Annotated in this window: 42 protein-coding genes (1 of these 42 running past the window's edge); 22 read left to right on the top strand and 20 right to left on the bottom strand. The window is 41.1% G+C overall.

What is annotated here, in order from left to right:
- The 11 genes from MMU07_RS07105 to MMU07_RS07055 all read left to right on the top strand — a co-directional run.
- Positions 1-215, top strand: the 3' portion of a protein-coding gene (locus tag MMU07_RS07105; protein ID WP_241125157.1) for a murein hydrolase activator EnvC family protein. Its footprint begins 1,030 nt before the window's first position; the window shows 215 of its 1,245 coding nt (coding positions 1,031-1,245); its start codon lies off the left edge, out of view; the stop codon is at positions 213-215.
- 111 nt (positions 216-326) lie between these two features.
- The gene (gene tatA / locus MMU07_RS07100) at positions 327-530 is read left to right on the top strand and encodes a twin-arginine translocase TatA/TatE family subunit (protein WP_241125156.1); all 204 of its coding nucleotides are present in this window, start codon (positions 327-329) and stop codon (positions 528-530) included.
- 23 nt (positions 531-553) lie between these two features.
- Complete coding sequence (gene gatA, locus MMU07_RS07095) at positions 554-1,984, top strand: Asp-tRNA(Asn)/Glu-tRNA(Gln) amidotransferase subunit GatA (protein ID WP_241125155.1); 1,431 nt, start codon at positions 554-556, stop codon at positions 1,982-1,984.
- Between the two features lie 17 nt (positions 1,985-2,001).
- A complete protein-coding gene (locus tag MMU07_RS07090; RefSeq protein WP_241125154.1) occupies positions 2,002-3,429 on the top strand; it encodes a lytic transglycosylase domain-containing protein in 1,428 nt (475 codons plus the stop codon).
- A 69-nt stretch (positions 3,430-3,498) separates the two neighbouring features.
- A complete protein-coding gene (locus MMU07_RS07085; protein WP_241125153.1) occupies positions 3,499-4,602 on the top strand; it encodes a DUF4837 family protein in 1,104 nt (367 codons plus the stop codon).
- A gap of 22 nt (positions 4,603-4,624) precedes the next feature.
- Entirely contained in the window at positions 4,625-6,889 is a 2,265-nt protein-coding gene (locus MMU07_RS07080) for an NADP-dependent malic enzyme (RefSeq protein ID WP_241125152.1), read from the top strand.
- Between the two features lie 3 nt (positions 6,890-6,892).
- Positions 6,893-7,492 (top strand): Holliday junction branch migration protein RuvA, encoded by a 600-nt coding sequence (gene ruvA, locus MMU07_RS07075; RefSeq protein ID WP_241125151.1) that lies wholly within the window; start codon positions 6,893-6,895, stop codon positions 7,490-7,492.
- A gap of 235 nt (positions 7,493-7,727) precedes the next feature.
- Positions 7,728-14,666, top strand: coding sequence for a T9SS outer membrane translocon Sov/SprA (gene sov / locus MMU07_RS07070; protein WP_418884506.1), 6,939 nt, complete (start codon positions 7,728-7,730; stop codon positions 14,664-14,666).
- A 55-nt stretch (positions 14,667-14,721) separates the two neighbouring features.
- Complete coding sequence (gcvH, locus tag MMU07_RS07065; RefSeq protein ID WP_241125149.1) at positions 14,722-15,099, top strand: glycine cleavage system protein GcvH; 378 nt, start codon at positions 14,722-14,724, stop codon at positions 15,097-15,099.
- A gap of 292 nt (positions 15,100-15,391) precedes the next feature.
- Positions 15,392-16,066 carry an energy transducer TonB gene (locus MMU07_RS07060; RefSeq protein ID WP_241125148.1) on the top strand — a complete coding sequence of 225 codons (675 nt, stop codon included), beginning with the start codon at positions 15,392-15,394 and terminating at the stop codon, positions 16,064-16,066.
- Between the two features lie 120 nt (positions 16,067-16,186).
- A complete protein-coding gene (locus tag MMU07_RS07055) occupies positions 16,187-16,855 on the top strand; it encodes an energy transducer TonB (protein ID WP_241125147.1) in 669 nt (222 codons plus the stop codon).
- A gap of 376 nt (positions 16,856-17,231) precedes the next feature.
- Here the strand turns inward: MMU07_RS07055 and MMU07_RS07050 are convergent, their stop codons facing one another.
- The 4 genes from MMU07_RS07050 to MMU07_RS07035 form a co-directional block, all read right to left on the bottom strand.
- Positions 17,232-17,981, bottom strand: a complete 750-nt coding sequence (locus MMU07_RS07050) for a prohibitin family protein (RefSeq protein ID WP_241125258.1) — start codon at positions 17,979-17,981, stop codon at positions 17,232-17,234.
- Positions 17,982-18,443: 462 nt separating this feature from the next.
- A complete protein-coding gene (locus tag MMU07_RS07045; protein WP_241125146.1) occupies positions 18,444-19,322 on the bottom strand; it encodes a YicC/YloC family endoribonuclease in 879 nt (292 codons plus the stop codon).
- A gap of 15 nt (positions 19,323-19,337) precedes the next feature.
- Positions 19,338-22,718 carry a biopolymer transporter Tol gene (locus tag MMU07_RS07040; protein ID WP_241125145.1) on the bottom strand — a complete coding sequence of 1,127 codons (3,381 nt, stop codon included), beginning with the start codon at positions 22,716-22,718 and terminating at the stop codon, positions 19,338-19,340.
- A gap of 44 nt (positions 22,719-22,762) precedes the next feature.
- Positions 22,763-23,812: an NAD(P)/FAD-dependent oxidoreductase gene (locus MMU07_RS07035; RefSeq protein ID WP_241125144.1), complete on the bottom strand. Its 1,050-nt coding sequence runs from the start codon at positions 23,810-23,812 to the stop codon at positions 22,763-22,765.
- 55 nt (positions 23,813-23,867) lie between these two features.
- Between MMU07_RS07035 and MMU07_RS07030 the strand changes: the two genes are divergently transcribed.
- From MMU07_RS07030 to MMU07_RS07010, 5 genes are all read left to right on the top strand, one after another.
- Positions 23,868-24,521 carry an MBL fold metallo-hydrolase gene (locus MMU07_RS07030; RefSeq protein WP_241125143.1) on the top strand — a complete coding sequence of 218 codons (654 nt, stop codon included), beginning with the start codon at positions 23,868-23,870 and terminating at the stop codon, positions 24,519-24,521.
- Positions 24,522-25,214, top strand: a complete 693-nt coding sequence (pssA, locus tag MMU07_RS07025) for a CDP-diacylglycerol--serine O-phosphatidyltransferase (RefSeq protein WP_241125142.1) — start codon at positions 24,522-24,524, stop codon at positions 25,212-25,214. It abuts the gene before it with no gap.
- Complete coding sequence (gene porU, locus MMU07_RS07020; RefSeq protein ID WP_241125141.1) at positions 25,207-28,473, top strand: type IX secretion system sortase PorU; 3,267 nt, start codon at positions 25,207-25,209, stop codon at positions 28,471-28,473. Before pssA ends, porU begins: the two co-directional genes overlap by 8 nt.
- Positions 28,470-29,693, top strand: coding sequence for a type IX secretion system outer membrane channel protein PorV (gene porV / locus MMU07_RS07015; protein WP_241125140.1), 1,224 nt, complete (start codon positions 28,470-28,472; stop codon positions 29,691-29,693). The genes porU and porV overlap by 4 nt, the downstream gene beginning before the upstream one ends.
- 92 nt (positions 29,694-29,785) lie before the next feature.
- Entirely contained in the window at positions 29,786-30,955 is a 1,170-nt protein-coding gene (locus MMU07_RS07010) for a M16 family metallopeptidase (RefSeq protein ID WP_255737256.1), read from the top strand.
- Here MMU07_RS07010 and MMU07_RS07005 read toward each other — a convergent pair.
- Positions 30,942-31,907 carry a glycosyltransferase gene (locus MMU07_RS07005; RefSeq protein ID WP_241125139.1) on the bottom strand — a complete coding sequence of 322 codons (966 nt, stop codon included), beginning with the start codon at positions 31,905-31,907 and terminating at the stop codon, positions 30,942-30,944. The two genes, MMU07_RS07010 and MMU07_RS07005, sit on opposite strands and share 14 nt — an antisense overlap.
- Positions 31,908-31,998: 91 nt before the next feature.
- The gene (locus MMU07_RS07000; RefSeq protein ID WP_241125256.1) at positions 31,999-32,517 is read right to left on the bottom strand and encodes a sugar 3,4-ketoisomerase; all 519 of its coding nucleotides are present in this window, start codon (positions 32,515-32,517) and stop codon (positions 31,999-32,001) included.
- A gap of 59 nt (positions 32,518-32,576) precedes the next feature.
- Between MMU07_RS07000 and MMU07_RS06995 the strand changes: the two genes are divergently transcribed.
- Positions 32,577-33,182: a YigZ family protein gene (locus MMU07_RS06995; protein ID WP_241125138.1), complete on the top strand. Its 606-nt coding sequence runs from the start codon at positions 32,577-32,579 to the stop codon at positions 33,180-33,182.
- Here the strand turns inward: MMU07_RS06995 and MMU07_RS06990 are convergent.
- Genes MMU07_RS06990 through MMU07_RS06980 form a run of 3 tightly spaced genes read right to left on the bottom strand, consistent with a single transcriptional unit; the run spans position 33,166 to position 36,430 of the window.
- A complete protein-coding gene (locus MMU07_RS06990) occupies positions 33,166-33,774 on the bottom strand; it encodes a 3'-5' exonuclease (RefSeq protein ID WP_241125137.1) in 609 nt (202 codons plus the stop codon). The two genes, MMU07_RS06995 and MMU07_RS06990, sit on opposite strands and share 17 nt — an antisense overlap.
- Positions 33,771-35,252, bottom strand: coding sequence for a Na+/H+ antiporter NhaC (nhaC, locus tag MMU07_RS06985; protein WP_241125136.1), 1,482 nt, complete (start codon positions 35,250-35,252; stop codon positions 33,771-33,773). The genes MMU07_RS06990 and nhaC overlap by 4 nt, the downstream gene beginning before the upstream one ends.
- Before the next feature lie 50 nt (positions 35,253-35,302).
- The gene (locus MMU07_RS06980; protein WP_241125135.1) at positions 35,303-36,430 is read right to left on the bottom strand and encodes an NAD(P)/FAD-dependent oxidoreductase; all 1,128 of its coding nucleotides are present in this window, start codon (positions 36,428-36,430) and stop codon (positions 35,303-35,305) included.
- Between the two features lie 90 nt (positions 36,431-36,520).
- On the opposite strand from MMU07_RS06980, the gene MMU07_RS06975 reads away from it, so the two are divergent.
- Both MMU07_RS06975 and MMU07_RS06970 read left to right on the top strand, forming a co-directional pair.
- The gene (locus MMU07_RS06975) at positions 36,521-37,000 is read left to right on the top strand and encodes an Mpo1 family 2-hydroxy fatty acid dioxygenase (RefSeq protein ID WP_241125255.1); all 480 of its coding nucleotides are present in this window, start codon (positions 36,521-36,523) and stop codon (positions 36,998-37,000) included.
- 269 nt (positions 37,001-37,269) lie between these two features.
- Positions 37,270-39,285, top strand: a complete 2,016-nt coding sequence (locus MMU07_RS06970; protein ID WP_241125134.1) for a monovalent cation:proton antiporter family protein — start codon at positions 37,270-37,272, stop codon at positions 39,283-39,285.
- Positions 39,286-39,383: 98 nt separating this feature from the next.
- Here the strand turns inward: MMU07_RS06970 and MMU07_RS06965 are convergent, their stop codons facing one another.
- The gene (locus tag MMU07_RS06965; protein WP_241125133.1) at positions 39,384-41,663 is read right to left on the bottom strand and encodes a patatin-like phospholipase family protein; all 2,280 of its coding nucleotides are present in this window, start codon (positions 41,661-41,663) and stop codon (positions 39,384-39,386) included.
- Positions 41,664-41,781: 118 nt separating this feature from the next.
- Between MMU07_RS06965 and MMU07_RS06960 the strand changes: the two genes are divergently transcribed.
- Entirely contained in the window at positions 41,782-42,300 is a 519-nt protein-coding gene (locus MMU07_RS06960; RefSeq protein ID WP_241125132.1) for a DUF4494 domain-containing protein, read from the top strand.
- Positions 42,301-42,309: 9 nt separating this feature from the next.
- Here MMU07_RS06960 and MMU07_RS06955 read toward each other — a convergent pair whose 3' ends face one another.
- Complete coding sequence (locus MMU07_RS06955) at positions 42,310-42,909, bottom strand: hydrolase (RefSeq protein ID WP_241125131.1); 600 nt, start codon at positions 42,907-42,909, stop codon at positions 42,310-42,312.
- A 118-nt stretch (positions 42,910-43,027) separates the two neighbouring features.
- On the opposite strand from MMU07_RS06955, the gene MMU07_RS06950 reads away from it, so the two are divergent.
- On the top strand, positions 43,028-44,065 hold the full coding sequence (locus MMU07_RS06950; RefSeq protein WP_241125130.1) for a PAS domain-containing protein: 1,038 nt from the start codon (positions 43,028-43,030) through the stop codon (positions 44,063-44,065).
- Positions 44,066-44,252: 187 nt separating this feature from the next.
- Here the strand turns inward: MMU07_RS06950 and MMU07_RS06945 are convergent, their stop codons facing one another.
- From MMU07_RS06945 to MMU07_RS06905, 9 genes are all read right to left on the bottom strand, one after another.
- Positions 44,253-45,440: a hypothetical protein gene (locus MMU07_RS06945; protein WP_241125129.1), complete on the bottom strand. Its 1,188-nt coding sequence runs from the start codon at positions 45,438-45,440 to the stop codon at positions 44,253-44,255.
- A 61-nt stretch (positions 45,441-45,501) separates the two neighbouring features.
- On the bottom strand, positions 45,502-46,641 hold the full coding sequence (locus MMU07_RS06940) for a DUF4221 family protein (RefSeq protein WP_241125128.1): 1,140 nt from the start codon (positions 46,639-46,641) through the stop codon (positions 45,502-45,504).
- 641 nt (positions 46,642-47,282) lie between these two features.
- Entirely contained in the window at positions 47,283-47,435 is a 153-nt protein-coding gene (locus MMU07_RS06935; RefSeq protein WP_241125127.1) for a hypothetical protein, read from the bottom strand.
- Positions 47,436-47,441: 6 nt separating this feature from the next.
- A complete protein-coding gene (locus tag MMU07_RS06930) occupies positions 47,442-47,669 on the bottom strand; it encodes a hypothetical protein (protein WP_241125126.1) in 228 nt (75 codons plus the stop codon).
- Positions 47,670-47,860: 191 nt separating this feature from the next.
- Positions 47,861-49,579, bottom strand: a complete 1,719-nt coding sequence (locus tag MMU07_RS06925; RefSeq protein WP_241125125.1) for an efflux RND transporter periplasmic adaptor subunit — start codon at positions 49,577-49,579, stop codon at positions 47,861-47,863.
- A 261-nt stretch (positions 49,580-49,840) separates the two neighbouring features.
- Positions 49,841-51,352, bottom strand: a complete 1,512-nt coding sequence (locus tag MMU07_RS06920) for a TolC family protein (RefSeq protein ID WP_241125124.1) — start codon at positions 51,350-51,352, stop codon at positions 49,841-49,843.
- Positions 51,349-51,741 (bottom strand): four helix bundle protein, encoded by a 393-nt coding sequence (locus MMU07_RS06915; RefSeq protein ID WP_241125123.1) that lies wholly within the window; start codon positions 51,739-51,741, stop codon positions 51,349-51,351. Before MMU07_RS06915 ends, MMU07_RS06920 begins: the two co-directional genes overlap by 4 nt.
- Positions 51,742-52,528: 787 nt before the next feature.
- Positions 52,529-56,398, bottom strand: a complete 3,870-nt coding sequence (locus MMU07_RS06910) for an efflux RND transporter permease subunit (protein WP_241125122.1) — start codon at positions 56,396-56,398, stop codon at positions 52,529-52,531.
- Positions 56,399-56,659: 261 nt separating this feature from the next.
- Positions 56,660-57,040 (bottom strand): HYC_CC_PP family protein, encoded by a 381-nt coding sequence (locus MMU07_RS06905; RefSeq protein WP_241125121.1) that lies wholly within the window; start codon positions 57,038-57,040, stop codon positions 56,660-56,662.
- A 226-nt stretch (positions 57,041-57,266) separates the two neighbouring features.
- On the opposite strand from MMU07_RS06905, the gene MMU07_RS06900 reads away from it, so the two are divergent.
- Complete coding sequence (locus MMU07_RS06900; protein WP_241125120.1) at positions 57,267-57,617, top strand: ATP-binding protein; 351 nt, start codon at positions 57,267-57,269, stop codon at positions 57,615-57,617.
- Positions 57,618-57,671: the final 54 nt, after the last annotated feature.

The raw sequence follows: 57,671 nt of genomic DNA, 5'->3' as shown, positions 1-57,671 counted from the left end.
CAGGATATGGAGGAACAATCGTTGTAAAACATGGGGAATATTATACCATGTATAGCAAACTTAAGGTCGTCTCAGTCAAATCCGGTGACAAAGTGAAGGCCAAGCAGGTATTGGGTCAAGTATATACAAACAAGGAAGGAGTAGCTGAAGTCCACTTTGAAACATGGAAAGGACTCCAGCCAATGGACCCATCCACTTGGCTAGCGGGACGATAAAACAATTAAATCGTATATTTATAAAAAAAGCGATGTGAGGGAGCATCTTTCCTTTGTGTAAGACAGTCACTCTTATATCTTTGTATCATATAAAATCTAAACAATACCATCATGACTACATTGGGTTTCTTGCAAAACATGGGCGGAGGTTCTATTATTTTGATAATAGTTGTTATACTTCTGCTATTTGGTGCCAAAAGAATCCCTGAATTGGCACGAGGACTAGGAAGAGGAATCAGAGAGTTCAAAGATGCCACCAAGGAGATTCAGGACGACCTCGAAGAAGGTCTCAAGGAGAAAAAGAAAAAAGACTAATCAGAATCAAAGAGTAACACACCTTGGAAAAATTCCTTTCATTTGACGACATTAAAAAGTCGCTTGAAAATAGGGAAACCGATTGTAAAGCGATTGTAAATTATTATCTACAAAACATCCAAACGAAGGCGCACCTCAACGCCTTCGTTGAAGTTTATAAGGATTCCGCTTTGGCCCAGGCCGATAAAGTGGATGAAAAAATATCTTCGGGAAAAGCCGGTAGACTTGCCGGGATGGTTGTTGGAATCAAAGACGTTTTGGTTTACAAAGCCCACGAATCCAACGCCTCAAGCAAAATCCTCAAGGGATTCAAATCCCAATTTACTGCTACCGCGGTACAGAGGCTTATCGATGAAGATGCCATTATTATCGGCAGGCTCAATTGTGACGAATTTGGAATGGGAAGTTCCAACGAAAATTCTGCCCATGGGAAGGTTCTCAACGCTGCGGATGAAACGCGGGTTCCTGGGGGTTCCTCAGGAGGCTCTGCTGTGGCTGTCCAAGCCAACCTATGCACCGTTTCTCTGGGAACAGATACGGGTGGCTCTGTAAGGCAGCCTGCTGCATTCACAGGTCTTGTAGGAATCAAACCTACCTATTCTAGGGTTTCGCGTTGGGGATTGATCGCCTATGCCTCTTCATTTGATACGATAGGTGTCCTCAGCCGTAATGTACGCGACAATGCACTCGTCATGGAAATCATGGCAGGTCCGGATAATTTTGACAGCACTGCTTCCAAAAAACCAGTTCCGCATTATTCAGAACTTTTACATTTTGGAAAAAGGGCAAAAATCGCTTACATCACCGAAACCATTGAATCAGAAGCTTTACAGCCTGAAATCAAGGCCAACACTTTGGCTGTTTTGGAGAAACTCAAACAGGAAGGTCATCAGGTAGAAGAAGTTCATTTCCCTTTACTGAAGTATACCTTACCTACTTATTATATCCTGACGACTGCCGAGGCAAGTTCCAACCTTTCGAGATTTGATGGGGTAAAGTACGGCCATAGAAGCCCACACGCCCATAACCTTGAGAGTATGTACAAACTGACCAGATCTGAGGGGTTTGGGGATGAGGTAAAAAGAAGGATCATGCTCGGTACATTTGTGCTTAGTGCAAGTTATTATGATGCTTATTTCACCAAAGCGCAGAAGGTCAGAAGATTAATTAAAGAATTTACCGAAGAAGTATTAAATAAATTTGATTATATTATTATGCCAACTACGCCTTCTACAGCGTTTAAGTTTGGAGAACATAGTAATGACCCTGTTGCCATGTACTTGGAAGATTTATTTACAGTTCAGGCCTCTGTTTCGGGAGTTCCTGCATTGTCCCTTCCAAATGGCAATGACAACAAGGGTTTACCTATCGGGATCCAGATAATGGCAAATTCATTTAAAGAGGCTGAATTATATGCTTTTGGCAATTATTTGATGGAATTAAATAGTAATTAACTCAAAATTACCCAGCAATGAAAAATCTATCTATCTCACTCACATTCAATTTTTTACTTCTCTTTTTCATTCAACCTGCTGCCATAGGCCAGGAATTATTTGGCATCAACAATGCGACAATAGAAGAAGAAACCATTGCTGCTATTTATCATTTTGATCACATCCCTGATTTTACTTACAACGAAGTAGCGAAGAAAATCAAAGAAATGGATACAGATATGCCATTTGAATTGAATGAAAGGATTTTCTCCTTTATCAATTACTTTGTGGTCCGAAACCGGGAATACACCAAAATGGTCATTCAAAGAAAGGATACATATTTCCCCTTGTTTGAACAGGCAATGGTTGACCATGATATGCCAGAGGATATCAAATACCTCTCCATTATAGAATCCGGATTAAATCCAAAAGCAAAATCACGAGTTGGAGCTTTGGGCCTTTGGCAATTTATGCCTGCCACAGGGAAAATGTATGGCCTGGATTACAACAAAGATGTAGACTTGAGAATGGATCCTGAATTGTCCTCTGATGCTGCTGCTAAATACCTCAAATCGCTTTACAGGATGTTTGGAGATTGGGAATTGGCCTTGGCGGCCTACAACTGTGGTCCTGGAAATGTCAGAAAAGCAATCAGAAGATCAGGTGGAAAAAAGACTTTTTGGGGAGTATATGATTACCTTCCAAAAGAAACGAGAAGCTATGTGCCACAATTTCAGGCCATGATGTACGTCATAAGATATGCCGAAGATCATAACCTGATCTTGGAACAACCTAGTTACCCCATTGCCTACGAAAAAATCAATTTTAATCAAGAGTTGGATCTCGAGCAGCTTGCAGCAATTTCAGGAATTTGTATCGAAGACTTAGAATACCTTAATCCTGCTGTACAAAACCGCTTGATCCCTATTTCCAACCAATTTATGGCTGTCAATGTGCCAAAATCAAAAGTGGATTACATTACCGAAAACAAGGAACAGTTTGCTGATGCTGTTAAATTGACCAGCGAAAGATCTGTGGTTTTGAGGACAAATTCCATCACCACAGCAAATATAACCAAGCCTGCAGTGGCTTCGACCACAATCCAATCTCCGGCCAACCAAAATAAAATCACCTATGTAGTCAAGTCAGGTGATGTACTAGGGACAATTGCCCAAAAGCATGGTACCACAGTGACAAATATCAAAAACTGGAATAACCTCAGCTCCAATACCATCAGGGTAGGTCAAAAACTAGCGATCTACAAAAAAGGAGATTCCTTTCAAACCACCCTTGCTGATAACACAAAATCACCGGTGAGTTCACCCCAATTCTACACTGTTCAACCGGGGGATTCCCTTTGGATAATTTCCAAAAAATTCGATGGCCTAACCATTGACCAAATCAAAAAACTCAACAATCTTAATTCCAATCAAATCAAACCCGGGCAAAAATTGAAAATCGGTTAGCCCCTTTGATAAGTCAAACTTTTTCCCGGTTATTCTTATTCCTAAATTGTAGCAGTAACAAAAATCATTATGGAAAATTTAAAAAAAATAACCTTGTCCTTGGTCCTTGTACTTACTTCATTCACATTTTGGAGCTGTGAAGAAGGTGAAGGTTCATCTTCCACCAAACCCAAAGCCAGAGGTGCCATCGGTGAAATTGTTCTGGCAATTGATTCAGCAAAATGGGACGGACCTGTCGGAGACGCCTTAAGGGAAGTTTTCCAGTCGGATGTTCCGGGCTTGATCAGAGGAGAAAGTATGTTTGACATCAGGAAAATTGATCCAAGCGCAATGTCAAGGTTATTTAAAACTTCCACCAATATCATTTTTGTAACCACATTTGACGATAAAAAAATCGGGAGTCAAAACATCAATGCAATATTTACAAAAGAAGCTAAAGAAAAAGCAGCGAGCGACCCAAATCTTTATCTATTGAGAAGTGAAGATGAATTTGCACAGGGACAGGAGGTAATTTACCTTTTTGGAAACAATGAAATCCAGCTTGTTGAAAATTTATTGAAGAATAAAAACAAGCTTAGAAACCTGTTTCAGGTGAGAGAAAGGGAAAGGTTAGAGAAAGTATTGATGAGCAGAAAAAGCTCAGAGGCAAGAGTAGCCTCAGAAAAGTTAGGATTGGAAATCAATGCCCCTGCTTCCTATCAGATCGTAAAGTCTGAGGATAACTTTCTGTGGATGAGACAACCGACTCCCAACACAAGCAGACCGGACATCAGCCTGTTTTTTTATGCCACAGATTACACATCCGAACAGCAGGCTTTTCCAGATTCTATTATAGCTTTGCGCGAAGAAATCACCAAAAAACACATCTTTGGAGATCCTAACAACCAAAATTCCTACTTGACCATCGAAAGAGTAGACCCTTCTCCCCTATTCAATAATTTCCTCATCAAAAATAATTTTGGGGTAGAAATCCGGGGAGGTTGGAAGACCAACAACCTTAGCATGGGCGGATCATTTTTGTCCTATGTCATTGTGGATTCCAAAAGAGGGAAACTTTATTACATGGAGGGCTTTGTTTACTATCCTAATGAAGCCCACCGAGAAGCAATCCGCGAAATAGAAACCATCTTATTGGCTACTGACCTTTTGGGTGAAAAAGAACAGTCAAGCTGACCCCTTTTAACAATAAACCTTTATGGCTATTAAAATCAGAAAACAAGACGCTTTAAATTACCATTCTCAGGGGAAACCCGGAAAAATCGAAGTAGTACCCACCAAACCACTCTCCAGCCAGTTAGACCTGGCATTAGCTTATTCCCCCGGTGTCGCAGAGCCCTGCTTAGAGATAGCCGAAAACAAAGAAAGTGTTTATAAATATACCGCCAAAGGTAACCTTGTAGCTGTCATTTCTAATGGAACGGCAGTTCTTGGATTGGGAAATATCGGTCCCGAAGCCTCCAAGCCCGTGATGGAGGGAAAAGGTGTTCTTTTCAAAAAATTTGCCGGGATAGACGTCTTTGATATTGAAATCGCGGAAAATGATCCCGACAAACTAATCCATATCATCAAATCCCTTGAGCCAACCTTTGGAGGTGTCAACCTCGAAGACATCAAGGCTCCGGAGTGCTTTGTCATTGAACAGACCCTAAAAAGGGAAATGAATATCCCCGTCATGCATGATGACCAGCATGGGACTGCAATTATCTCTGGCGCTGCCTTATTAAATGCACTTGAGGTAGTAGGTAAGAAAATCGAAGAAATTCTTTTGGTGGTCAATGGAGCCGGAGCATCTGCTATTGCCTGTACAAGGTTTTACATGGCTTTGGGAGTAAAACCTGAAAACATTGTCATGTGTGACCGAAAAGGGGTAATCAGAAAAGACAGACCTGATTTGGATGCTACCAAAATAGAATTTGCGACATATAGGGATTTAAATACCCTTACTGAGGCCATGACAGGTGCCGATGTATTTCTAGGTTTGTCTTCGGCCAATTCAGTAAGCCCCGAGCAAATTCTCCTGATGGCAGAAAATCCAATAGTATTTGCTTTAGCCAATCCTGATCCGGAAATCGCCTATGATTTGGCCATGGCCACAAGGGACGATATCATTATGGCCACCGGAAGGTCAGATTATCCCAATCAGGTAAACAATGTTCTTGGCTTTCCTTATATCTTCCGTGGTGCGCTGGATGTACGGGCAACTTCCATCAATGAAGAAATGAAGTTAGCCGCTTCAAAGGCTATAGCGGCTTTGGCCAAAGAGCCGGTACCTGATATTATCAATAGGGCTTATGGAGACAATAAAATCACTTTTGGAAAAACCTATCTGATTCCAAAGCCATTGGATCCAAGGCTGATTACCACTATTGCTCCTGCTGTAGCGAGAGCAGCCATGGATTCTGGTGTTGCAAAAACACTGATTACAGATTGGGAAGCTTATAATGTGGAACTCCAAGAAAGAATAGGCATCGACCAAAGGCTCATGCTTAGAGTGGTGACCCGAGCTAAAAAAGATCCAAAGCGGGTAGTATTTGCGGAAGCAGACAATGTCAAAATTCTCAAAGCTTCCCAGCTTTTGAGAGATGAGAGGGTTGCTATCCCTATTTTGCTGGGCAATAAAGATAAAATAGATTCTCTGATTGAAGAGCATAACCTAGACCTCACCGGCGTCACTATCATCGATCCTTACATGGACGAAGAAAAACTAAAGCTCTTTGGTAATGTCCTTTATGAAAAAAGAAAAAGGAAAGGCTTGACACCGGGAGAATGTATCCGTCTTATGAAAGACCGTAATTATTACGGTGCCATGATGGTCGAGTTGGGAGAGGCCGATGCTTTGATATCCGGATTGACTAAAGATTACCCAAAAACAATCCTTCCTGCTCTTCAGGTCATAGGAGTCAAGCCAGATGTAAACAGGGTAGCGGGAATGTACATCATGAACACTTCCAAAGGTCCATTCTTCTTTTCTGATACTACTGTCAACGTAAATCCTACTGCTGAGCAATTGGTGGAGATTGTAGGACTGACGGCAACAGGTGTCAGATTTTTCAATATTGAACCAAAAGTTGCAATGCTTTCTTATTCAAATTTCGGTTCGGCCAAAGGTGAAGTGGCTTCCAAAACAGCAATTGCTACAGCATTGGCAAAAGCAAAATATCCCGAACTTGTCATCGAGGGTGAAATGCAGGCAAACGTGGCAGTAAATGACGATATCCAAAAAGAAACCTATCCATTCAGTTCGTTGATCGGACATAAAGCCAATACGCTCATCTTTCCTGACCTCAGTTCAGGAAATATCGCATACAAGCTGCTCTCAGAATTAGGAAATGCCGAAGCAATCGGACCGGTGCTATTGGGTATGAACAAACCTGTTCATATATTACAACTCGGAAGTTCAATCCGGGATATTATCAACATGGTAGCTATCGCAGTGGTAGATGCCCAAACCAAAGATTAAAACATGATTGCATATTTAAAAGGGAAATTGGCCTTCAAAGATCCTACATTTGTAATAATTGATATTTCAGGTGTGGGGTATCAGGTCAAAATTTCTCTACAGACCTATTCCCAAATCAAAGATGAGGAGCAAATTATGCTCCTCACTTATTTAAGTATCAAGGAAGATGGTCATACGCTTTATGGATTCAGCCAAGAATCTGAAAAAAAGCTGTTCCTCAATTTGATTTCCATATCAGGAGTAGGGCCAAATACCGCCTTGATGATCCTTTCATCTTTGAGTTCAGAAGAACTTGAAAGCGCCATTATAAGTGAGGATGCCCGGACTATACAAAATGTCAAGGGAGTCGGTGCAAAAACCGCACAGAGAATTATACTTGAATTGAAAGATAAAATCAAAAAAGAGTCATTTGCGGATTCAGTATTACCTACCTCTGCATTTTCAAAAAGTAACAATAAAACAAAAGAAGAGGCGTTACAAGCCTTGCTGACGTTAGGGTTTACCAAAGCTGTTGCAGAAAAAAACATTGCAACAGTTTTGAAAAAAACCGGTCCGGAAATTTCTTTGGAAGAATTAATTAAAGCATCTTTAAAAAACCCGTAATCATCACAAACCCGACTGTCTTTTGTATCCGCAGTTTTTTTCAAAAAAAAGCGCAACATCCCCTTTGAAACCAATAGGTCTTCTGGTTCTGGGCTATTGTTTATTGTTTTTTGGTAATTTACAGGCACAGGAAACAAGTTCAGACAGTGTACAGGCCAGATCTGATACCGTTCAGAGCAGAATTGATTCTTTGAATAAAAGGAGAATGCTCCCCTCATTTTTGCTTTGGCAAAACATGAGGACCAATCCCCTATTCCCTACACAGAACCCCTACCTTCCAAAATATTCTCCTTTTTATCAGATGAATCCCATCCAACCTACCATACAGGTGGAAATGGACTCAATCCCAAGATATCGGATCCAGGATCAAGTGGACTCAACGGATACAGATCCAGGAATGTTATATGATTTTGATGAATTTTCAAAGATCCAGGAATTCCGTGTCAGACAGGAATATTGGAGAAGCAGATCAAAGGGTCTTGACGGAGAAAGTCCTGTCAGTGGAAGAAACCTTATTCCACCAATTACCACAAGTCCGAGCTTGGACAGAATATTTGGAGGAAATGAGATAAATATCATTCCTACGGGATTTGTTGATCTTGACCTTGGTGCGATTTTTAGACGGATTGACAATCCCTCCATACCAGTCAGACAGCAACAGAACGGAAATTTTAATTTTAACCAACAAATCCAAATGGCCGTCAATGGTACTTTGGGTCAAAAATTAAAGATCGGAGCAAACTTCGATTCCAACAATTCATTTGATTTTCAGAACCAACTCAAGGCTGAGTACACGGGCTTTGAAGAAGACATCATCAAGTCCATAGAAATCGGTAACGTAAGCATGCCTGTCCAAAACAGTTTGATTCAGGGCGCCCAAAACCTCTTCGGAGTCAAAACCCAACTCCAGTTTGGTAAACTTTTTGTGACAAGCGTTGCCTCTACCCAAAGAGGTAGAAGGGACGAGCTTGTCATTGAAGCTGGTGGTCAGGGCAGACAATTTGAAATTCAAGGATCTTCCTATGATGAAAACCGCCACTTTTTCCTCGCACATTTTTTTAGAGACAATTACGAAAGGTGGCTGAGAGGTTTGCCCCAGGTTCTCTCGGGACTCAATATTACCAGGGTGGAGGTCTATATAATGAACCGTGCCCAAAACACAGAAACACTGCGGAATTTTACCTCATTCGTAGATTTGGGTGAGGGCAGCAGGATATACAAACCTGAAAACCCAAGTATTGGGACAGGAAATCCCGGCGCACCGGCATTTAACCAAGCAAATTTACTTTTTGATAACCTCAATGGAAATCCCGCATTCAGACCTTTTGATACGGGCTCAGGAGCAATAGAATCCAACCTAGGACTGACACGGGGCATAGACTTCGAACAAGTCAACGGAGCCAGAAAACTTGCTCCCACGGAGTACCAGTTTAACAGGGAGCTTGGATACCTATCACTTTCAAGAAGACTTCAAAACGATGAGGTCCTTGCGGTTTCATTTGAATACACCTACAATGGACAGGTTTATAAAGTGGGTGAATTGTCAGAAGACTACCAGAACCGACCCATCTCCGACCTGATATTCCTAAAAATGCTCAGACCTGCAAGGATCAATATCAGAATCCCAACATGGGATTTGATGATGAAAAACGTCTATAACCTCAATGCCAACCAAATCAAACAGGAAGGTTTTCAGCTGCAGGTAATTTACCGTGATGACAGGACAGGTCTGGACAACCCTACACTTTTGGAGGGTGAAAATGTCAAAAACAGACCCCTTATCAGGCTTACCGGACTGGATAACCTCAACCCTCAAAATGACCCTGCACCTGACGGTAACTTTGACTTTATTCCCGGGATTACCATTTTTCCCGAACGTGGTCTTTTGGTATTCCCTGTTTTGGAGCCATTTGGGCAGACGTTAAGAAGTCAGTTTTTGCCCAATGAAGCCAACCTAGCAAACAAATATGTTTTTGATACGCTTTACCGCACTACGCTCGCAGATGCAGAATTGGTTACGAGGTATGACAAATTCTTTATTAAAGGAAGACTCACAGCAGGTTCTGCTTCAGAAATTTTATTACCCGGACTCAATATTTCTCCCGGATCTGTAATCGTAATGGCAGGCAATATCCCTTTGGCAGAAGGGGTGGATTTCACAGTTGATTACAATTTTGGAAGGGTCAATATCATCAATGAGGGAATCCTACAATCAGGAAAAAGAATTTCTATCAGCTTTGAAAAGGCCGATTTGGTGTCATTTCAAACAAGAAGTTTATTAGGGACAAGGGTAGATTATATCCTCAATGAAAAATTTAATATCGGTGGTACCCTACTATACCTGAACGAACGACCAAACATTACCAGGATTGCCATAGGCAATGAAACCCTAAGAAATAGCATGTGGGGATTGGATGCAAACTTCAGTGATGAGTCCCGCTTTTTGACCAAACTGGCAGATGCACTGCCATTTACAAATACCAAAGAAAAATCATTGGTGCAGATTAGCGGTGAATTTGCGCAGCTGCTCCCGGGAACTTCCAATCAGGTTTTGGGTGAGCCCACCAACTACATCGATGATTTTGAGACAGCCATAACTCCATATGGTCTAGGTGGATCCGCTGCACAGACATGGCATCTGGCCGCCACCCCAAAAACTGATGACAACCTTTTTGACCTAAGTGCCATCACAGCAGACAGGCTTGGCAACGCCTACAGGAGAGCCAAAGTAGCTTGGTACAATATTGACAACATTTTCTACAGGGAAGGCGGAGCTGACGTACCTTCCAATATCAACCAAGCTGACCGTATCAACCATTATGTCAGGCGGGTATTGCCACAGGAAATCTTCCAAAACAGGGACAGAGATGTCATTGTCGTACCGGAGCCCTTGTTTGAGCTTGCCTATTTTCCAAGCGAAAGGGGAATGTACAATTACAACCCCAATCTGACTACAGATGGTCTCCTACCCAATCCAAGACAAAATTATGGGGGCGTCACCCGACCGATAACGACAGAAGTTGATTTTGACAGGACAAATATCGAATACTTGGAATTCTGGATGTTGGATCCGTTTATCGAAGGAGAAAACGGTCGGGTGTTAGACGGGAAATTCAACCAAAACAATACCACAGGGGGAAAATTGATATTCAACCTAGGGGAAGTATCAGAAGATGTCATCAAGGATGGAAGGCACGGTTTTGAAAATGGGCTGCCTGCAGACGGGAATCCTAACAATGCAAATGTCACCGAATGGGGAAAAATCACCCAACAGCAGTTTCTGATCCCGGCATTTGACAATTCTCCGGAGTCAAGGGTAAATCAGGATGTGGGTATGGATGGTCTGCGAAATGACGAAGAAGAGGAATTTTTCAAAAACCGGTTTATTGACAGATTGAACGTGAGTCCTGCTGCTTTGCAAAGTATCAAAAATGACCCTTCAGCTGATAATTTTCAATACTATTTGGGTCAGGAACTTGACAATAACAATATCAAAATCCTGGAAAGATATAAGAAATTCAATGGAATGGATGGAAACACGCCCATCTCCAACAACAGTAACCTATCCTTCGTGCCCGCGGGATCTAACCTCCCCGACAATGAAGACCTTAACAATGACAATACCGTCAATGAATTAGAAGCCTATTACGAATACGAAATCGATCTGAGGCCGGGAGAAATGGAAGTAGGCAAAAACTACATCGTAGACAAGGTTACTTCCAGCCAAAGCGGGGACAGAGTAGATTGGTACCTTTTTAGAATACCTGTAAGGACTCCTGACAGGGTGCAGGGCGAAATCTCAGGGTTCAAATCGATACGCTACATGAGAACCTATCTTACTGATTTTGAACAGCCTGTGGTGCTCCGTATGGCCAACTTCCGCATGGTGGCAAGTCAGTGGCGCGTATTCTTGGAATCGCTATACGAAAGGGGATTTTTTGAAATCCCTGAACCTGACAATTCAAACTTCAGTGTGGACGTAGTCAACATTGAAGACAACGGGCAAGGAAGTGCTACCCAAAGCCCTTATGTCCTTCCTCCAGGAATCATCAGAGACCGTGACAACCTTGCTTCTGTCGAGAGGGTATTGAACGAACAGTCTATACGGCTATGCGTCGAAGACCTACAGGCAAAAGATGCTAGGGCAGTTTTCAAAAATGCCAATTCACTTGATATGGTGCAGTTTGAGCGGATGAAGATGTTTATCCATGCTGACAGTGAAGATGCCCAAGATGGTGAAATGACAGCTTTCCTAAGATTGGGAACAGATTATACTGACAACTACTATGAGATCGAGGTTCCCCTTAATATTACTCCGAAAGGTACCCGTGATCCTTTACAGATATGGCCACAGGAAAATGAAATAGACATTGCCATCAATGAGATCGTTGGGGTAAAAATAGAAAGAGACAACAGAAGAGTCCCCTTAAATCTTGCCTTTTCTCAGGACATAAGGCAATACCGCGTCACTGTGGTGGGACGTCCCGAACTCAGTCTGGTACAGGGATTGATGATCGGAGTAAGAAATCCAGGAAGCGGCAGCGGTGCCTCCAAGTCCATATGCATTTGGGCTAATGAATTGAGGTTGACCGGATTCAAACAATCCACCGGATGGGCAGCCAATGCGCGGCTTAATGCGCAGATTGCCGATGTGGCCACTATATCTACTTCAGTAAGACACAACACTTTTGGTTTTGGAGGATTGGAGACAAGGCTTTCCCAAAGGGCACAGACTTCTGCTACCCAATATGATATTTCTGCCAATGTAAATGTTCACAAAATCCTCCCGGAAGGATTGAATGTCTCCATTCCAATGTATATCAGTTTTGAAAATGCCACAACAAAACCACAGTTTGACCCACTAAACCCAGACGTACTCTTTGACCTAGCACTCCAAAAATTCCAAAATGAATCTGAAAGGAACATCTACCGAAGTCAGGTTTTGGATCAGATGACCCGAAGAAATATAGGCTTTACCAATGTGCGGAAAAACAAAAATCCAAATCAGGAAAAGAACCGTGTCTATGACTTGAGCAATTTCTCATTTTCATATGCCCATGGTTCAGTGCGGCAAAGCAATATCAATACTGAAAGTTACCTTTTTGAAACCTACCTGGGAAATGTGGCCTATGTGTACCAGCCAAAACCTTTGGTTTTTGAACCTTTCAAAAATTCTTCTTGGGTGGGAGGAGATAAATTCAGTCTGATCCGGGACATGAATTTCAATTTTGTCCCCACATCCTTTGCAGCCAGAGTTGATGTAGACAGGCGTTTTTTGCGTACCCAATACAGGAATGACCAACTGACGATCGATGGAGTTGATCCTTTCTTCCAAAAGAGTTTCTTCATCAACCGTACCTATAACCTCAACTGGGACCTCACCAAAAACCTAAGGGTAGACTACCTAAGCAGGGTATTGGCTGTAGTTGACGAACCTGATGGAGATATAGATTCTGAAACCAAAAGAGATTCTTTGCGCAACAACATCAGGAATTTTGGCAGAACAACTAATTACAATCATCAGGTCAATGTCAATTACAAATTGCCATTGGATAAAATCGGTGCTTTGGATTGGATAGGAATGGATTACAAATATGCCACCACTTATTCATGGCTGACCGGTGCCATAGGACAGCGGGACACCTTAGGTAATATTATCCAAAACACAAGGGACCAATCTTGGGTTGGTAAGCTTGATTTTGTCAAACTTTATAATAAAAATGCCAAATATCGGGCCTTGAATGCCCCAAAACGACCAAGCATTCCGGGAAGAACTGCCGTCAGTGCTGAAGATACCATTGGGACCCCTTTTACAAGAAAAACCATTCAATTCCTAACCATGATCAAGGATATCAACTTCAGGTATTCTATTGTCGATGGAACATTCCTTCCTGGATTTATGGCAGAAACAGGATTGTTGGGTTTGGATCGAAGTTTTATGAATCCGGGCTTCGGTTTTATTTTTGGGGCTCAAGATCCGGATATCAGGTTAAGTTTGGCAGAGAGGAATCTCATGGCTCCAAGTACCGAAATGACACAGCTCTTTAGGCAAAATCAGACAAAAAACCTGCAGCTCACGGGATTGGTCGTACCGTTTAAAGACTTCAACATTACCCTCGAAGCAAGAAAGAGAGAAACAGGGGATTACACGGAAATTTTCAGGAATTCTTCAGAAAATCTCGGGGAGTTTACATCCCTGAGCCCAAACAGGTCCGGAGCATACAGCATTACTTATTCAATCATAAGAACAACTTTAGCGAGAGATGATCAAAATAACAACTCTCCATTGTTTACTGATTTTGAACAGAACCGAAGTGTCATACAGTCCAGGCTTAATGCACTGAATCCAGGTGGAGAATATGCCCTAAATGGACAGGATGTTTTGACCCTCTCCTTCTTATCAGCCTATTCCGGACGCGACCCAAATACCATAGAACTGAATCCATTCCCAAAAATACCGATTCCAAACTGGAGAGTGGATTACAAGGGTTTGAGTCAGGTACCGGCACTCAAAGAATATTTCTCAAGTATCAGCCTTACCCATGCATATACTTCCACCTACGATGTGAGTAATTTCTCCAACTCCCTGCTCTACAAACAAGGCCTTGAGTTGTACAACAGCATTCGGAATTTCCCGGGAGCAAACCTCACCAACGAATTCGGTGAATATATCCCGGTCTTTATTCTAAATCAGGTGGTCCTATCAGAGCGTTTTGCGCCATTGATCGGGGTCAATCTTTTGACAAAGGACAGGTTAAACATTGTAATGGAGTATAATTCTGAAAGAAATTTAGGATTGAACTTCTCTAATGCGCAAGTAACCGAACAATCTAGCCGTGATTTTGGATTTGACTTGGGGTATACCAAAGCAAGGGTCAAAATTCCATTCAAAATCCAGGGAAGACAGGAAATCCTCGAAAATGATTTGCAGTTTAGATTGAGTACCAAGGTAGTGGATACAAGACAGGTCCAGCGGAAAATCGGAGAAGGAAGTACAGTCACAAATGGCAACCTGAATATTCAAATCCGTCCGACTATCGGCTATATCGTAAGCAAAAGTCTGAACATTACCATTTACTTTGACAGAACTATCAACGACCCAAGAGTCACCACAGCCTTCCGTAGAAGTTCTACTGCCTTTGGTGGACAATTACGATTTAATTTAGCGCAATAGGTTTTTACATTTGTCGAAACCTTGTATTTTTGGTCACTTTAAAATTAAAACCAATATGAATTTTCCAAAGGAGCTCAAGTACACCAAAGACCACGAATGGGTCAAAATTGAAAATGACATTGCAGTCATTGGAATTACAGAATTTGCACAGAGAGAACTTGGGGACATCGTCTATGTCGAAGTAGAAACTGTCGGTGAAACAATCACTGCAGGTGAAGTTTTTGGTACTGTAGAAGCTGTAAAGACCGTTTCAGATCTGTTTATGCCATTAGAAGGAGAGATTATTGAGTTCAATGAAGAATTGGAATCTTCCCCCGAACTCGTAAACGAGTCACCTTATGAGTCAGGATGGATGATCAAGGTAAGATTTGCCGGAGAGGTACCTTCTGACTTGTTGTCCTATGAAGAGTATTCTGACTTGGTAGGTGCATAATCCTCTTGAAATAAAATTTCATCAAGATTCCGGGCTAATGGTTTGGTAATAAGCATTGAAAATAGATCCAAAAGAAAATATTCTAAAAATCTTTCAACATCAATTACACCCTAAGGCAAAAGCTCTAACACGAATAGGAATCTAAAGCTCTCTAAAGAAGTAAAAAAATTGGGCTAATTGGTTCAATAATTTTATGCAAGGCAATTTGATCTCTTGTAAAAATTAAAATTAATGGCTAAAATTGTTATCTCTTAAATCGTAAAAAAATTATTAACCTTATAAATTAACAACCATGGAAGCTAAAAAGACGCCACAAGCGGATTTATCCAAGAAAACAGGCATGTTCCTGAATCTTGGATTAGCAATTAGCGTCGGGTTATGCCTTTTTGCTTTCGAATATAAATCCTATGACGATAGGAATTTGAAAGATCTAGGTAGCGTTACCGATGAGTTTGAAGAACTGCTTGATATTCCAATCACGGAACAGCCACCACCGCCACCACCGCCAATCGAGCAACCTGTGATTCAGGAAATTCCTGATGAAGTTGAAATTGAGGAAAAAATCGAAGTAAACTTCGATGTGGACGTGCAGGAAGAAACTGTGATCAAAGAAGTTATCATCGCTGATGCTCCTGTGGTAGAAAAAGCAGACGAAATCTTTGACGTCGTTGAAAATTCACCTGAATTCCCGGGAGGAATGGAAGCATGGAATGAATACTTGAGGAAAAACCTTAAATATCCAACCCAAGCAAGACGTATGGGAATCGAAGGAACTGTTTATGTGGTATTCGTTGTGAATACTGACGGGACAGTACAGGATGTCGAGCTTCTGAGAGGTATCGGCGGAGGTTGCGATGAAGAAGCCCTTAGAGTTGTGAAAGGAGCACCTAAATGGACTCCAGGTAAGCAAAGAGGTCGCCCTGTAAGGGTGAGGATGAGACTTCCTATTAGATTCAAACTTGGATAAAATACATAAGGGGCTAAAAGCCCCTTATTTTTTTAACGTTTTTTAATATTGTAAAATTAGTTAAAATGAAAAAATATTGGTCTGCAATGTTTAAATTCATGAACACTAAACTTTACAACCATGGAAACCAAGAAAAATCCTTCTGCAGATTTAAGGCCGAGGAGAGGATATTTCCTCAACATCGGTCTTTGCATCAGTATTTCCATTGCCCTTTTGGCATTTGAATGGAAAACGGCACAGATCAATAACATCATCATCGATGGGCAGGACATCCTTTTTGGAGAGGAAGATATCCCCGAAATCCCTCAGGTATTGCAGCCTCCTCCCCCACCAAAGATCAAAAACCCTGTCATTGAGATTGTCCCGGACGATATCGAAATCAAAGATCTGCCAGACTTGCAGATTGAGGTAGATCCTGAAGATAAATACCCGGAGGTAACCATTGAAATCGGACCTGAAAAAGAGATTGCAGATGAAACTGTGGATTTTTCAGAAGTAATGCCACAACCTATGGGCGGAATGGATGCTTGGAACAGGTATCTGTCCAAAAATTTAAAATACCCAACCCAAGCGAGGCGGATGGGGGTCGAGGGAACTGTTTATGTTTCTTTTGTAGTCAACAAACTTGGACAGATTGAGGATGTGGAGCTTGTCAGAGGAATCGGTGCAGGATGTGATGAGGAAGCCTTGCGGGTGATTTTAGCAGCAGAAGATTGGTTGCCAGGCAAAAACAGGGGAATTCCTGTAAAAGTTAAGATGCGGGTCCCAATCAGGTTCAGGTTACAATAAAAAAGGGCCATTTGGCCCTTTTACAATATATTCATACTCTGCTCATTTATTTTTTTCCCACCCGGCTGTAGTCAAACACCTGATGCTAGGTCCGGGTGGGTGCCGATTGCTATAGACATGGAACTTCACCCCTTTTATCTTTACCATCCACGTTAGCCATCGGGATATAATTGGACTATCCGACCATACACTCAAACGAAGGACCGTTTTAGGTCAATTGAATTACATCCCTAGAGCTGTACCGGATCGTTCATAAGTATGCGTAATACATCCCGACAATTGTCGCGGATAGGCCTAAAGGCTACGCTTTTCTACGATATACAGGGCAAGTTTATAGACAATAATACTTTTACTTTTGGAGACCGCATGACTGAAATCAGTCTTTTTGCGAATTGATTAAAAACGGTGTCTTGCCATCGGTGATGATGATTTTGGCATTTGGCGAGTTGGCGAGCTCACGAAAGGCCTCAATACTCCGAAGCTCGATGATCTCCTTCACGAGTCCCTCAGCCAAAATTTTCTGAGCTTCCCGAGTGCCTTGAGCTTCAATTTTACGGCGTTCGGCCTCCTTGCGCTCCCTATCGAGAACATACTCCATCTGTTGGGCTTCCTGTTCGGCGGCGAGTTTGCGCTCAATGGCACGGCTGAGTTCCTCGGGGAGTTTAATGCTTTTCATCAGAACACGCTCCACCACCACACCACGGGTCCGGAGGGACTCATGCATTTTCTCCTGAATCTGAATTTCGATCTTACTGCGCATCCCCGAGTGCATGTCCTTGGCCATGTACTGTGCGCTAACATCTGCAGCAGCAGAGCGAAAGACATTCATGATTAGCACTGAAGCGAAATTTTGCCCAACATCCTCAAGGATAAAGGGGACCTTAGCTTTCTCGATGCTGTAAAGTATGGAAATCTCCGACTCAACTGTAAGTCCTTCTTTGCTTGGCAGATTCATCCTTACCTCTTGGTTGGTGGTACGGATAGGAACCTTTAGCACCCGAGTTGAGAATGGATTATACGAGACCAACCCCGCGTCCACTATAGTAGGACTGAGCTTTCCGTATCTTCTTTTGACTCCAATTTCTCCCTGCCTAATGACGGTACAGGAAGACAGCAAGGCGGCCATAGCCACCGCAAATATGGTTTTTTTCATAGATTATCAGGAATTGATTTTTTTAGTTCAACGAAAAAATTCCTACTCAAGGTTGGGATAAAGTCGCAAAATTCTGGATGTAGAAAAAACTTTTTTTCAGGTTCCCCTATGTTGCATATTCTATCTGTTGAAGCTTGGTCTGTTTGGAATTGGCCTACTTTGCACCAAAGTAAATCAGGATGGCGATCGAGAAGCAAATAGATCATTTCCAAACACCTTGTCCTACCCCTTTATCCTGACCAACTACGTATCCATCGGGATGCAATTGGACTATTCAACCAAAAAAGCAAATGAAACGTAATTCTTGACAACTTGAATTACAAAAACTATTAAATAAAAAGATAGGAGGAAGCGTAAAAGAATAGCTTTGATGAAGCTCCTTAGCGCGTATCCGGAAAGCAGGGCCCGCAATCTATACAGGACCAAAAGAGTCGTTTACAATATATTCAAACTTTGCTCTTTTACTTTTTCCAATTCATCCTTCATCACCACCACACTCCTTTGAATCATGGCGTCATTGGCTTTGGATCCGATGGTATTGATTTCCCGCCCGATTTCCTGACTGATAAAGCCCAATTTTTTTCCTTGGCTGTCTCCCGCCATGAGATTTTTTTCAAAATAATCCAAATGGGATTCCAACCTGACGATCTCTTCAGTAATGTCAATTTTCTCAAAATAGTAAATCAATTCCTGCTCGAGCCTGTTTGGATCAAAACTGTTTTCCTCCATCCAATCCCTGAAATTCCCCTTGATTCTCTCTCTGATCCTGATTTTTCTTTCTGGATCTTGGGTTTTGACCGTTTCCAAACCTTCCCTGATGACAGCAAGGTTTTCCAAAAACTTACCTTCTAAGGTATTGCCTTCATCTTTTCTAAATGCATCACAATGTCTCAGTGCTTTTTCAATGGTCTTTTTTACGATTTCCCATTCATCTGTATCTGTCTTCTTTTCTACGTTGGAATTGAGTACTTGGGGAGATTGCAATGCCAGCTTAAACAGATCCGAAGTACCGAAATCAACTTTTTGGGCTAGGCTTTGATAGGTCTTGAAATAGGTTAAAAACAAGCCCTCATTGACTGCGACGGGCATTTCTTCAAAGGATTTATAAGAAAAATCAAGGTTTAGATTCACCTTTCCTCTTTCCAAGACTGTGCTTACCAAATTTCGGATTTCAAGTTCTTTGTCTGAAAACTGCTTGGGTGACCTGATCGAAAGGTCTAAAAATTTGGAATTCAGTGTTTTTACCTCGACGCTGACAACATAATTGTCATCTTCAAAACCGGCCAAGCCATAGCCTGTCATGGACTTTATCATAATTTTTGCTTGTGATTAGAAATTGTAGCCCAAGGTAACGTAAAATTTCAACTCGTCGGTTTGATAATTTCGGATTGGTCTGGCAACATCAAATTTGAAATAATAATTGAGCAAGACTGTTCTCAAGCCTGCACCGTAGCTTTGCAGCCAAGGGTTGTTGAAGTTGTTAAGGGTAATCACAAAAGGCGAACCGGGGGTGGTGATGACCTCAGTATTCTGGTCATTGATTCTTTCCCATGGTGCCGCATCATTCCATGCCGAACCTACATCATAGAATGCCACCATCTGGAAGTTTTTGACAAAGTTAGAAGTGATATTTCCCCTGGACAGGTAGGAGAACAAAGGAATCCTCAACTCTGTGGTGAAGGTAACCACATTCCTTCCCCTGATTTCATCAAATAAGTATCCCCTCAGGTCAACAAAATCCGCAAACAGGATATTAGAGTTTTCAAGACCCTGACTGTTTCTTACCGGAGATGGTTCCGGTCTATTGCTTGGCGGCTGGTAAAACTCATTAAACAGCCAATTGTCCATCCCCCCTACCAAATAATTTTGTGGGTTTTTTCCAAAAAAGGAACCGCCGAATAGCCTTGTCGCTAAAATCAGGTTCTTATGGATGACTTGATAATTTCTGAAATCGAGATAAAAATTCGAGAAGGACCTTGATGCATTGTTCAAACCCTGGTAATGTACAACGCCCATTTTTGCTTTCGCGCCTCTTTGGGTATATAATCCCAATTGTTGGGTTTTGTCGAAGACAAATTCAAACCTTCCCCCGGCATAGGTCACATCAAACCTGTTTTGATCAGGATCCTGACCTCGGATGATAGAGTCGGGGTTGAGGTTAAAAAATTGGGTCTTTGCCAACAAAGGCGCAACGGTAACCCTGGAATGGACATTGAATGGATATGAGAATCCAAACTCCGTTTTGTTTAAAACATAACTTTGGTCAGTAATATCCCCTTCAATGACCCTGATGGACTTTCTATCATATCTGAGAGAAAAATCAATTCTTTGCTTTAGGTATTCATATTCGAAGAAAATATCACTCCCTGACCTAAAATCAAGCGGGAACATCAATCCTCCCTTGAAGTTATGGTTATCAAGAATGTCAGTCATCCTACCGGATAAGGCCAATCCGAAACCTCTCAATGGATCCACTACCCAATCATTGCTTAAATTGGACGTTATAAATTGTGGAGTCATCCTAGAAGGTCCTGTAATTCTTTTTTGAAGACTTTGTCTTCTAAAATTCTCAAGCATATTCCCTCTTCCACCTGTCTGCCCCTGAGAGGTAGCCTGCTGTTGTACTATCGGTTTAGGTAAAGTATCAAATGCATAATTCTCAGTATTGATTCCTCCTTTCCTTTCAAACCTCAACCTGTCAGTATTGATACTGCCCGTCAGGCTCTTGGGAGCAGGAATGGAATCTTTGACAGTCTGCTGTTGTGTTTGTTCTTTTGCAGGAGGAGCACTCAGCATCAGGTCTTCTAACCTGATGTTCAAGACGGTATCCCTTTTAACAGTTGGTTGTTCCGCACGTCTGCTGAGTTCTACTGTCGGTTTTTTACCTCCTGCATCGATCTCTGACCGTCTCGATGAAATCCTTTCAGAGAGTGTCTTGGCCTGCGAAAGCTGGATTCTTGGCGTACTTGGGGTAAATTGATCCACATTGGAATAGCTTTCAATTACCAGCCTGCTTTGGTTTCCATCTCTGTAAGAATACGCTATTTTGTTTATTTTGGAGGAATAGTCGAAAGACTCCAGGCTTTTGTTAAATGCGGTCATCTGACTTGATATCCCGTTGGATACTGTCAGTCTCATCAGGTTATTGATCCCGCTTTGGTCACTGAGGAAAAGTATGTTGTTGCCGTTGAGAACTCTGGGCCTGACGTTTTTATTATTGAGGTTGGTAAGCTTGGATATCTTGAGAGAATCCCAAAGATCCACCTGAAACAGGTTGAAATAATCAGGGAGGTTTTTCACATCAGGTGTTCTGGTCAAAACCGAATCCGGAAGTGGTACAAAGTTGGAGGAGAAAATAATTGTGGAATCATTCAAAAACACCGGCGTGATGTTGTCAAAGACATCATTTGTAATTCTTTTTCCTACACCTCTGACATTCAGTGAGTATACATCCGTTTTTCCGTTGGCAATCGAAGAAAGGACCATGTTTTTGCCTGTGGAATTGAAATCCAAGCTAAGTACCTGTGTGATGTTCCTTAAGAAAATCTTATCCTGACTTGAACCGTCTATGGCTCTTGATCTCAAGGTGGTGGTTCCCCTTTTGAAAGTAGCAATGGCAAGATTAAGGGTGTCTTTCCAAGCAATAATCGGCACTGTGAGATTTGTAGGCTGGTCAATAGAAACTGCACCACCGGAATAAATTGTCATTTCCCTTCCGTCAGCAAGGTTTCTGACTTGGACTTTATACTTTCCACCGCTATTGATCACATAAGCAAGATGCTTGGCATCGGGGCTAAACTTGATATCATTGATGATTCCAAGGTAAGATTCTGAAGTTTCTGCGATTTCATTGGCTGTATTGATGTCCTTGAAAGTATTGAAAACTTGCTGATTGGTATTGACATAGAACTGCTTCCACTGATCCTGAAAAACCCGATAATTGAGCCCGATGGTGTTGGCAATGCTGTTTTCCTCATTTCTGTTTATCCTAGACAGATTCAGGATACTTGAAATGTATCGCCTTCCATATTTTTCGACGATAAAATTCCAAATAGACTGACCTACAAGTCCGGCTTCACGGCTTTTTAGCTTATGAAGTTTGGTGTTTTTTTCCTCTTTGAAATAATGCCTGACAAAATCGTCCATTTCCATACTCCATCCATGCGCCAGATACATGGCCACTCCATCAATGTACCATTCGGGAAAGCTGTTGATGAGGTTGGATTGAAAAGCATCGGCTATGGTGGAGCCATAAAGCATTTCTTCAATAATTACTTTAGAGGTTGTATAAATCAATTCCCGCTTAAAAGCTTCCCAAGTCCCGGGGTAAGCCACTTCTCCGATTAACTTGCTGAAAAAAGTCTGCCCATCGATGGTAAATTCATCTTTGTTGAGGTTAACGTTACTTTGGAGAATTTCTTCTTGAGAATTATATATAAAAATTTTGGGCTTGGTATAAGCTACATAACCAATCAATTGGGTCAGCCTTTCAAATTCACTTTCGAGGTAATCAATGGCCATTTTGGCATTGTTCATTCCCCCGTCATAATAATAAACCTCGAAGTTATTGGAGCTATAGTAATACCATTCAATATTTTTGTGTTGGATCCGGTTTTTACCGAATTTTTCCCCATTAAACTGCGCTAAAGACAGCAATGGGAGTTGCAAAAAGAAGATTGATAAGACTAAGAATACGATCTTATTTTTCATCTAACCTGATTCACTTGGGTTTTAAATATACTTAAAAATTTGAATTATGTTTTTCTAAACCTGTCAATGTTTACTTCTTTTTCGGGTTGGTGACCAAATAAAAGCATTTCAACCATAATTTTACTGTAGTATGGGACCAAAGATACCCCCTTGGCTCCAAAACCATTGAAAATATAAACGCCCGAATGCACAGGATGTTCACCTAAAAAAGGTTTCCTGTCCTTTGTGGCAGGGCGGATACCAAACCGGTGACTTTTTATAGATTGGACGGAAGCAGGCACAAGTTTTTCTAATTTTTCCAACAATTCCTTTTTGGCATTTTCAGTAGGACCTTGGTCCATATCATGCCATGTGTAAGTCGACCCGACCCTATGTATTCCATCTGGAAGGGTGATTCTGAATACCCCTCGATTAATGATTTCCTCAGGACTAAAATCCTGTTCCAAATCGAGTATTTCGCCTTTGACAGGTGCAAAAGGCAAGTCTGAAAAAAATTGACTGTTCATGGCGCCAAGACCATTGCAATAGACGACTGCTTGTGCCGTGATGTCTTCGTACCTGAAATCCGTCCCCCTGATTTGAAGAAGTTGTTCCTCAAATTTTCCCTCCCTGAGCAGGTTCTTTTCTTTTAAATACGCCGAATAGGTGCTTAGAAGGGTATTGATGTCAAGGTAACCTGAGTTTTTTAAAAGAATTCCACCAAATGGATTGACAGCATTAGGATAAACTTCTTTGGAAAAGATTTTCTCAAAATAAGGTTCAAATCCGGGATCTCCTGTTTTGCCCATCCACTCATTTTGCTCTTCAATATTTAAAAAAGGGCGGTAGATGTTTTTTTTATAAAGAAATTTTGTGTCTAGAAGCTCCTCAAGTTGGGTGTAAAGTGGTTCGATCTCCGGAAAAAGTAAATCAGTATTCCATGATTTTACCATTTTTTTGCCTGTAATCGGATTGTACAGACCTGCAGCGACACGGCTACTTTGATTGGCAAAAGGCATGTCTATGACCATTACTTTTTTGCCAATCTGTAGTAATCTATGTGACAATACCGTACCTGCCAATCCTTGGCCAATGAGTAAAAAATCAACTTCCATGGTCAAAATTAGTTTCTTTATTCGTTATTTTGGGTAGATTATAAAAAGTTTTCCTATGCTTCAGATCAAAACATTCACTTTCAATCCTTTTTACGAAAATACCTACATTCTTTATGACGAAACAAAAGAGGCGACAATTTTTGATCCTGGCTGCTTTGAGAAAAAGGAAAAAGAAATCCTGAGCAGCTACATTCAAGCCGAAGGGCTAAAAGTTACCCAATTAGTCAATACACATTGCCATATTGACCATGTACTGGGAAATGCCTTTGTGAAAAACACCTACAAAGTCCCTCTTTGGATTCACCGCAATGAACTTCCTGTTCTCAAATCGGTAAAAGTATACGCTCCAAATTATGGTTTTGCAGGGTATGAAGAGGCCGAACCTGACGCATTTATTGATGAAAAACAAAAACTTATCATCGGCAACCACAGCATGGATATCCTGTTTGTTCCCGGCCATGCACCGGGACATTTGGTATTTTACCATAAGCCTTCAGGAATATGCATTGCGGGTGACACCCTGTTTCAGGGAAGCATCGGAAGGACAGACCTTCCCGGAGGAGACCATCAGACACTTTTGTCTTCTATCAGGAGAGAGTTGTTTGTTCTGCCTGAGGATATTACAGTATATCCTGGTCATGGGCCTGAAACCACCATCGGTGAAGAAAAAGAAAACAATCCATTTGTCGGCAAACGGGCCGGATACTAGATGATCAAACAATATATACCCAACGCACTTACCTCCCTAAACCTAGCCTCAGGCATGGCAGGGATTCTTTTTGTACTTAATGGTCAGCTTGATTATGGCGCTTATTGGATTTTCTTGGCGGCGGTTTTTGATTTTTTGGATGGATTTGTGGCAAGAATTCTCAAGGTAAGCAGTGAGATAGGAAAGCAGCTTGATTCATTGGCAGACATGGTTACTTTTGGTATACTGCCTGCGTTTATATTGTATGCTATGGTCGAATCCAACACCGAAAACACCTACCTGCCATTTTCAGCCTTTTTGATCGGAATATTCTCTGCTTTGAGACTGGCCAAGTTCAACATTGACCTGCGCCAATCGGACAGGTTCATAGGTGTCCCCACCCCTGCAAATGCGCTTTTGATCAGTACAATCCCATTCCTGTCAGAAAAATCTGAATTGTTTGGAAAATTTTTAGCCAACCCATTTATACTTGTAGGAATCGGTATTGTAATGTCATTTTTACTTGTAGCAGAACTCCCTCTCATTGCGTTGAAGTTTAAAGATTTCTCTTTTTCGAACAATCTTTTTAGATATTCCGTAATTATCAGCTCAGTCATCTCGCTCATTCTCTTGGGGATAGCAGGTATTCCTTTTGCGATTATTATGTATATTGCGCTCTCATTTATAGAGGCATTGGTTTCAAAGAATGCTTAACATTCAATTAAAATTCGTTTTTAAGTTTGCAGTCATTGCGATACTGATCCTTTTTTGCATTCCCGCACAAGCTCAAAATGACCAGACCTTTTACAAATTCCCGGTTTTGGAATCAGGTGTTTTTAGGGTGTCCCAAAGGCAGCTAAAAAGTCTTGGCTTTGAGGATATCGGGGATGTCGCGGTGTTTGGATCCCCAGGTATGCTACCCCAAAAATTGGATAGCCTCCAACTCACCTTGGAAGAAATACCTTCCAAAATCATCGGTACTGACATTTTTTTCTTTGCTCATGGCCCAAATCAAGTCATGGTATCGGAAGGCCAACTTCAGTACCAACACCATTATTTCAGTGACACTCTTTTTTACCTCATTGGAAAAAAAGTCAAAGACATCAGAATCCCTGACCTCGAGTCCCAATCGGGAGTTGCTACAGGACAGGAATTATTCCATATCCAAACAAAAAAATGGGAAGATACCAACATCTTGAGTTCGGGAAGGGACTGGTATTCCAATGCCATTTTCGTCGGTCAATCATTCCTCTTTTCCTTCGATGTACCGAGTGGCGCAAAAGCTTTGCCCAAATTACAGGTAGGGCTGATGGCCCAATCCTTAAGTGAAAGTACATTCAGAATTAATACCGGAGGACAAAACATCGGGCAAAGCCTCATCAACCCGATTCCAAATACTACCTATGGCATCAAGGGAAGAGAAAAAAAGGAAGAATTTTCTATTTCCCAATCATTTGGCTCCTCCTTAGAAATCAGGGTTATATTCCAAAGTGCAGACCTCAACGGAACAGGATATTTGGATTATGCAATATTATCCATCCCCTACACCTCTGCCGATTTAGGAAATGGATTATTTTACAACCTGACTTCAGGAAATACCTATTCATTTCCCCCTTCCAAAAGGGTTTGGAAAATCACAGACGCATTGAATATATCCGAGGTCACTGGAAATGCTTTTTTGGAAAATGGAGAAAAAGTCGCTGTTTTTGATCTAAATAAGGTCCCTGAATTGACTGATTTCCGATTGGCAAATATGAGATTGAGGGATGTCAACTTAGATCCCCAATTGTTGATTGTTACGCACAGGTCTTTGCTTTCGCAGGCGCAAAGGTTATCCTCCCATAAAAATCAAAGGGGAATAAAAAGCGAAGTGGTGGTATTGGAGGATATTTATGACAGCTTTGGGTATGGCAATCCTGATGTGACTGCCATCAGAAACCTAATTGCGTACCATTACCATTATTCCGGAAAATTAAAAAATGTCTTATTCTTAGGTAAAGGAACATACGACTACAAATCCAAACAAGGTGGACGGCCAAACCTTGTTCCGACTTACAGTTCCAGAAACAGCCTAAATCCATTGACCACCTACAGTTCGGATGATTATTTTGGGTTTTTGGATTGGTCTCAGGGTCAATGGGAAGAGTCCAATTCCGGAGACGAGCAACTTCAAATCGGGATTGGAAGGATTCCTGCCATTTCGGTAGCAGAAGCTCGGGAAATGGTGGACAAAATAATCTCCTATGAAAATGGAAGTAATAACCGGGGTGAGTGGAAAAGAAATCTTGCTTTTTTTACTGATGATGCGGATAACAATATACACCTAAGAGATGCCGAAGTTCATTACGATTATTTATCCAAAAACCATCCAGAGTACCTAATCAAAAAGCTTTATTTGGACAGATTTGAGCAAATCAGGACTGGATCGACCCAAAGCTCCCCTGCAGCAAAAGCGGCCTTAAAGTCCACGATCGAAGAAGGAGTTTTGATACTCAATTACATCGGCCATGGCAATGAAACCGTCCTCACGGCTGAAAGGGTATTTACGGTTTCGGATCTAAATGACTGGCCCGAAAACCCATTGCTCCCGCTGATTGTGACAGCTACCTGCGAATTTGGAAGACATGACAGCCCTTTTATCAGGTCAGGTGCTGAAGAGTTTTTGTTTGCCGAAAAAAAAGGAGCGATAGCCATGCTCACTACAGGAAGGCCGGTGTTCAGTTCGGTCAATTTTGCTTTGAACAAGGCATTTGTGGAATCAGTATTTGAAAAAGAAAACGGTGAGACACGCGATTTGGGAGAGATTTTTAAGCTAACAAAAAATAACAGCCTGAACGGACCATTTAACCGTAATTTTTCTTTGCTTGGAGATCCATCGCTAAAGCTGGCAATACCTGAATTAGCCATAGAAACAGAGACTATTTGGGACCTCGTCTTGGAAACAGAGACGGATACTTTACGTGCAATGCAAAGAATTCAAATCAAAGGGAAAATAATTGATCCGCTTACAGGTGCCCTGCAGCCTACAAGTGGAGGGATATATGATATCCAAATCACCGACAAACCCCAAACAGTAACCTCTCTTGGGGACGAAAGTCCACCTGCTGAATTTTTAGAAGAAAACAATGTATTGTTTAGAGGAAATGGTGAAGTCAAAGATGGTACGTTTACTGCCAATGTCTTTATACCCAAAAATATTGACAAAAATATTGGGGCTGCAAAAATCCGGATGTTTGCGAGCCTAAATCAGGGAGATGAAGCCATCGGCGCCATCCAAATCCCAATAGGCGGTACAGCTTCCTACACATCCAATGACAAACTTGGACCTGATATTTCACTTCGTTTTGGACAAAACCAATCAGATGGTCGTGGATCATTTCCTTTTTCAAACCTTCCTTTGACAATATTGTTGGAGGATGAAAGTGGAATCAACATTTCTTCCCAAACCATTGGGCAGGACATCGAGATGACTATCAATAACCAAACACCCATAATCCTCAACCAATTTTTCAAAGCCAAAAACAATGGATTTGAAAAAGGAGAAATCAATACATTATTGGCAGATCTAAAAGAGGGAAAAAACACGATTACCGTAACCGCATGGGATAATGTGGGCAATAGTTCGGAAAAAACTCAAGAAATCGAAATCAAGGGGTCTTTGCAATTAAAGATCTTAGAGCATGGCACTTACCCAAATCCTGCCACCGAAAGAAGCAAATTTAGAGTTGCGCACAATAGGCCTAATGAGACCCTCAACCTAGAATTGAAAATTTATTCTATTTACGGCAGTGAAATATTTTCATTGGAGCGCCGTTATGTAGAAGCTGATTTTTTACTGGATGGTATCGAATGGAATTTTTTCCGTTCAACAACCAAATATCCCGTAAAAGGAACTTATATTTACACCCTAATGCTCAGTTCAGAAAAGGACAATTCTTCTGAAACGAAGAGCGGCAAAATTATCATTCAATGAAAATACAGATAAAAACCCTCGTCACCCTCTTGATTTTTTCAGGGATATTCCTATTTACATTTCATGTATCAGGTCAGAATGGTCCTATTGTATCGGGTCAAGATCCGACCCGAAGAGTAATTACCACGGCAGTTCCTTTTTTGAATTTTGCACCTGACAGCAGACATTCTGCCATGGGGGACGCCGGTGTGGCGACTAGCCCTGATGCTTTTTCGGCACATTGGAACGCCGGTAAGTTGGCATTTATTGACACTGATATGGGTGTTTCTCTTTCCTATTCACCCTGGTTGGGAAGGCTGGTCAATGACATGTCATTGAGCTACTTGACTTTCTACCGCAAAATCGATGACAAATCAGCTTGGGGATTTGATTTGAGGTATTTCAATATGGGAGATATCCAACTGACAGACGGTAGAGGAAATGAATTGGGTGAGTTTACTCCTAGAGATATCGCCGTCGGCGGCACATATTCTAGAAAATTGTCAGAAAAATTGGGTTTGGGTATTTCAGCAAGGTTTATCCATTCTAATCTGTCCGGAAATATTTCCTCGGCAGGAGGAGCGGAAAGCAGACCCGGTGTGACCATTGGAACAGATGTTGGGCTCTACTACAATACAGAAGTGCTTTCAGGAAACAAAACCGGAGAATTCTCATGGGGCGTTTCTATCAATAACATAGGCCCAAAAATCACTTACAACAGTGCCGATGATCTGGATTTTATTCCAACGAATTTTAGGATCGGTACTGCTTATCTTATGAACCTGAATGAATACAATTCATTGACTTTTACATTGGATTTCAACAAACTGATGGTCCCGTCTCCGCCGATTTTATTAAGAGATGAAAACGGTGTTTTGGTTACTGATAACAATGGTGATTTTGTCATTGCACCGGGTGGAGGAAGAGATCCCAATAGACCTTTGATCAATGGAATGTTTACTTCATTCTTTGATGCGCCGGGAGGATTCCGTGAAGAAATGCAGGAAGTCATGATTTCATTTGGTATGGAATATATTTACAACAATGTATTCGCATTGAGGACAGGGTACTTCTATGAAAATCCCAACAAAGGTGGAAGAAGATACTTTACGATGGGTTTTGGAATTGATTACAATAAACTTGGTTTTGATTTTTCTTACTTGGTACCTCAGGTTCAAAACCATCCTCTAGCTGAAACTTTGAGATTATCCTTGACATATACCATTGCAGGAAGAGAATAATGTTGGACAGATCCAAAGCACCCGATTTTAGAATACCCACATCAATAGAATTTCCCACACCAATACAAAGGACTCTTCCAAATGGAGTCCATTTGAATTTTATACCGACACCGGAAATCGATGCTGTCAAGTTGGAGATCAGTTCCTCCATCAATGAATCGACAAAAAATAAGTTGTTGGTCCCATACTTCGCGCTGGAAATGGTGACAGAGGGGACCGCTTCCAAGGATGCTGCAGCATTGGATGATTTTTTTGACACCTATGCTTCTGAAGTGGAGACAGAATCAGGATTCGAAAACCACGGTCTTTCGATTTTGACCACCAAAAAGCATTTCAATACCGTTTTACCGGTTTTTCGAGAATTGCTCACAGAGGCTATTTTTCCTGAGAAAGAACTTTCCAAACGAAAAAAACAAAAAGCACTGAGCATCCATATCAACAGGGACAAAAACAGTCACAGGGCATCGCAACTTTTTAGAAAAGTACTTTTCGGAGAAAAGCATCCATATGGGCAGATTACAGAAGAGAAAGATGTGGATATAGTGGAACGGGAAGATTTGATTGACTTTTACAAAAAAGACCTTTGGACCAATTCTGAAATATTCCTTACCGGAAACCTGAACGATTCCCAACTAGAAGATGTCATACGCTTAATTGGAAATATTCCGGTTTCGTTTTTCCCCAACCCAGAATCTGAATTTCAAAACCAATGCAATCAAAGGGTAACAGAAGGTAAGCCAAAATCAGTACAAAGCAGTATCAGAATAGGCTGTCATCTCATCTCAAAAAGCCATCCGGATTATTTCAAACTCAACCTCATGAATACCATACTTGGAGGATACTTTGGTAGCAGGTTGATCAAAAACATCCGTGAGGATAAGGGCCATACCTACGGCATATACAGCAGCATCGGCGGCTTAAAACATGCAGATTATTGGGTGGTAATGGCAGATGTAATCAAAGAACACGATGAAGCCGTCATTGAGGAAGTTTATAAGGAGATTGACAAACTCAAAAACGAGCCTGTATCTAACCATGAATTGGAAGTGGTCAGAAATTATATGGTAGGCAAGTTGTTGTCCCAATTCAGTTCGGGATTTGAACTCATCGGAAGGTATAAATCCATCCATCAGGCGGGATTGGACTTTGGGTTTTACCAGCAGCATCTGGCATATATCCTGAATGCCACAGCTGAAGACATCATGGAAGTATCCCAAAAGTACCTCGAAAGGGAAAAAATGGTGGAAATTATCGTGGGTTGATTTTTTTGAGGAGTAGGTATAATCCGGAGACATCCATCTTCATATTTGCCCAAGAAGCATATAGGGACATTTTCAATCCTTTAGCACCAAGCCCTTTTGCCAGGGAAATCAGCCCTCCGGCAGATTCGAAATTTGCGGACCAAAGCGCATGCTTAGCTTCATACAAGACCCGTTTTACCAAAGCTTTGTCTTCTTTTGGTTTCCGGTTCATATTTTTGATTTTTTGACAGACCTTCAATGTTGAAGGCAGCATTGCTGACTTTTTTGGCAAATATTGACCTGCAGCAAAGGATTTGGAATGGATTCTTTTTTTGATGCCAATATGATTGGAAAAAACAAACTGGTAATTTCTCGCAAGCCTAACCATGATATCAAAATCTTCATAAGACAGGCTTTCATCATAGCCACCTATTTTTCTAAAAATGTATGAATCAAATACCAAAGAGACCGAACAAACCGCGTTTTTTTCGACTATAGTACTGTATACATCACCAATTTTTACTTTTTGGTTGAGATGGCCGTCAGAAGTTCTTTTATAAAATGTTTTGCTCTTGCCGTTAGAGTAAACCATACGAACATCTGAAAAACAACAAGCTGCCCCTATGGACTGTTGGAGTTTCGTGACTGAGATTGAAATATGGCTTGGCAAGATCACATCATCACCTGATAAGTCTATAAAATATTTGCCTTTACTTTTCAAAAAAACCTGATTGAAAGATTGACAGTACGGCAATGTCTCATTTCTATAAATTGTAAAAAATTGGAAAATTGGCTTGCCTCTTTCCAGCCAATCATCGATTTTCTTCCTCGTATTGTCTTTGCTTCCATTGTCAACTATAAAAACTTCCAGATTGGGATATTCCTGATTTTTCAGGCTTTCCAACGTCTCTTCAATGAAAAAACCTTGGTTGAAAGCTGTCAGGATAATTGTGACTAAAGGTGTTGATTCCATGGCTAATTAGTATTTGGAATGTTTCCGATACATGATTTACTAGAATCGTCAAAGTAATGCTTAAAAAAATTATCTCTTAAAGATACTTTAGCTAATTGGATAAAGTTCTGTGTTTTAGGGAAAATATTTTCTGAAAGTCCTCAAATTCAGCTCTTTCTCTGATATAATCCCCCTCGGAAAACAGACCGTCAGAGATGCCCAATAAGACGGCATCTTTACCAAATGTAAATTCAGTCCAGATCATTGGCGGTACAAATAAGGCCTTTGCGGGAGAATCTAGCTCAAAATAAAATTTTTCTCCGGTAAGGTCTTCAAGGTTTGCAGTCACTTTTCCTGATAAACAAACAAGAACCTGCTTTTCTTCACGATGCGCATGGATTCCTCTTTTGGCACCTTCTGAAATTCTATCCAGCCAAAACATTCTTTTTATTGGGAAGGGTATGTCTGACAATACTTCCATAAAGTGAAGCTGACCACTTTCGCTACTTTTTGGCTCTAAGAATATTAACTCCGGTTTTGCAATTGCCCCCATACTCTCTGCTAAATTATCACTTATACTTGAATACTTTTTTATTTGTAGGTTAATTTGTCGGAAAGCTTCGGTTATCATTTCTGCCACTTCCTCAGAAATTTATCAGATCCTTACCTACCCTGCTATCCATAATAATTTTGAAAAGCAAAGCTTCTTACCTCACCCTAGCAAAAGTATCCGAGAGCCTTTTTAAAGAAAAAGGCAGTAAATTCCTGGCATTTGCCTATCCTGTAAAGAGCGAAGCGGAGATAAAAGAAACTTTGGATAGTTTACGCAAAAAGTATTATGATGCAAGGCACCATTGTTACGCCTACGTATTGGGCAAAAATAAAGATGTCCTCCGTACCAATGACGACGGGGAGCCCAATCATTCTGCCGGGGATCCGATACTGGGTCAAATCAGGTCAAATTCTCTGACCAATGTACTCATAGTGGTGGTTAGGTATTTTGGGGGGACAAAACTTGGGGTTGGGGGTTTGATCAGCGCATACCGCAACGCAGCCTCCGAGGCAATTTCCAACAACCAAATAATTGAATCTGAGGATACCCGAGAATTGACACTGCTATATGGCTATCCTGAAATGAATCAGGTGATGAAATTGATCAAAGATCATGACTTAGAAATTGCGGATCAAGATTTCGACAACTTATGTAAAATCACCTTGGCCGTACCTGATGGGATTTGGGACACAGTCTATGGAAAAACGCGGGAAATGGAGGGAGTGATTATTGATGGGGATTGAGAAATGACTCTAAATATCCTTGATAGTGTAATTTTTTATAAATTTCCCGACAAGCCCATGCGTCTGTGGCAGCATACAGCAACTGTTTCTCAGTCAAGGTTTGGGCTTCCCAATTTGAAACTTGCTCAGATTTGGATATCCTGACATTCAAAACCATGGCTGCTAAGTTTCTCACGCCTACGTTTTGGAAACCGACTTTTTTCAATTCTTCATTGAGGTCAAAGAAATTTTCCGGCAAAAAACTGTCGCGCAATTTTTTCAATGCTTTCAGGTCATCGTGTACTGCAGCGCCAACCTTTACAATATGTTTTGTTTCCAACAATTCCTTTAGGGCACCGGGCATCCCGATTTGATTCAACCTTACCAAAAAAGCAACATCTTCGGTTGCCAATTGGAGTAAGGCTACTTGGTGCTGAGTTCCTTTGGTAAAGGAGGGTCTTGTCTCTGTATCAAATCCAATCAGTTCGTGTCGGCTGATTTCCTCGATTACCTCTTTGATCTGATCCTTTTTATCTACCAAAACAATCTCCCCTTCAAACTGTCCAAGAGGTAAATCATTGATTTCAATTTTTGAGATTTTCATCGGTATCATGCCGCCAACTCCTTTTTTATCTCTTTCATTTCTTCCTCACTGTAATAAGTAATGCCCAACTTCAAATATCCAAAAAGGACAGTCATAATCGGACTGATGATATTGAAAAAACAGTACGGAGCATAAGCCAAAGTCGCTACGCCGAGGACCGAAGCTTGGGTGGCACCACAAGTATTCCAAGGTATCAACACAGAAGTAACAGTCGCACTGTCCTCTAAAGTTCTACTAAGATTTTCGGGTTTTAAACCACGCTTCCTGTACACATTGGCATACATCCTTCCGGGAACCAAAATGGCAAGGTATTGGTCTGAGGTGGTAACGTTGAAAAACACGCATGTAGCTGCTGTAGATGCAATCAAAGAGCCTATAGAATGGACTTTTCTAATGACTGCTTCGGCCAAAACTTTTAGCATACCACTTTCTTCCATTATCCCTCCAAAAGCCATAGCACAGACGATAAGCCAAATTGTATTGAGCATCCCTGACATTCCTCTTGTGACCAACAACTCATTGACAATATCATTAGAAGTAACAATGCTTATACTTCCGTATAAGGCCATCATCACTGCTTTAAATGATTGGTACCCATATCCAAAACCAGTATCCCCGGCAATAAGTTGGATAGCTTGAGGCTGGAAAATAAGTGCGAAGACACCTCCAAGCACTGCACCGGCTAACAAAGCAGGTACTGCAGAAACCTTTTTTACTATCATGACAATCACTACAACAGGAACGATGAAAAGCCACCCTGAAATATTGAACTGCTCCAAAATAACCGCAGAAATGTCCTTAACCTGATCCACTGAACCCTGTGCTGCTGAAAAAACCCCAATAACTCCAAAAATGATCAGTGTTATCGTCATGGAAGGCACAGTAGTTTTGGTCATATGCCTAATGTGGGTAAACAAATCCGTGCCTGCCATGGCCGGAGCAAGATTCGTAGTATCCGAAAGCGGTGACATCTTATCTCCGAAATAAGCACCCGAAATGATTGCGCCTCCGATAATCCCCTCCTCAAAGCCCAGCGCTTTACCGATGCCAAGCAATGCCACTCCCACAGTAGCGACTGTCGTCCAGCTGCTTCCCGTGGCAATCGACACGATGGCGCATACCATACAGGCTGCTATAAGAAATATGGTGGGGTTAAGAATTTGAAGTCCATAATAGATCATTGCAGGAACAATTCCGCTGAGCATCCATGTCCCGGCCAAAGCACCGATCAACAATAAAATCAGGATGCTTGACATCGCAGAAGAAATACTCTTTACAATTCCATCCTGCAAAGCTTCCCATTTAAATTTTAGGCGATAAACTGCCATCAAAGCTGCCACAGCCGCAGAAAAAATGAGCACGATCTGATTGGATCCTGACAAGGCATCTGTTCCAAATATCCAAATATTGATTACCAGCAAAACGATTAAGAAAGCGATAGGAAACAGCGCTTCCAAGACAGTAGGTTCTTTGTGTTTTGTTATCATCAATGCTTTTTTGAAAATTAAAAAATTGAAATTAAGAATTTTTTGGAAAATTACACCTCCGCCAGCATGTTTACCAATTCTTCGGCTGTTTGCCAGCCGATAGCCACGCCCATCCCTCCCAACCTTACTGCAATTCCCACATTTTTCCCGACCATTTCCACGATTGGCTTTTTGTTTTTCCCAAAAGCCATTATCCCTGCCCACTCCAAATCAAGTTCAACTTTGGTATCAGGAAGGATGATCTCCTTCAGGATATGGATCAGGTATTCTCGGATTTTTGGGTTTACTTCCATTGAAAGCGATCTTTCTCCCTCAAAGTCAATATTCCTTCCACCTCCAAGGAGGATCCTATCTTCCACTTTTCTAAAGTAAACATACCCTTTGTCATAGTGGAATGTTCCAAAAAGAGGGACGGTTTTGGAAATAGGCTTGGTTACCAAAACAAGTCCTCTTCCGGGCTGAATGTCCAGTCCGGGCAACAACAGGTTTGTAAAGGCATTGGTACAGACCGCTATTTTATCGGCTTGGAAGCATATCTCATTTTTTCCGGTTGGGTTTTGGACAAAAACTTTTTTCCCCTCCATATCGATATTCAAAACCACAGATCCTGTTAATATTTTGATATTCAAGTCCTGACATTTTTCCCAAAGAGAATTTAGAAATTTTCCTGAGTCCAATTCCCCCTCAAATTTATTCCTGATTACTGCCTTTACTTTGTCCGAAAACCCAAATGGCCTGATATCCTCCACTTGTTCAAAAATCTCCTCTGAAAAAACAGGAGCTAGTAATTGGTTGATTTTATCAAGAAATTTTAAAGCATAGGTTTCTTTGTCAGTCAGGAGTTCAAGGCCATAGGAATGAAGATAACCGAGGTTTTCGTCACCAAAAAAACACCTTATTGACAGCAGTCCTTTGTATCTTTTCGTTACCAATTCGACGACTTCGGATTCCGACATGTGGTTGAGGTCATCCAAAATTTCGGTCAAACTCCCAAAGCAGGCGAAACCCGCGTTTTTGGAACTTGCACCACTTGGAAAAATCCCCCTTTCCAAAACCAGGACTTTGGCCTGAGGAAACCGGATTTTGTACTGAATGGATGTGGACAGCCCTACAATCCCACCACCGATGACGATTAAGTCATGGTCAACAAAATGTTTCTTTTCCCAGTAGCTCAACATTATTTTTAAATTGAAGAAGATATTTAAGGGCTATTTATTAATTTAATGCTCAGAATCCAAAAAATCCTCCCTTATCCCCACCCAAATACCATGAGAAAAATCGATGAAATGCTATTGGAATATGGTCAAAGCCATCAGAATGAGACAAATAAAACCATACATTGGATATGCGTGCCTGCTATTTTTTTCAGTATTGTTGGCTTGATCTACAGTATTCCTTCGGGTTTCATTGAATCTCTTTTGCCATTTTTGGGAGATTTTGCCAATTGGGCCACGCTCGCGCTGGTTGTTGTGCTGTTTTATTATGTTTCCCTGTCTCCTCCATTGGCATTGGGCATGTTTTTCTTCTCAGCTTTATGCCTAGCAGTAGCTAATTTGATCGATTTGGCATCTCCCTTTCCATTGTGGGCCGTCAGCATTTCCATTTTTATTTTGGCTTGGATATTTCAGTTTTATGGACATAAAATCGAAGGAAAAAAACCATCCTTCCTCAAGGATGTGCAGTTTCTGATGATCGGACCGGCATGGCTGATGCACTTTATCTACAAAAAATTAGGACTTGCCTATTAAGTTGATACAGTAGTCATTTATATGTTTTTGTTTTGAAGATCTTGAGAAGGGAAGATCAAAGAAAGGTCGTTTGAGTTGCTTTTTCCACAAATCCAAGGTTTGGAGGTTTTACATGTCCTACTGAAATTGCCAAGATTGTAAATCAGTCACGCTAAAGGTCTTGTTGACTTTCATTCTTTTTATTGCTACCATACAAATTACTTTGAATAATTATCTTGGGTTTAATTTGTATTTTGGGAAACAGAAAAATATTTCAAAGCTATAAAAACATGCTGAATTTTATTTTTGCAGAGGGTCAAATCCCCATGTTATCCGATATCGTCTGGATTTTTGGCTTGGCTACTTTGGTGATTTTGCTTTTTATGAGGTTCAAAATCCCAACTATCATTGGTTTTTTATTTACTGGAGCTTTGGCGGGACCTTACGGGCTGTCTTTGGTCACTGCCTCCACAACTGTCGAGGCACTTTCCGAAATCGGGGTAATCCTGCTTCTTTTTGTGATAGGGATGGAATTCTCTTTAAAAAGCCTTTTATCAATCAAGAAGGCTGTTTTTATCGGTGGATCGCTTCAGGTATTTACCACTATTGTTACCACAACATTTATTGCCAGTTTTTTGGGCTTTGAATGGAATGTATCTGTATTTCTTGGTTTTCTATTTTCACTGAGTTCCACTGCGATTGTTCTCAAACTCCTGCAGGAAGGGGGACAGGTCAATACCATCTCGGGAAGAACGACCTTGGCAATTCTTATTTTCCAGGATGTAATCATCGTTCCCCTGATGTTGTTTATTCCGATGCTTGCGGGCGAGACAGACAACATTGCCCTTTCACTGCTTTTGATGGCGGGTAAAGGCATTGCAGTGATCATTCTGACTTTCTTAAGTGCAAAATACCTGATTCCTTCCCTCTTGTTTCGAATCGCCAAAACAAGAAATGAGGAACTCTTCCTTCTTAGCATTATAGTGATATGTTTTGCTGTGGCTTACCTTACTTCCTTATTGGGCCTTTCATTAGGATTAGGGGCGTTTTTGGCAGGATTGATTATTAGTGAATCAGACTACAGCCACCATGCCACCGGCAAAATCCTTCCCTTTAGAGAAGTATTTCTGAGTTTTTTCTTTGTTTCTGTGGGGATGCTTTTTGACATTGGATTCTTATTTTCCAATATACTGCTGATATTGGGATTGACAGCACTGACCTTTTTGGTCAAATTCATCATTGTTGCTTTTTCTGTCAGGACTATAGGACAGGGTTTTAAAGAAGCCTTCATTGTTGGTTTTTCAATCTTTCAGATCGGCGAATTTTCTTTGCTTTTAGCCAAAGAAGGGATGAAGTATGAACTGATGGACCCTACGACTTACCAGTTTTTTCTTGCCATTTCCATTTTGACGATGGCGATCACTCCCTTTTTTCTGAAGAAAAGGGAATCTCTTTCAAAAGCCATCCTTGCTTTGTCCCTTCCAAGCAAGCTTAATGAAAAATTCGGAAATGAGGATGTACCAAAAAATATAACGATTGAGACCAATCTGAAAGACCATCTTGTTATCATTGGTTTTGGACTAAATGGGCACAATCTCGCTAAAGCTGCGAGGTCTGCCAATATTCCTTATGTAATCATCGAAATGAATCCTGTCACTGTACGAAAGGAAGCTGCCAATGGGGAACCGATTTTCTTTGGCGATGCCTCTAATGAATCTGTCCTTGAACATGTCAAAATCCATAAAGCAAGGGTAGCTGTGATCGCCATATCCAATGCAGCGGCTACCAAGAGGATTATTTCCAATATCCGTTATATGACAACAAATCCTTACATCATCGTGAGGACTAGGTATGTCAATGAAATGGAAGAAAATCACAAACTAGGCGCAGATGAGGTAATTCCTGAGGAATTTGAGACTTCAATAGAAATTTTCACAAGGGTTTTGGGAAAATATTTGGTATCCAAACATGACATAGAGCATTTTACAGAAGAAGTCCGGTCCTATAATTATGAGATGTTCAGGAAGCCATCTGACAAAGAGAAAAGCAGGTTGAAAATCGAACTGCCAGAGATCAATCTTGTGGGATTCAAGGTCGAAAAGGATTCTGGTAAATTTATAAACAAGCCACTTAAGGATGCCAAAATAAGAGAGTTATTTGGGGTGAATATCGTAGCCATCAAACGCGAGGATCAGACCATGTCTGACATCACTGGTCAAATGAAGCTCAAGCTTGGGGATTTGGTCTATGTGGTGGGAAATTCTGAAGCATTGCTCGCTTTTGAAAAAGAAGTTGAAATAGATTGAGGATTTTAAGTGGAGATCCGCAGAGAGGTCAGTTAGGTATCTTGCTTTAGATAACAGACAGAAGACCGATGTCCGATGACCGAAGTAACCCGCTGAGGTTATTGTAGAAAATCAATGGCTTTTAATTTCTCCATTGACTGTTGGTTTTTGTGGCTCTGGATGTTGTCAATAATGGATTTTTTTTCGCGAGCCGTAAGTCTCCAATTCAATGAAGCCCGGAGAATTTCCTGCTGCTTTGGATTAAATACCCCTTCCTGATCTGCCAATCCCATTTCTTTGAGATACTGCAAGGTGGAATATTCAAACTCAATCCTTTCCAAATTAAAGGGCATGGATTCCTTCATCCTGTTGTAGGTGACCTCATTGTTGAGAGTCTGCACATTGTCCCAATTGATATAAATATTCTTAATGGGCGTAAAAAGCTTTTCAAATAAGGTGGGAGCCTGCTTTGGCTGGATTTCAGAAAATTTTTCAGAATCCCTGATGGTGACCAAAACCACACCTGAAGTGTTTTCAGCAATCCAATCCTGAAAAACATACATAAACCGGAGCGCATCCTGCACACCAAAATTGTCTGACAAACCCGAATCCATTGTCTCCATCCTTGGACTAGATGGCAACTGTACGTTTGGAGTGATAAATGGAAAAGTCGCACCCATCCTCAAAGCACTGATAAATCGAAGTTGGTCCGCACCATGATGGGCAAAAAACCGCTGAAAATCGATTCCTTGGCTCTTCTCCTCCACTCCATCGGCCCTGTCCAGAGATATTCCCATATAGGCCATCGGAGATGGGGCAATGTACAGTTTCCTCCCATCATTGGTGATCAATGGGGTGACGGGAAGCATGGGGATTTTGCTTTCAAATTCCGGGATCCTATACTCCCCAATGGGCTTTTCCATGATCCCTTTGGTATTGATGTTGAATTGGTTTTCGAAGGCATACCCCCGGTCTTTGAGGTATTTTCGGTTATAATAATGGAAAGATTGGTTTCTGATCAGAAGGTCGTTGACCAATAAGGTAAAAATAATCGGATTAAGGTTGTCAGCAGAAATCTGATCGAGGTATTTGGGGTCATACAAATCCAGCTTTTCATCTGCAGCCCTGAGATACAATTCCCTAAAAAAAGCAGCCCCAACAACCCCGCCTGATGCGCCGCTGATCATTTGGGTATGCTTGAAAAACTGGTTTTCACTTGCTTTCTCCACTTCCTGCAGTACTCGGACAGTCCACAAAGCGGCCCGCTGTCCTCCTCCACTCGTGGCGACAAAAACCATTTTTGGCTTTGACCCTGCGGGAAACTTGGCCTTCCAATTTTCCAAAATCTTTAAGGCATATTGTTTGTCTTTTGCCACACTGTCCGCATGCAGCAGCTTATTGAGATGGTCAAGGTCATATACCGCAGGATCTGAGTCATAATCCATTCCAAAAGCAGTATGGGGTCTGTTTAGAATCTCCGTGCTCGATAATACATTGAAGAGAAGTATGGCGCCGATCACTATGGGAGTGGACCAATCTCTCAGCCAAAAGGCCAAGGCCCCTACCACCATCGTCAGAATAGAAAAAAGTAAAATACTACTTGCAGCCGCAGGTATCTGTAAGAAAGGGTTTTCCCTAAACAAACCCAAAATTAAAATCAAACTTATCAATCCGATCTGTATCAAAACCATATTGAGGTGGTTTTGGTCAAAGACCCGGAGCAGCTGATGGGTCTCAAACCTTGCCAAATCCTGTCTCACGGGTCTAAATCTCATATTGAGGTCAAGGAAATCCACCACCTTGTCTTTGGCTTTTTGACTTTCCTTGATCCGTCTGAGCATATTGGCCCTTGGGATTTTTGTTTTGCGTAGCCTCTTTTCTACACTATCAGCAAAAAGCTTGAAAAAGTCCTTATTGGTAAGTGCAAAATAAACGAACATCAAGGTGTAGGTAGTCAATGTACCGGCTGCAAATCCCAAAAAATAAACGAGGATGATCCAGTTGTTCTCATGCTCATTGTCCAACTGAAAAGTAATGATTGCTACGAGATACAGGATGTAAAATCCCAAAGGTATGATCGAATTATTGATGCAATAATGGATAAAAGGTCGCGGGACAACCGCCAAAAATTTAAATTTGGAGCCGTCAAGGATGTAGGTTGTCATGTGGAATGACATGGTGAAAATAGCGAGTGTCACCCCTACCAGAAAAAATCCCTGCCAGGAAACCTCATTCAAATACTCAGGATCGAGAAAAAGAAAAGGTATTCCAAGTACTGTTCCAAACTGCTGCAAAATGATAAGCGCCAACAATACCCAAAGGGCCACCAGAAAAAGGTTCTTTTTAAGGTGCAAAATCAACAGCTGGATCGGAAAACTATAGATGATTTTATCCCACATCGGTCATTTGTTCTGCCAAAATATAACGCAATTTTAATTGAATTCTAAATCGACATTTTTCATTGTGGCTTTTGCCAATATCACTTACCTTAGCTTCCTGAATTTGAAAAATTGAATTATGAGAACCTGGTTTTTGTGTAAAGTAAAATATGCCAAAGAAACTGAGCAAGGCCTGCTCAAAAATGTCTCCGAGCAATATCTGGTAGATGCTGTGTCATTTACGGAAGCTGAGGCGAGGATATATGACATGCTTGGATCTGTCATCCGTGGAGACTTTCAGGTGACCAATATCAGCAAAAGCAATCTGGTAGATGTGTTTTTCTATGAGGATATCGACATTTGGCACAAATGCAAGATCACCTATATCGTAGCTGATGGCGACAGCGGCAAGGAAAAGAAAGTGACGCAGTTCATGATTGTCACCGCCCATGATGTGAAGGAAGCCTACGAAAGGATCTTTGAAAGTCTGAACAACATGCTCGTTTCCTTCCGGGTGACAGAAGTGACCGAAAGTCCGATCATAGAAGTGTTTCCTTATGAAAAAGACGAGGAACTGAATCCACCGATTCCCGAAAATCTAAAACCCCTCCGGGAGGTTCAGGCAGAACTGAGAGAATATGAAGAAAAGGACGAATAGTCCTTTTTTTTATGCTCGGAGCTGATTCGCTATCACAAAACTGATCAACTCCTCCACGGGTATTCCTGCCCTTTCTGAAGCATCGGCAATATCTTCCCTGCTGACTTGGGCAGCGAAGGTTTTGTCTTTCAGCCTTTTTTTGACACCGCTGACTTCCATTCCCTCATAACCCTGTGGCCGCATCAGGGAGTAGGCATGGACAAAACCTGACAATTCATCAAAGGCATAGAGCATCTTTTCCATCTCGATCACGGGATCTACCCCAAAATACCTCGGCCCGTGGCATGCAATGGTCCGGATGATCCGTGGATCGATATTCCTTGACTCCAATTCTTCTATGATTTTGCGGCAATGCTGATCAGGCCATTGGTCCCAATCGGCATCATGAAGCAATCCCGCCAAATGCCACATGTGCTGCATGGATTCGTCATATCCCTTTGCGGCAGCATAGGCTTTCATCAGGTGTCCCACCTGCTTCATGTGAAAAAGCAATTTTTCATTCAAAACCCAATGGCTCAACAGTTCCATCGCTTCCTGCAAAGTCATTACTTTTCCAAGGTTCGATTCAGAACCAAATTCTTGCCGGTTTAACAAATAAATAGATTCCATAAAAAGATCGATTTAGGATTTAAAAACATTTTTTTGCTTTTTACATTATTATTTATGTAATTTGTGACAGTATTTTGAACTTTCAAAATTATCTCCGACCTATCAGACCGTTTGTTTCATGAAAGAATTTTTTAAGTATTCAGATTATTTTTACTTTATCTGTCTGGACAGGGATGCTAATATATTGGATAGCAATGAACATCTTCAAAAAGAAACAAGATTTTTGAAACATGCCTTAATAGGTTCCTCTTTTTCAGAATTGGTCTACTACAAGGACTTTTCAAATTTTCAGAGCCTCTTGGAAAAATCACTGATGGAAGGCGAAAGGAAGTTCACACTTGACATAAGGAAAATTAAATCTGATGGTTTGGATTTTTATTGGACCAAGTGGGAGTTTACAATCAACTCAGACAACATTGGAAACATCGGGATTTTGGGAGTTGGTCATATCATAGAAAATGTAAACGAAAAATCAGTTCAGTTTCCTAACAGCATCAATGACCTTCATGCAAAAAATTCATTGATGGAAGGTTTATTGGAAGATAACCTGATCGGATTCTGGATTTGGGATATTGCACAGCAATCAGATCAGCTGAGCCTTTCTCTGAATGAGATATTCGGATACAGTGCTATCCAAAAAAGCAAAGGCCAAAAGAATGTGAAATGGAAAAAACATGTTCACCCCTCTGACCGGTCCAAAGTAGAAGGAAATCTGAAGGAGCATTTTGCGAGTAATGGCAAGCTTCCGTTCCATTGTGAGTTTAGGATCAAGAATCTCCATAAAAAAGACATTTGGGTCTTGGGATATGGCAAAGTCCTGCAGTGGAGTCCTGAGGGCGAACCCTTGGTCATGGCGGGCTGTTTCTTTGACATCTCCGAAAGGAAAAAAACAGAATCCCTTTTCCGGCAACAAAGCCAATACCTGACGACGGTGACTTTCAACCAAACACACCTGATGCGCGCCAAACTGGCCAATATCATCGGGATACTGGAAATAATCGATCCCAAAAAACCCTCTATGGAAACATTGCACTTTCTCAAAATGATCAAAACCGAAGCCAGAAAGCTGGACGAGGAACTGAGGAAAAGCATCTCCGCCTCGAGCAGCCTGCAGATTACCCCTCCCCAGTCCGAAAACCAGGCATTGATGATTTAAGGGTTTTTTATGGATTTGTAGGTTGGGTTGTTTTTTTCACTTAAAATAAATATTTAACTCTTCAACCTCACTATTCCAATAATCGGATTTTTCTCTTCTGTTTTCAAATCAGAAAATTGGTCTTTTTTGACATAATAGAAAATATCGTTCTCCGGGTCAAGTGGCCTAAACAAAATAATCAATATATCTATTTCAAGGTTACGCGATAGCGATAGAAGACATTGTAATCCAATTCCGTTTTGGAAGTAGGCTTAATATATACTATATCGTTGGCATCCATAAAATGTACTACACCGGGAACAGGGAGTTCTGATATTGATGCTTGGTTGCCATTTTTATCTGTCAGGATATATTTGGCTTTCCAATGCTTCTGCAGCGTTTCCCAATATTCAGGATCACTTTGGTAACCCTCTCCTTTTGCACGAAATGAATCATAAATATCCTGAGGCACTTCAGTGTAAAATTCTACCAAAAAGTAATTCCCGCCACTAAATAGCTGTGTGAAAAGCGGATATAAAAAATATTCCTTTTTGACGTCGAAGATAAAATTCTCATTTCTCTCTGGATGGAAAAGTGATATCTGAGCAATTGGAGAAAGACTATTGCCATTTAACTCATAAAAAAACAACTCGTTGCCAACACTCGGGAGAACGGCAACTTTTTTATCAGTTTTAGAAACCTGTATATATGAACTTTTAAATCCAACCCATTTTTGCTCAAGTCTTGGCTTCCATGTTTCAGGATATAAGTTGATCCTGGTTATATCTTTTGAATCTACATCATAGATATATCCAATTTCTGCTTTTTCATAAACGAGCGAATTTTCAGATTTTTCGGCTAAAAGCTGTTCGTCAAGCAAATTCAGCTCCTGACCTAAAATCAAGGTTTTGCAATCTTTTTCAAATATTGAAAAACTTCTATTGGAATTATAAATGGTAATAAAACTTAACCCTTTTGTAAGAGGTGGACTTTGGGCTGTTTTTCTAAAGTCCCGATCGAAAAAGTTAAACTTGTTCTCTGAAGACATTTCCTTTATTACGATTCCCTCCTTCCAAAAAGCAACTTCCAAAGGGGATTCCACTTTATCCGGACCTTCGCCTGTTGGTTCAAAACTTGAAATTATTTTCCCCTCCAGGTCTGTAATGATTAACTCATTCATCTGTCTCTCATTGAAAAGGAGTTGCCCGGTATTCTCATTCTTGTCAGCAAGGTAAAGTTCAGATAGTGATTCTACCACGAGGGAATCCAAAAATTCAAATTCAACTTTTCCTTCATTTGAAGTGAGTTGAGTATTATGAGATGGACCGGAACAGGAAATAAGGAAAACCAGAAATGGGAATATCAGAGTCCGCGTAGCTTTTTTGTTAATTTTCATGATTTTAGCTTAGTATAAAGTTCATTGTGAAGTTTTTGGCTGCTGCTCTTGAAGGTATATTTCATTGTTCAATATCAAAAATTATAAATCCCAACTCATCTGAGAAATTTTGGTAAACCCAAAGTTTCCCGTCTTTGGCAAAATACTTGACAAACTCATTGTTCAACTCAGGAACCAAAACCTCAGAGGTCAAATTAAACCCAGCATCAAAAACTGATAAATACACCTTAATTTCTTGGAGTTCTGGAAGCAATGTATCCTCTGCCTTCCTTTCTTTAAATACCCTGCTAGCAGATAATCGGAAATACCTCTTGTTCACAGCATCCCATACAGGGGGGGCAAATCTTACTTGTTCCAATAGTTTTTGATATTCTTCCTGTATTTGTTCAAATGTCTTGATCCCCTTATCTTCTAAATCAGAAGCTCGCTTGGGTGTCCTCTTGGGTTCGTATTTTAGAGTTTTCATATATTCCCCCTCAGCATTGAAAAGAAATATTTCACTTGAATATTGGTGGCTAATGATGATGTGATCATTTTCAGACGTCAAATAAACAGTAGGATCCATATAAGTGTAGTTCTGAGGGTCATCAATTGCCAATACGAAATTGTGATAAGATTTTTCAGAATCGATATCAAATCGTTCCACTGAGTTGTCCCTTACTGACAGAATATCCAAAAAAACTTCCCGGTTTTTATTATCAAAACTTAACCCAAAAACCTTCAATTCATTGCCTTTGAGTGCAATTTCATTTCGAGGAGTTTGTCCATACTTCAAACCATTTGGATTCAAAGAATTCCCCCAATCAATTCTGTTTATTAAGCTGCCATTCTTTTCAAATACTGCAGATTCACCATAAGATTTAAAAAAAAGTGAACCATCTTTCAAAAAATTTAGACTATTTACATGCTTGCCTGTTCCATCTGGTCCTTCCGCTTCAAAAGGGAAACTTTTTACAAATTCCAGTTTATCAAGATTTACCTCATCCAAAGAATGATCAAACTTGTTGAACAAAAAAATGGAAGTTTCTTCATCATTTAAATCGGACTTGAATATATAATAATCCAAATCAAGCAATCGGCCTTTGGAATCAATAAAAACAGTATCTATTTCATAAAATAAATCATCGCTAATCCTGTCGACATCCTTACTTTGGCAAGAAAGGGCAATACAAACAATTATTATAAAAGTTAGGTACCTCATATTTTTTAGGGTTAGGAATTAATATTTGGAAATAAGCTTTGCGAAATAAATGGATATATGCTCCGCGAAATATTTTGAAATAAGCTTCGCGATATAAATGGAAATATACCCTTGGTGAAATATATAGAAATATGCTTCGCGAAATGGGAAGAAATAGGCTTCGTGAAATAGGTTGAAATAGGCTTCATGAATTGTTTTGAGGACCTTAAAAGCCGTTTTTGTCGGCCTTTCGGAAATATACAGGGTAGAAACCCATTTCCTTTCAGGCTTTTATCCGCACAACTAACTCTTATTAAATGTATAATTTAATCTTCTTCCCTACAAATACGGTTAAATGACCAACTCCACATTTATCAAAAAATTGAATTGTTGTACTACCTGAAAACCAAACAATCTTCTAAACTCCCCGTTGAACCCTCCCCTAACCAACTAATCTGTCCGTAAAAAATGGATCCACGGAATTAAAAACTTTTTTGAAAAAAAATATCCAAGACAATATTTTTTGAAAGCTTCCTTCAAAACCAATAAACATTAAATGTGATACAGATATTCATTGATATTGGATATTGGTTGATATTACTTCAAAACCAACCCAACTTTCCTATCGAATTCAGGTATCCATTAATTTCCAAAATCCACTATTACCCATTTCCCCTTATTTCCACCAAATCTCCACCTGTCCCCAAAACCCAATATCCATTAATATCCAATATCCACAAATACCCATTTCCCACTATTTCCAACAAACCTCCACCTATCCCCAAAACCCAATATCCATTAATATCCAATATCAACAAATATCAATTTCCCCCTATTTCCACCAAACCTCCACCTATCCCCAAAACCCAATATCCATTAATATCCAATATCAACAAATACCCATTTCCCACTATTTCCAACAAACCTCTACCTATCCCTAAAACCCAATATCCATTAATATCCAATATCCACAAATACCTATTTCCCACTATTTCCAACAAACCTCCACCTATCCCCAAAACCCAATATCCATTAATATCCAATATCAACAAATATCAATTTCCCCCTATTTCCACCAAACCTCTACCTGTCCCCAAACCCAATATCCACTTATATCCAATATCCACAAATATCAATTCCCCTCTGTTTCCACCAAACCTGAACTTATCCCCAAAACCCAATATCCCTTAATATCCAATATCCACTAATATCTATATCTCCCAATATCTAATTCCAAAAATTAATTATTAGGAATAAAAGTCTCCTTCACCTCCCCACAAGTCAGCATCGCTTCCCCGAAATATGGGTTTTTGATTTCCTTTTCCCCACTCAGCCAAAACGCCCCTTTGTCTTTGAAGGCCATCGGACAGTATTGCTTGTAGACGGTGTTTTGCTCCACACCAAAATAAGCCACCGCCGAAATCAGGTTGTCCGAAAGTGTTTCGAAATGGGACCGCTGCACTTCCACGTCTTTGGTGCTTTGGATTTTGTCCAGACTTCCTTGGATTGGTTTCAATAATCCCATCCATACATCGCGTGATTTTTCATCCAAAAGACCCATTTCTACCTTTGTCAAAGAGGCCTTGGATTTGGATACCGCCGATTGGGCGGAAGCAACATCGGAAGCAGTAAGGGCATTTTTGATCGTAAAATAGCTTTTTACAAATGCGGTAAGCTGTTTACGGAATTGCTCGGGAACGTCCTGATTCTGTGAAACAGCTTTGGCTTCAGGTCTCAGCATCATGCTGTATTTTCCAGAGAGTTGTGCCGCTGCATCTATCCCAAAAACCCCGTTGCTGACTACCTCATCTCCATCGCTGATGCCGGAGGTCACCATATAATCGTCACCAGAGCGCGCACCCAAAGTCACTTCCCGCATTTCAAAAGCCGGGGACTCGCTGTCACCCACCTGCACATACACCACAGATCGCGGACCTGTCCACAGGATGGCGGACTTAGGAACCATAAGGCCCGACTTGGCTGTAGAGGACGTTTTGATCGTGGCACTGACAAACATCTCGGGCTTCAGCTGCATGCCTGTATTGACAGCTTCCGCACGGATTCCGACTGTCCTTGTTTCGGGATTCAAAGTCGGATCAATAAAAGTTACTTTTCCAGTAAATTCCTTTCCCGGGTAAGCGGCTGCCTGAAAAGTGATGTTATCACCCTTTTTGATTCCGGACAGGTCAGATTCATAAGCATCCATGATTACCCAAACCTGACTCAAATCCATGAGTTCAAACAGGACAGAACCCCTGCTGACAAATTCACCCAAGGAGACATTCCTTGCGCTCACGATTCCCGAGGCATCGGCATAGACGTCAAACTGCGTCTGAACAGCGCCACTCTTTTCGATCTCCGCAATCTGCCCATCCGAGATTTTCCAAAGGCGCAGTTTTTCCTTGGCAGCTTGGTACAATGCCGGCTGACGGTCTTTGATCTTGGCCACTTCCAAGAGTTCCTTTTGGGCATTGACCAGATCCGGTGAATAGATGGTTGCCAGTTTTTGGCCTTTGGTCACTTCCTGACCGGTAAAATTGACAAAAAGCTTGTCTATCCTTCCTGCAAAATTGGAGGTAAGGCTTTTGATCCTTTGCTCATCGGGTTGGATTTTGCCAGACAATTGAAGCCTCGAGGCAGAAGCTCCTGAGGTGACTTTGGTCGTCATGACGTTGGAAAGCGCCATGGCTTCGGGAGTCATTTCCAATTGGTATTCGTTGGTAGAACCGCTGAGTTGTGACAGCGGAACGAGATCCATGCCGCAGATCGGGCATTGGCCAGGTTCGTTTTGTCGGATATGGGGATGCATGGGAGATACCCAAATTATTTCCCCATCGGAGGCAAGTGCTTCCTGATTTTCCGTTTCAGGCTCTCCTCCACCTCTGATGATCCATCCGAAAATCCCTCCAAAGAGCAGACAACCTAAGATGATGATGACGATATTTTTTCTTGTATTCATGGCGTATATGATTCAATGTTCATTTTTATTTTTGCGCGTTTTTTAAAGCAACCTTTAATTCGTTTCCAAACAGGACGGAAGACAGAAGACGGAAGTCGGATGACCGATGACCGATGTCGGATGACCGATGTGGTTAACTTTTTAACAAGTAAGCCTCTTGTTTTGGAATTAATATCCATAAATATCTAGTATCAATTAATATCTGATTGAGCTTCTTTAAAGCCCATAATTCTACACTTAGAGATTGAACCTTACCCTCCTTTAATAACCTGAAAGCACCTCAAGTCTAGCGTAATCCAATTGCTGCTCGATCTGGGTATTGAGCAAATCAAGCCTGAAGTCCAGAAGTTCTCTTTGGATACTCAGAATCTCCTCAAAAGAACTTCCGTCAGTCGCATAAGAAGTCACGGAAAGTTCCATGGTCTGTTCGGTCAGTTCAATCTGCTCTTCCAGCAAATCAAGTTTTCTCTGCGAATCTTTGAGCAGGGCTATGGCACTTTCAAATTCTGTGACCAAGCTGTTTTGAAGATCTTCTTTTTGCTTGATGGCGGATTCTCTCCAATAAATCGCCTCCGTTTCCATCGACTTGTATTTTTTTCTGTAAATGGGTAGAGTCACCGTTCCCATGACCATAAACATGTTATTGCCCATTCCGGAAGGCATATATTCCATTCCATCCATTCCTCCGATCATTCCTGATTCAGGTCTTGGAGAAAAAACCATATAATTCAAACCCGCACCCAACATCGGTCGTCCTTCCAGTTTGGCCATTTGGGCTTGTTTCCAATAAGCTTCACTTTCTTTTTCCAGCATCAGCACCATAGGATTGTTGGTCAGAATCCCCTCCAACATCAGTTCTTCCAATCCGGCAATATTGATCGGCTCAAACTTCTCGGAAAGGTTGATTTTTTCAGTTTGTTCGACTCCCAAGAGTTGGTTGAATTTGGCTATCAAAGGTTTTTTGTTGACTTCCATCTGGATCAGTTCGCTTTGGAGGGCTTTGATCTGAACCTGAAGTCTGAGTACATCGGTCAATTTTCCGGAACTGCCGGTGGCCCCCATGGTGTTCATTCCTGAGGATGGACTGGATGGGGTTGTACCTGCAGCAGGACTGCCTCCTCCCATTCCCATGCCATCGGAAGAACTTCCGGAAGATTGGATCTGGATGGGTTTCCTGACGGCCGAACTTACCGATGACACCGCTTCGGAGGTATTTCCGCCTTGGTACCGGATGATGGCCAACCGCTCCAGACTTTTGAGGATTTCTAGATTCGATTGGGTGATGGCAATGGTATTTTCAAGTTGCTGCAACTGGAAATACGTCTCCTTCACCTGCAGCATCAACCTGTTCCTTTCCTCTTTGAAAGCCTCGTACCTTGCCTCAGCCATCAAAGTGGCTTCATCCTTTTGGGTTTTGAGCATGCCAAACCACGGAAACATCTGCATCACAGAAGCTTCTGCCCTTTGATTTCCCATGAGCAATTCCATCGGCCTAAGAAAATACCCGACATTCAGCTCAGGATCCGGCAATGAATTGGCTTGGTTTACCTTTTCTAAAGATGCCTCATAGCCTTTAAAAGAAGCCCTTATCCCAGGGTTGTTTTCAATTGCTATTTCGAGGTAGGTGTCCAAGGACTGGGAATTTACTTTTCCACTGAGCATCAATGCAGCAAACATCAGATATTTATAGATATTGGATATTGATGGATATTGGCCGGAAAGTCCAACATCACACCTTCCAATAAGGGATTTAATGTATTTGAATAGGTTCATTTCAATTCCTTTTTTGAATTGTAAATTGATTGAATGTAATTGTTCAGTTTAAGTGAAAGTTTATCTGAAATCATTTTAACGTTAGTAAACTCTTCCTTTGAAATAATTTCCCTTTCTTCCATTAGGCTTAACCAATGGTTGATCGACTCTAATAATGAACCTCTGCTATTATATAAAAAACGGATCCGGTCCAAATAGTGGTACCGACCATAAGACTCCGCAATATTTGCCCCTATCGAATCAATTGATTCTATAAATTGGTCACCTATAATCTTTCTTGTTTGCCAAGTCATTTTGGAATAAATGGCCCATCCCATTTTTGATAGTTCTCTTGCCAATTTATATACCTCCAAATCCTCAAGTTTTATATATTCTTTTTTCTCTTCCATATAAAATATAAATTCTAGCCATTTTTTAGTTATACTTTGAATTAAATCAATCGTTAATTTATTTCAAAAAGATATTTATTGATATTCGATACAAATAGATATTGTTTCCAAAACCATTCCTGTTGAATGATTCAATAAGTCATTGTCCTATTCCGCTCCCTGATTTCAAATAAATAATAGAATACCATCATTAATTTCAAATCCTCCATATCCCTCCGTTTCATAAATCAATATCCACCAATATCCTATATCAATTGATATCCAACCTTCCTTTCAAACCAAACAAACACCTTGATTCCTAAATCAATATCCACCAATATCCAGTATCAACTAATATCAATTCTTTTCTTAATATCCAGTATCAATTAATTTCCAATCTTCCTTTCAAACCAAAATAAACGCCTTGATTCCCAAATCAATATCCACCAATATCCAGTATCAATTAATATCAATTCCTCTTTTTAAATACCCAGATCCCCAAATCAATATCCACCAATATCCAGTATCAACTAATATCAATTCTTTTCTTAATATCCAGTATCAATTAATATCAATTCCTCTTTTTAAATACCCTGATCCCCAAATCAATATCCACCAATATCCAATATCAATTAATATCCAATATCAATTAATATCCAACCTTCCTTTCAAACCAAATAAACACCTTGATTCCCAAATCAATATCCATCAATATCCAGTATCAACTAATATCTATTCTTCATTATAAAACCCGATAAACTCAATGATCTCCAAATCAATATCCACCAATATCCAGTATCAATTAATATCAAATCTTTCTTACCATAATCTCCCTATATTTTCCATACAAAACCGGAACTATAAATAGTGAAATCAGCGCCACCGCCATCCCTCCAAATGCCGGAATGGCCATCGGAATCATGATATCGGATCCTCGGCCGGAGCTGGTCAATACGGGTAACAAGGCCAATAATGTTGTCGCCGTGGTCATCAGACATGGCCTTACTCTTTTCAGGCCGGCCTCCAACACTGCCTTCCGGATTTCAGGAACTGTAATCGGATTGGCCTTGTCAAAACTTTGCTTCAGGTAGGTTCCCATCACAACTCCGTCATCTGTTGCAATCCCAAACAGGGCAATGAAACCAACCCAAACTGCCACACTGAGGTTGACAGTCCGCATTTGGAACAAGTCCCGCATATTGGTACCCAGGAAACTGAAGTCAAAAAACCAATCCTGTCCGTACAGCCACAGCATCATAAATCCTCCGGAAAAAGCCATTGCGATGGCTGTAAAGACCATCAATGTCAACACCGTGGACTTAAATTGGAAATAAAGGATCAGGAATATCACCGCCAAACACAGCGGAATGACCAATGCAAGGCGCTTTTCGGCCCTGATCTGATTTTCATAACTGCCGGAAAAAACATATGAAACCCCTGCAGGAACTACAAGTTCACCGGTTCTTACTTTTTCATCCAGCAGGTTTTTGGCACTTTCGACCACATTGACTTCTGCATACCCATCCCTTTTGTCAAACATCACATAGCCTACCAAAAAGGTGTTTTCACCCCTGATCATCATCGGACCGGGGCGGTAGGTAATTTCTGCAATTTGACCTAAAGGAATCTGAGCTCCGGTTGGGCTATTGACCAGGATTTTCTTCAACACCTCGGGGTCATCACGGTATTCCCTTGCATACCGTGCACGGATGGCATAGCGTTTACGGCCTTCGACTGTGGTACTCAGGGTCATGCCACCTATCGCCACTTCAATAAACTCTTGCACATCTGCGACATTCAGTCCATATCTGCCCAAAGCCACCCTGTCCAAATCCACTTCCAAGTAGGGTTTGCCCAATGACCTGTCTGCAAAAACTGCTTCCGCTTTGACTGAAGGAACTTCCTGAAGCAGGCCTTCAAGTTGTAAACTGAAATTCTCTATCGTCTCCAAATCCGGTCCATAAACTTTCATCCCCATCGGTGCCCGCATTCCCGTCTGCAGCATCACCAACCTTGTTTCGATGGGCTGGAGTTTTGGAGCGGAGGTAACGCCAGGAATACCTGAGGTCCTCAGTTGGATTTCATCCCAAATATCATCAGGAGACTCAATCTGATCACGCCACTGACGGAAGTATTGGCCTTTATTCTCATCCAGGATCAAGTGCTTTTGGATTTCTTTGACAATGGATTTGGTTTTATTTTCTTCCAAATAATTGAAATCCTTATCCCAGATAGTTCCCGAAACGCGATCATACCAATGGTCTTTGCCATCGATATTTAGTTGGAAAAAACCATCTTTATCGGTCTTGAATCTTAATTTTTGGGCATCTTGATCCTGGAGGTATTCGGTTTTGTAATTGATGATATTCTCATACATCGACATCGGTGCAGGGTCAAGCGGACTTTCGGCCCTACCTGCTTTGCCGACAACCATTTCCACTTCAGGAATCGCCTGAACCAACATATCCAATTGCTTTACGATCTGCATGTTGGCCTCCACACCGGAATGGGGCATGGATGTTGGCATGAGCAAAAACGAACCTTCATTCAAAGCAGGCATAAATTCCTTCCCCATTCCCGGAAAGGTATGTGTCAACCCGGACCAAAGTGGAGTTGTCCGGATATTCCATCCGATTTTATCAAAAGCAATGGCGGAAAATTCAAAAATCTTCCCAAATCCCAGCCAGATATTCAATGCCAAAAACATGATTAGAGCAGGTATCAAAAGGAAAGTCTTGGTATTATCCAGACACCATTTTAAGATGGGAGCATAGAAACGAATGAACAATGAAAACCCTCCTAGGATCAACCCAATCACAAATCCGATGAAAATAAAATTGACAAAAACAGACTGACTCAATCCCAACGGCCTCCACATTTCGGCCAACAAAACTGAAATTCCAACCACGGCTATGGCCATGGAAATCCATTCTTTATATCTACCATTTTGGGTCTTTTCAGAAAAATAAGCATGAACAAGATTATTGGTGGCAAATGAAATCAAAACCAATCCTGCCCAGGCAAAGAAAAAGAGCAGGACGAAGCCCAACAGAAGCAAGGCGAAATTGAGTATGTTTTTGTATGGCCTGGATTTGACATTGGTGCCAAAAACCCAATGCGCAAAAGCCGGCATAAATACCAAGGTAAAAATCAAAGCAGCCACAAGGGCAAAAGTCTTGGTGTAGGCCAATGGCCCAAAGAGCTTTCCTTCAGCCGCCTGCAAAGTAAATACAGGTAAAAAGCTCACGATGGTAGTCATCACAGCGGTGACTATGGCCGAGGCAACTTCCGTAGTCGCTTCATAAATGACCTGAAGTTTGGTTTTTTGACCACCTGATTCTTCGATGTGTCTGAGAATGTTTTCATTGAGGATAATCCCGAGATCGACCATGGTCCCGATCGCTATGGCAATTCCTGAGAGTGCTACAATATTGGCGTCCACCCCAAAATACTTCATCATAATGAAGCACATCAACACCGCCAAAGGCAACAAAGCAGAAATCAAAAGCGAGGCTCTTAGGTTAAAAACCATCACCATGATCACGATGATCGTGATCAGAATCTGCAGGATTATGGCTTCATTTAGCGTATTGAGGGTTTCTTTGATCAGACCCGACCGGTCGTAAAAAGGCACAATGGTGACTTTGGAAACTGTCCCGTCCGCCAAGGTTTTGCTTGGCAGTCCCGGGGTGATTTCTTCGATTTTTGCTTTGACCGCATCAATTACCTGAAGTGGATTGTCGCCATATCGGGCAACGACCACACCTCCGACTGCTTCTGCGCCACCTTTATCCAAGATCGCCCTTTCTGCCCTACTCGCCGGTCCAATGTTTACTTTGGCAATGTCCTTGATCCTAAGGGGGACGTTGTTGCTTACTTTCACTACTGCCAATTCGATGTCTTCCAAAGATTTGACATATCCCAAACCACGGACGATGTATTCCACTTGGTTGATTTCCATCGTATTGGCGCCGATATCCAAGTTGGATTGCTTGATGGCATTCATCACTTCCATCATGGTGACATTGTGGGCTTTCAAAGCCACCGGATCCAAATCCACCTGATATTCTTTGACATGTCCGCCAATCGTAGCGACCTCTGCCACGCCAGCTGTCCCGGCAAGTCCGTACTTTACATAAAAATCCTGAATACTTCTCAATTCATTCAAATCCCAACCTCCGGCAGGATTCCCATTTTCATCTCTGCCTTCCAAAGTGTAAAAATAAACCTGACCCAAACCTGTGGCATCCGGCCCCAACTTGGGCTGCACACTTTCTGGCAATAAGCCTGAAGGCAGGGAATTGAGCTTTTCCAATATCCTTGAACGGCTCCAATAAAATTCTATGTCTTCTTCAAAAATGATGTAAATTGAAGAAAACCCAAACATGGAAGTGCTTCGGATAGTCTTCACACCCGGCATTCCCAAAAGGGAGGTGGTCAGGGGGTATGTAATCTGATCCTCCACATCTTGGGGTGAGCGTCCCATCCATTCGGTAAAAACGATCTGTTGGTTTTCTCCGATATCGGGAATCGCATCTACGGGAACAGGGTCATTGGGAAGAAAACCGGTATTCCAGTTGAACGGAGCGACGACAATTCCCCAAAGGACTACGAGTACCAAAAGGATCACCGTGACCAGTTTGTTTTCAAGAAAGAATTTTATTGTTTTATTAAGCATAGTTTCTAAAACTAACTTTCATTTATCTAATCTGCTTTATTTCAGTAGATTAATATATAAATAGATATTTGATATTGGTAGATAATAAGTTCCCAAAGTTGGACCTTGATTTGGTACTATGAGACAAATGACAGCGGAAACGCAAATAGACCGGATTGACCTTTAGCATAATAATTATTACTACCATTGAGGTGCAAAAGGAATGCATTTTGTGCGCGTGTTTAGAGGTTGAGGCTATCTACCTCTCCGAGGGGAAAAAAATTAAATCAGGAATACCTGACAAAAAATATAAATTGGAGTATCCTGTAATATTGGTGGTGCGGAATCAGAAAAGGCTGTTTTCTCGGAAATACCAATTATTGTTTCGGACAATTCAAATTGAAAAGTGGGTAAAATAAAATCAAACCTCAGAGGCTGAAAATGTATGATTTCTGTAAGCTGTTGATCCGAATTGGGTAACTCAAGGTGGGATACATCCGCACAACATCCCGGCATGGGTTCCTGAGATTCACAGCAGGTTTTTGATTCCCCATAAAGATTGATCCGCTGAAAATCATCTCCGCAAAAATGCATAGAATAGCTTAGCCCAGCGTTGAAAAACACATAGAATACAAGGAGTGTTATTTTAATAAATTGCTTCACAAGACAGATTTACGACTTAAAGGTAATCAGGTTTTGCATTTTTTTAAAATTATAAAATTTTTGATAGGATTTATATGCCGGACGAAGTGAAGTACTTTTTCGAAGGTCTTTTAGAAAATCGAAGTTTGAATATGGTTTTTTTTGCTTATTGTGGTAAGCAATTGTTTATATTTTTGCTTATTATAGTAATCAATAAACACTATTTTTGCTTATCAAAGAAAGCATTATGGACGCCTTATTAGAAAAATCAATCAAAAAAATCGAATCAACCTCTTTGGAATTTGTCAGGAGCAAGATAGATAGAATCCGTTGGGAGGCACGATTGATAGGAATCAAAGGCCCAAGAGGTGTGGGAAAGACAACCTTAATTTTGCAATACATCAAAAAAAATCTACCGCTGGACCACACGGTGCTTTACGTCAGTCTTGACAACATTTGGTTTGCACAAAACAGGCTAGTGAGTTTGGTAGATGATTTTGTAAAAAGAGGAGGAAAACACCTTTTTTTGGATGAGGTACACAAATACCCGGATTGGTCCATTGAGCTCAAAAACAGTAACTACTCAGGTTCTATTTAATTAACCGGAATTCAAGTTTTTTAATTGGTAACTGCTTTTGGGTTTAGCCTGTGT

This window comes from Cognataquiflexum nitidum (assembly GCF_022538055.1).
GTDB lineage: Bacteria > Bacteroidota > Bacteroidia > Cytophagales > Cyclobacteriaceae > Cognataquiflexum > Cognataquiflexum nitidum.
This window is presented reverse-complemented; position numbering and strand designations above follow the sequence as displayed.

Bases quoted from the DNA above. Each gene is read 5' to 3' on its own strand.
- MMU07_RS07005 (WP_241125139.1), bottom strand. From the start codon at position 31,907: ATGGAATCAACACCTTTAGTCACAATTATCCTGACAGCTTTCAACCAA.
- MMU07_RS06925 (WP_241125125.1), bottom strand. From the start codon at position 49,579: ATGAATACAAGAAAAAATATCGTCATCATCATCTTAGGTTGTCTGCTC.
- MMU07_RS06955 (WP_241125131.1), bottom strand. From the start codon at position 42,909: ATGGAATCTATTTATTTGTTAAACCGGCAAGAATTTGGTTCTGAATCG.
- MMU07_RS06910 (WP_241125122.1), bottom strand. From the start codon at position 56,398: ATGCTTAATAAAACAATAAAATTCTTTCTTGAAAACAAACTGGTCACG.
- MMU07_RS07000 (WP_241125256.1), bottom strand. From the start codon at position 32,517: ATGATAACCGAAGCTTTCCGACAAATTAACCTACAAATAAAAAAGTAT.
- MMU07_RS06980 (WP_241125135.1), bottom strand. From the start codon at position 36,430: ATGTTGAGCTACTGGGAAAAGAAACATTTTGTTGACCATGACTTAATC.
- ruvA (WP_241125151.1), top strand. From the start codon at position 6,893: ATGATTGCATATTTAAAAGGGAAATTGGCCTTCAAAGATCCTACATTT.
- MMU07_RS06950 (WP_241125130.1), top strand. From the start codon at position 43,028: ATGAAAGAATTTTTTAAGTATTCAGATTATTTTTACTTTATCTGTCTG.
- MMU07_RS06975 (WP_241125255.1), top strand. From the start codon at position 36,521: ATGAGAAAAATCGATGAAATGCTATTGGAATATGGTCAAAGCCATCAG.
- tatA (WP_241125156.1), top strand. From the start codon at position 327: ATGACTACATTGGGTTTCTTGCAAAACATGGGCGGAGGTTCTATTATT.
- MMU07_RS06965 (WP_241125133.1), bottom strand. From the start codon at position 41,663: ATGTGGGATAAAATCATCTATAGTTTTCCGATCCAGCTGTTGATTTTG.
- MMU07_RS06900 (WP_241125120.1), top strand. From the start codon at position 57,267: ATGGACGCCTTATTAGAAAAATCAATCAAAAAAATCGAATCAACCTCT.
- MMU07_RS07035 (WP_241125144.1), bottom strand. From the start codon at position 23,812: ATGGAAGTTGATTTTTTACTCATTGGCCAAGGATTGGCAGGTACGGTA.
- MMU07_RS06920 (WP_241125124.1), bottom strand. From the start codon at position 51,352: ATGAACCTATTCAAATACATTAAATCCCTTATTGGAAGGTGTGATGTT.
- MMU07_RS07030 (WP_241125143.1), top strand. From the start codon at position 23,868: ATGCTTCAGATCAAAACATTCACTTTCAATCCTTTTTACGAAAATACC.
- MMU07_RS06970 (WP_241125134.1), top strand. From the start codon at position 37,270: ATGCTGAATTTTATTTTTGCAGAGGGTCAAATCCCCATGTTATCCGAT.
- MMU07_RS07055 (WP_241125147.1), top strand. From the start codon at position 16,187: ATGGAAACCAAGAAAAATCCTTCTGCAGATTTAAGGCCGAGGAGAGGA.
- MMU07_RS07045 (WP_241125146.1), bottom strand. From the start codon at position 19,322: ATGATAAAGTCCATGACAGGCTATGGCTTGGCCGGTTTTGAAGATGAC.
- MMU07_RS07060 (WP_241125148.1), top strand. From the start codon at position 15,392: ATGGAAGCTAAAAAGACGCCACAAGCGGATTTATCCAAGAAAACAGGC.
- MMU07_RS06915 (WP_241125123.1), bottom strand. From the start codon at position 51,741: ATGGAAGAGAAAAAAGAATATATAAAACTTGAGGATTTGGAGGTATAT.
- MMU07_RS07050 (WP_241125258.1), bottom strand. From the start codon at position 17,981: ATGGCCGCCTTGCTGTCTTCCTGTACCGTCATTAGGCAGGGAGAAATT.
- porU (WP_241125141.1), top strand. From the start codon at position 25,207: ATGCTTAACATTCAATTAAAATTCGTTTTTAAGTTTGCAGTCATTGCG.
- sov (WP_418884506.1), top strand. From the start codon at position 7,728: ATGAGGACCAATCCCCTATTCCCTACACAGAACCCCTACCTTCCAAAA.
- MMU07_RS06960 (WP_241125132.1), top strand. From the start codon at position 41,782: ATGAGAACCTGGTTTTTGTGTAAAGTAAAATATGCCAAAGAAACTGAG.
- MMU07_RS07080 (WP_241125152.1), top strand. From the start codon at position 4,625: ATGGCTATTAAAATCAGAAAACAAGACGCTTTAAATTACCATTCTCAG.
- nhaC (WP_241125136.1), bottom strand. From the start codon at position 35,252: ATGATAACAAAACACAAAGAACCTACTGTCTTGGAAGCGCTGTTTCCT.
- MMU07_RS07090 (WP_241125154.1), top strand. From the start codon at position 2,002: ATGAAAAATCTATCTATCTCACTCACATTCAATTTTTTACTTCTCTTT.
- pssA (WP_241125142.1), top strand. From the start codon at position 24,522: ATGATCAAACAATATATACCCAACGCACTTACCTCCCTAAACCTAGCC.
- MMU07_RS06945 (WP_241125129.1), bottom strand. From the start codon at position 45,440: ATGAAAATTAACAAAAAAGCTACGCGGACTCTGATATTCCCATTTCTG.
- MMU07_RS07085 (WP_241125153.1), top strand. From the start codon at position 3,499: ATGGAAAATTTAAAAAAAATAACCTTGTCCTTGGTCCTTGTACTTACT.
- MMU07_RS06990 (WP_241125137.1), bottom strand. From the start codon at position 33,774: ATGATACCGATGAAAATCTCAAAAATTGAAATCAATGATTTACCTCTT.
- porV (WP_241125140.1), top strand. From the start codon at position 28,470: ATGAAAATACAGATAAAAACCCTCGTCACCCTCTTGATTTTTTCAGGG.
- MMU07_RS06940 (WP_241125128.1), bottom strand. From the start codon at position 46,641: ATGAGGTACCTAACTTTTATAATAATTGTTTGTATTGCCCTTTCTTGC.
- gcvH (WP_241125149.1), top strand. From the start codon at position 14,722: ATGAATTTTCCAAAGGAGCTCAAGTACACCAAAGACCACGAATGGGTC.
- MMU07_RS07040 (WP_241125145.1), bottom strand. From the start codon at position 22,718: ATGAAAAATAAGATCGTATTCTTAGTCTTATCAATCTTCTTTTTGCAA.